This is a genomic window from Kitasatospora sp. NPDC022785, from assembly GCF_055561295.1.
The window spans coordinates 1-45,005 of the sequence record NZ_JBVHHB010000042.1; the positions used below are offsets into that span (position 1 = coordinate 1).

Sequence of the window (45,005 nt, forward strand, 5' to 3'; positions counted from 1 at the left end):
GGCTGGAGGCCCGGTCGGTGACGGCGTGGACGCTCACCCCGACCTGGCACAGCGAGCGTTTGCCCAGCGCGCCGCAGTACTGCCGGGAGGCCGCCACCGACTGGTCACCGGCCTTCGGGAACGAGGTGTCGTCGATCACCCACGCCTCGGGCGCGATCGCGGCGGTCATCTTTCGGGCGATCTGCCGCAGCACCGGCGTGTGGTCCCACGGAGACTGGCTCACGAACTGCTGCAGGGCCTGCATGTTCCCGTCCGGCAGCCGCTCGGCCATCGGCTGGATCGACTTGCGCCGCCCGTCCAGCATCAGCCCGCGCAGATAGCAATCACCCTGCCGGCGCTGATCCTTGCGCGCCAGCGACGCGAACACCTCGGTCACGAACTCGCCGAGATGTTCGCGGAGCTTCTCCACCTCACCAAGATCCACAGGCTGCAGCATGCACCGCCGCAACCGCCAAGATCAAATCAACCTAACGAAGTACTACTAGTCGATGTCGTCGACGATGGTCAGCAGGACGCTGGGGCCCTCGGCCGCGTCCGCGATAATCGAGTTGCGCAGACGGATCCACTGGTAGCCGCCGTCGCGCCGGGAGAGCCGCAGTTTCGCCCGGCCGCTCTCGGCGCTGGTGCGTTCCAGCAGCGCGCGGTCCTCCGGGTGGACGAGATCGGCAAAACTCTGCTGGCGCAGCACCGCCCGGGGGCGGCCGAGCAGCCGGCAGAGCGCGTCGTTGACCCAGGTCAGCTGGCCGCGCCCGGCGCCGTGCAGTTCGGTGATGGCCATCCCGCTGGGCGCGTACTCGAAGGCCTGCCGGAAGCTCTCCTCGCTGGCCCGCAGCACCTGCTGCTCCTTCTCCAGGCGGGCCATTGCACGCTGTTGTTCCGCTCGGAGCCTGGCGTTGCCGATCGCGATGGAGGCTTGTGCGGCGAACCTCTCCAGCGCCTGAAGTGCTGCGGTGTCGGGCCGCTTGCCGTTGCGAGGGCGGTCTACCGAGAGGACGCCGAGCAGGTCGCCGCCGGCGCTGTACAGCGGGGCGAGCAGCCAGTCGGCGGGGTGCCAGTCATCAGCCTGGACGGGCAGCGGGCCGTCGCCGATCCAGCGCGGAATGTCGCTGGCCACGGCCCAGCCGCGGTCGTAGGGCAGGAAGCGCAGGGTGCCCCAGTGGTCGCTGACGCCGAGCAGCTGATCCCAGGACTCCCGGAAGCCGACCTGGCCGAGCATCACGGACGGGCCGCCCATGGCGCTCTCCTCCAGCTCCCAGACGGCCGCCACCACGAGGTCCCCGTCCGGGCGGACCAGGCTGACCGCCGCGGCGTCGAACCCGAGCCCGCGCACCGCGCCCTCGACCACGGCCTGCAGCGTGCCCGCCAGGCTCCGGGCAGCGTTGAGGTCCATCAGGATCCGGTGCGATGCGTCCGGGTCGACCAGGTCGTGAGAGCGGGCGGTTTCCTTCTCAGCGTCCGCCTTCTCGCGTGCTCGGTCGCGCTCGTCCTTGAGGGCGCCTTCCGCGGCGAGGAGACGGGCCTCCAGCCGCAGGCACTGTTCCTCCGCTTCGTGCTTCAGCGTCTGGGCGCGTGAAAGCTCGGCACGCAGGGCCTCGAGCTCGGCTTTGAGGCCGAGGATCTCGTCCTTGAGTTCCTCCGCTCCGTCGGGCCCTGCGTAGATGTCGAGTTCAGAGGATCCCGAGGCGTAGTGGGCTGAAGCCCAGTCGGTCTCCAGCTGCTGGTAGCGCTGTTCGGCCTGTCGCGCCCTGTCCTCGGCTGCTTCCAGCGCGCGTAGCAGGGCACCTTCACGAACCCTGGCGCGGCGGAGCGCGCGTTCGGCAGCGCCGAGGTTCTCTCGGAGCTGGTCGAGCTGGTGCTGAGAGGGGTTGCGCACCCGCAACGCCTCCAGACGCAGCCGATGAGCCTGGTTACGGACGCCTTCGGTGACGGGGTTTCCGTTGAGCTCGGCCACCTGTTCCAGGAGGGCGTCCACGAAGTCCATAGGGGCGATCCGCTCGCCGCTGAGGAAGCGTGAGATCGACCCCTTGTTGCGATTCACGCGGGCGGCGAGCCGGGTTTGCGAGATGCCCAGAGCGTCGAAGAGCTGGTTCAGGAAGTTAATGAGGTCCTCGACCTCGGGCTCGTTCTCCCGTGCACGCCGCCCGGGTTGCCCGGTCGGTTTCTCCAGCATGCCGCCCCCTCCTCAGGTTCTTCCGTGTTGCACCCAGGTGGCAACCGTTGCGGCTGGTGCAACACCGACGTCTAGCGGAAGCGTAGGTGACGGGCCCAGGCCGACCAGTGGCCGGCTGAAGTCCTCGTACGGTGACCGGCGGCGGGTGTTGCCCCCGGTCCCTGTCCTGTTGATGCAGAGGGAAATGGAGAGCAGAGCGTGGAGGAGCTGGACCCGTCAGGTCAGGCACCGAGTTGGGATGGAGTGGAACACCGGGCACGCTGCTCGCAGCGAGATGAGGCGCCAGCCCGGGAGCCTGTCAGGCTGAACGGCGAGCGGCTGGGCCAACAGCTTCTCGTGGGGATCGGATCCACCGTCGGCGCGAGCGCCGTGATCTGGGTGGTGGAGGTCCTTGCTTCGCACCTCGACGTGCACTGGCATTGAGCCGGGCCGCGCTCGCGAGCATCGAGCAGACCGGTGAACCGGTGATCGGAAAGAGGCGGCTGGGCCCGGTTCAGGTCAGCGGCCGTGGGCCGGGTCGCACAAGAGCCCTGGCCTGGGGACGGGCAGAGCGGCCGCTGCCGAAGGGACCTCCAGCGGGCACGGCCGCAGGGCATGTGGCATGAGCGGGAGGGCCTGGGCGCCGATGGCGACCAGGTCGTCGCGGTACTGCGGCATCGCAGCGTGCAGGGCGCGCTGGACGGCCCAGAACGCGGCTGCCTCCTGGTCGGTGTAGGGGCGCGCCTGCTCCGCGAGCAGGGCCAGCGCCGCCGCTTGCTGCCGGGGCTGCTCCCCGCTGGTGGGCCAGCTGCGGTACAGGGCCGTGAAGTCGCGTCGCATCACGGTGACCTGGTCAACTGCCGCCAGCTCCTCGGCGGCGGCGACGACGTCGGGCAGGACCCGGTAGTGCGCGTCGTGGCCGGCGGCGGTGGTGAACCGGGCGGGCAGGCCGCGCCCGCTGGCCCGGGCAAAGCGATGAGCGGTGCCTTGGCGGGAGTCGGCCGCGCGCACGGCCAGGAGCAGCAGCTCCACCCGGTACCCCGGCCCGCCGGTAGGCCTTGGCCGCTGCGGCGAACCGTTCGGGGTCGGCGGGGGTGGTCTCGATGACGAGGTTGCCGCGGCGCTCGCGCACGTAGGCCTCGGCCTTGGCCTGCCAGGCCCGGTAGTCGGCGCGGATCGGCTCCTAGGCCCGGCGCGGATCGGTGCGTAGCAGCTGCAGGTAGTCCGGGTGCAGGACTTTGAAGTCGTCGCCGGACAGGTGCACCGGCCGGTGCAGGCTGCGGTGGACCAGGTGGGCGGCCCGGGTCTTTCCCGCGCCGGGCTGCCCGGCGACGTAGACGACCACCGGGTTCTCCTGGCCGACGACCGTGCTCAGCATGACTGGCACGACCATCGCTTCGAAGACGAAGGCGTGCTCATCCGCGGAGAGGCGGTGGTGTCGACCCCGGGCGCCTGCTTCAGCGGCTGGGCGGTGCGCCGCACCGGTTCGGCCAGCGCCGCGGCCCGCTCGGCGTCGCGGCCCACGGCCAGCGCCCAGTCCTCGGGGATCCGGGGATCGCCCGCGCGCCGCTCGCAGGCGGCCAGCTGCCGGCGGAACCGGCCCGTCTCAGCCGCGCCCCATGGGCGGGTCCGTTCGGCGAGGACCGCCTGGGCCGCGCGCGCCGGGCGGACCCAGCGCCCATCGGAATCGAGCTCGTTGGCGTACACGCTCTCCAGCACCGTCTCGGTGCCGCGCCGCACCACGAAGACCCGGTCGGCCAGGTGCCCGGCCTCCACAGCGGCGAGCGTGTCGGGCAGCACGGCGGCGCAGGCGTCATGGTTGTCCCAGGCCACGTAGCGGGCCCGGCCCTGAACGGCCAGGTGCAGGTAGCGGTCCAGGACGCCGAGCTGGCTGAGTGCCTCGGGTACGGCCAGGGCCACGATCTCCACGCGGTAGCCCGCCCGCCGGTACGCGGCGATCTCGGCCAGGAACTCCTCGGGGCGGCCCAGCGCCGCTTCGACCACCGCGTCGTACCGCCCCTGCCGCAGGCGCGTCTCCAGCTGGGCCTGCCACCCGTAGGTGTCCGTGCGCACCCGCACCCCGCGATGCGCACGTCCTCGGCGAGGAAGCGCGGGTAGAGGGGGTGGACGGCCTTGTAGGCGTCGCGGTCCACCCGCACCGCCCCACCCCGTCGGGAGAGTGCGGCGTGGACCAGGTCCACAACGAGCGTTTTGCCGCTGCCTGCCTGACCGGCAACGAACACCACCACCGGCTGCACCTGCGGCAGCGCCCGAACGAACGCCCCCGGCAGAATCAGCCGGCGCAGCACTGTCTCGCTTTCGGTGCCGGACAGTACGTCCGGCACCGCGTCCTGCTCGTCCACGGATCTCGTCCCCTCCAAGCTTCGACCGGTGGTCCCGGCTGCCCTACTGCGCGTCCGGCGTGTTGTGCTCGGTGGCGGGAAGCGGGACGGGGTAGCGATCGTCGGTCCAGTTGTAGAGCCACTCCTTGTGCACCGTGACCTTGTGGGCCCAGGGGAACAGGCCCTCGGCCAGGCCCAGCACGCGGTCCGCGATGGTGTCCAGCGCCCGGTTGACCCGCGAGGCGTGGATGTTCCTGTTCAGGTTGCGGTGCACGTGGAACTCGAAGCTGATCCGCAGGACCCGGGGAGTGTCGGCCACAGACCCGTCCTCTCACTAGATGATGATCTGTCAGTTAGCACAATCTAGTGAGATCGCACGAAACTCGTCAAATCTTGGATCCAATCTCATGTGGCAGAAGGGTTGAGAGACACACTTTCACCAGAGCCCTGACTCTTGGCATCGTCAAGCCGCAGTCAACACCCACACCCAGTCCTCTGCCGCGAGGTGGCCGCCCGCCCTGGCCGCCAACTACCGCCAGCACCCAACCAGGCCCGCGCGCACTGGCAGACCGACCTCGACCCCACAGTGCTGCGCCTGGACATGTGCAGCCCGGAGCCGACCGGCCTGTTCGGCAGCGCCGCCGAACAGTTTGCTGGCGAGCCGTCGACCTCCCCTTCGCTCTTCCCCACCCCCGCAACGCCCGCCACCTGCCCTGCCGCCCGGGCCTGGACCGGGCGGCAACTGAGAGTGGTCGCGGGCCGCGGTGGCCTGGGTGGCTGGGCGCGGTGTGCTCCGCCCCTCACCCGTGGCCAGCTGTGCTCAGCTGGGCCAGCAACCGCGCTGCCGCCTGCCCTGCGCCGCCGATCCGCCGTCAGGGCCGTGGCCGGCCCCGCCGTCAGCCCGTCACCGCACCGGTCACGCCGAAGACGGCGTGACACTGGGCTTCCCTGTCAAGTCAGCATGTTGAGATCTTTCAGACCTGTGGCGGCCCTGACTAGGCTCGTAGGGGGTGTTGAGTTCTGGAGGCAACCATGGCTGACGCGACTGTGGTGGCGGCGAGCTGTCGCGAATGCGAGTACGTCTTCCCCGACCCTGCGGCTGCAGCGGCCGCAGCGGCTGGAACCCCTTGCCCGGCGTGCGGGGTAAAGCGGGCCGACTCTATGAGGTCGATGCTTCCGCAGATGCCGGTTTGCGCGAGTTCGTAGTGGCGACAGGGAAGCGGCCTGGGCGCAAGAAGCCCTTTCTGAAGCTTCGGCAGGGGGACGAGCCAGCACGAAGTTCAGGGCGATGGATGGACAAATACCGTCGCATCGACCACGACGCTGACCAATATGATGAGCTTGTAGTTGACCAGGAGACCGGCGTCATCGTCCACGAGTACCACGAGCCGCTGAGTCAGCACTTCGGGCATGGGTCCGACAAGCCGTCCAGCCCCTCGGAAGCGGACCAGGACGCCGAGAGGCCCGGAACTGACGGCTAACTGATCGTTTCAGAATGACGTGGTGGCCGGCTGGAAGGGACGGCGGGGGTGCGGGACTCATGGGGCAGCGGTGCGGTTAGCCCTCACTCTCGTTGGCGGGCTCGGAACGCTCGCCTCGGCGATGCGGTTGATCGTCGCGGTCCAGCTATCGTGGCAAATGCAATCTGGATGCCTTGGACGAGGGAAAGTGGACCACTACTGGACCGGCGAGGCGCCTTGGGTGCACATCCTGGAGGATGACGCCCGGCGCTCTTCGTTTCTGTTGCCGCCGTCAGGGACCAGCTACGTGGCTTGGCTGGATGGTGCCGAGATGGGCGACGAGCAAGGACTCTTCGAACAGATGAGTGCCCGTCTGCGGTTTCCGGTCTACTTCGGTTGGAACTGGAACGCCCTCTCGGACTGCCTTCGCGACATGGGGTGGGCGCCCGCTGACCATTACCTGATCGTCATCGAGCGGTCGGCCCTCATGCTGCAGGAGTGCGCCGAGGATCGCGAGACAGTTCTCAAGATCCTTGAGAGGGCAGGTCGGCATTGGGGCCACAGCCTGGACCATCCGGGCAAGTCCTTCAATGCGCTGCTGCTGTAGACGCGGATACCGAGGGCGGCACCTGGCGTCTACTGCCGGCTTGGGGCAGCCGTTCGAAGACGCCGCAGGCAGATGATCGAGCACGCGAGTTCAAGTAGCCCCTGGTGGAGGTCGGCGCGTCGCTCGTACCGGATGCGGAGCCGTTTGAACTGGTGCAGCCAGGCGAAGGCGCGCTCGACGACCCAACGCACCTTGCCGAGCCCAGAGCCGTGGGCGACGCCTCGGCGGGCGATCAACGGCGTGATGCCGCGCTTGCGCAGCAGGCGGCGGTACTTGTCGAAGTCGTAGCCCCGGTCGGCGTACAGGCGCCGCGGCTTGCGGCGGGGGCGTCCGCGCAGTCCCCGGATCGGCGGAACCGCGTCCAGCAGCGGCAGGAGCTGGGTGACGTCGTGGCGGTTGCCGCCGGTGAGCGTGACGGCGAGCGGCGTTCCGTGGCGGTCGACGATCAGGTGGTGCTTGGAGCCGGGGCGGGCACGGTCGACCGGCGAGGGGCCGACGTGGGCCCCCCTTTGAGGGCTCGGATGTGCGAGCCGTCCACGGCGCAGTCGTCCAGACCCAGCAGGTCGGCGCGGCGCAGCTCGGCCAGCAGGGCGGCGTGCAGGCGGGGCCAGACTCGGGCCCCGGTCCAGTCCCGCAGTCGGCGCCAGGCCGTCACCCCGGAGCAGCCCACTGTCTCGGCCGGGACATCGCGCCAGGCAACACCGGTCCGCAGCACGCACAGGACGCCGGCGAGAGCGGCCCGGTCGGGAACGCGCAGCCGTCCGGGGTGACGGTGGCGCCGCTCAGGAGCGGGCGGCAACAACGGAGCCACACGCCCCCACAGGTCGTCCGGAACAAGATCAGCACGCACCCGGACACCATGCCGAACAAGGCCAACCAGCACAAGACCAGCGGCTCAGCTCATTCTGAAACGATCAGTGACGACCTGGTGCGTGATTGCGGCGGCGATGTGACCAGTAGCGTTGTGGGCGGCATGATCTGACGCTGTGACGATCAAGGTGAATCGTGCGGTCCTCGGCCATCGGGTGCTGACCGGCGTCTCGCGGCGGCACCTGGCGGATCTGGTCGTCGAACTGGCCGCTCCGTGGCAGGCCGTGGTCGAGGGCCAGCGTGAGGCTGCCCGTGGTGGAGCGCGGCAACGGGCGGCCGGTGCGGGTGCCAGGCATCGGCTTGTGTTCGTCGACCGGGTGAGTGCCACGCTTATCCACCTGCGACACGACCTGCCGCACGCCGTCCTGGCGTTGCTCTTCGGCGTCGACTGCTCAACGATCAGCCGGGCGATTGGCGAGGTCAGGGGCCTGCTCGCCGCCCGAGGCTTCGCGGTGCCCGAGCGTCCCGGGATCCGTCTGCGGACTCTCGCAGACGTCTTCGCCTATGCCCAGGCGGAGGGCGTCGTGCTGCGGCTCGACGCCACCGAGGTCCAGGTCCGCCGCCCAGCCTCCCATCGCGGTGGGCGGCGGGCCTTCGTTTCCGGCAAGAAGAAGCAGAACACGATGAAGGCCACCGTCGTGGCGGACGCGAAGGTCCGCACCCTGTGGGCTGGCAACCTTCGCCCCGGACGCATGCACGACACCAGCGCGATACGGGGCGAGGGCATCGACGACCTCGTCCGGCAGTTCCCCAAGGTCCAAGTGCTTCTTGATGAAGGCTACTTGGGCCTTCGGAGAGATCATCCCGGCAAGGCCGTCACACCGCCAAGGAAGCCGAACAAGATTGCCGCGCCGGAAGTCCACGAGGCCCGGGAGCGGGCCCGCCACGAGCACTCGTCCCAGCGCATTCCCGTCGAGCACGCCCTCGCCGACCACAAGCGCTGGAAGGGGCTGGCGCGCTGGACCCACCGCCGCGACACCCTCCCGGCCACCTACGTCGCCGTCGCCGGCCTCGTCTCCGACCGCACCGCCACCACCTGACCGAGGGCTGGCGCTCAGATCGGCACATCGCCGCCGCAATCACGCACCAGGTCGTGAGTCAGTGCATCGAGGCCTTCAAGGCCGCGGCCGAGAAGACCCCTGTCTACGCCAGCCCCTGCGGTGCCAACGGCACGCCCGTCATCGTGGACGGCACCAAGCGCTGAGGCACCACGCGCTGAGACCGCTGGGCGGCGGCCGGCCGGCTCAGGCCTGCGGGGCCTGGGCCGGGCCGTCGCCGGCAGGCCCGTCGGCCGGGCCATCCTGGCGGGCGGCCGCGCGCACCAGGTCGGGCAGCAGATCCGCCACCGCCGCGGTCAGCGCCCCCAGCGCCCGGCCGTCGGGGATCGGGTGCCACAGCAGGCACACCTCGCTGTCGAGGAAGGACACCGCCGGCGCCCCGACGGCCAGCAGCCGCTCCTCCAGTCCACCGTGCAGCAGTGCCTCCTCCAGAGCGGCGGTGTCCTCGCCGCGCGGCCCGTAGACCAGGCCCTGCGGCCACCGGATGTGCTGTGCCGCGCTGCTCCAGTCGCGTTCCATCGTGGCCCGCGAGAGCGGCTGCGCCAGCTTGGTGCAGACGGCCAGCCAGATGTCGACGTCGCCGTCCAGCTGCTTGATCAGGATCGAGACCGTCGCCTCCTTACCCGTGAGCGGCCCGGTCAGCGTGAGCGGCCCGCTCGCCGTCTCGCTCGGGCGGGTCTGGGCGGTCAGCCAGGGGAAGTGGGCCAGGTGGCCCTCCCAGCGGGGCGACTTCAGGGGGTGCAGACGCCAACCCGGCTGCTCCGCCAACCCCTTGATCCCCGTGCCCACCCGCGTGGCCCCCACGGCCTTCCGGGTCCCGCGCACCGCCATGACCACCGCCACGATGAAGGTCAGCCCACAGCTCAGAAGGAACAGCATGCCACCGATCATCGGATCTCCTTCATGGTGCCCTCGGCTTCACCTCGCGGAGGGACGCGGGGCTCCCCCCACAGCGAGGCGCGGTGCGTGATCGTCCGTCATGTGACCACCGGTTGATGGGACACGTGGAGCGCGCTCGCCGGTTCCGCTCCCCGACCGATTCGCAGGCGGCGAGGCCGCCGCACACGTCCGGGTGGGTGGGGACGGTCTGCAGCCCGGCGCTGCAGGCGGCCCGGGCCTGAGCGCGGGCCGCGCGTCGGCCCACGCTCAGCGGGCGGGCGCGGCGGTGGGCGTGGTGTCAGTAGATCTCGGCCTTGAGCCCGTGGCGGATGTAGTACAGGAACGGGGTCTTGCCGTCCTCGCCGTTCTTCATGAGAACGACCATGGCCTCGGGGTCCATCTGCTCGCCGGTGAAGAACCGGTAGCTGTCGAAGTCGGCGACTACACCCTTGACCCATTCCTGCATCTGCTGCTGCCACGCGGACCGCTCGTCCGCGGCGAGCTTCTCCGAAAGCCTTTTCACGTACGCCTTGATGTGGCCGAGGTAGCTCTTCTTGTCGTACGTCGTCCCAGCCAGGCGGTGCGCGTCGAGGACGTTGAGGACCGTGATCGTGGCCGAGTCGTCCCCCTCGTCGGCCAACGCCTGCCGCCTGGCCGTGTTCCGCTGGGCCACCCGTTACAACACCCGACGCCGCCACTCCCGCCTCGGACAAAGAGCACCGAACATCTACGAACAGCAGCGGGCTACCATGACGCTCGCCGCAAAAACGACACGAACAGGTGTCCACTCATCGGGGACAAGGCCCGTGTTGCGGGTCTGACCAGGTGTTATGTAGCTTGGAGAGGGTTGGCGGGGTGAACCGCCCCGGGTTCGATAGAGATCTCAGGTTGTGGTGGTGACCTGCGGTTTTGCTGTCGTGAGGTGGTAGGTGTTCTCGTATTCGACGGGCGGGACGTGGCCTATCTCACCGTGGAGTCGGCGATGGTTGTACCAGTCGACCCACTCGGCGGTCGCCAGCTCGACCTGCGCCAGAGTCCGCCAGGGTCGCCGCGGCTTGATCAGCTCCGTCTTGAACAGGCCGATCGCGGACTCCATGAGGGCGTTGTCGTAGGCGTCGCCGACAGATCCGATGGACGCCGCGATGCCGGCGGCATCGAGGTGGTCAGCCAGGCGGAATGACGTGTACTGGGCGCGGGCGGGCCGGGACGCAACGGGGCGCCACGGGCCCGCTTCCGGCGGTCCGTGGCGCCGGACGCTAGGCACGGGAGACGGCGGGTCAAGAGGGTTCGGGCATCGGTTTTCGCCGACGGCACCGGCCCGGTGAGGGTGCCGAACTGGCGGACGATACACCGCTCAGACAGGCGGTCAACCCCATCCTTGAAGCCCGGTCAGGCCAGGTTCGGGGCATGCGGACGGCCGCCGCCCCCAGGGGGCGGCGGCCGGATCGGCCGAGGCCAGCGAGGCGGCGCCGGGTATGGCGGTCAGCGGGCGAGGGTGATGGTCAGGGTGTTTTGACGGGGTTGCGGGTTGCTGGCTGACTGGCTGGTCAGCACGGCACGGCTCTGCGGGGCTGGGTGTCTATGAGCACTCCCAGAAGAAGCGGCCTTCGCGGTGGTCGGGGCTGACGAAGCCGTAGCCGTATCCATATCCGAAGTTGAGGAAGTACGGATCCCCGTCGTCGGGTGCGTCACTGATTTTGAAGAGGAACTGCCACGGAGCCTCGACTCGCGCGAAGAGGTCGGGGTAGCAGGCGGCGCCGCCCATGTAGTCGCGGAGGTCCTCTCCATCGGGCACCTCGACGGCCGGTCCCTCGCCTCGCAGGCTCCGCTCGAACGCCGCTTGGTCGTCGATCGAGCGGTCGATCTCGGGTGCTACCGGCTGCAGGTCGACATGCCACTCGACCGGGATTTCGGATTCGTCCGGGCCCCAGCGCCACAGCGTCCGCCCCTGGGTGCCTGGTGGCCCGATGACCGCGAAGGGCGGGATGCGGCCGTCGGGCTGTACGAGCAGGACCGCGTCTCCGGCCTCCGGGTTGGTTCCTCCCATGATCCGGTCTTCCTCGTCGACGAAGAGGTAGGCCATGCGGAGTGCGTCTCCGGGGATCGGAAGCTGGCCGATGAACACCAGCGGGCTGCCGGTGGACGGATCCACCGGCCATGCGGGCCCGTCCAGCCATACGGGTTGACCGCCGAGCTTGGCCACCGGTTCGGATATCGGCTGATCGGCCGCCCTGAGGGTCATCTGCTGCCGTGGGTGGAAGGCGGCGCTGTATGGCCCGTCTGCCTGGCCGGTGGGACGCATGATCATGCGCGGACCCTACGGCATGCCGCTGACCGCCGTTGCCCTGGCGGTAGGCGATCTCGGCCGACCGCCAAGTGGGCACGAGAGAACCATCAAGCACCCCCCGCCGCCGATCAAGATCAAGTGGCAGAACCTCCTGCCCGTCAAGATCATCTGGCAAACGGTCAAGATCATTTGTCATGGGGCAGCCGGGCTGGCGACGGCTGACCTGCCCATGAGGCACGAGTACCCGATGCGGTCATATTGAGGCGGATGTGCGAACAAAAATGTTGCTTATGGTGCGGTGTATTGTGCTACCTTCCTCGCTAGGAGGTATGTGATGTCTGAGATCTACGCAGCGGTCGACGCGCTGCTGGCCAAGGCGCGGGACGGCGGGGACCTGCCGGAACCCGACGAGCGGGAGCGGCTGCGCAAGGCCGCGGGCCTGACCCAGGTCGAAGTGGCTGCGGCCCTGGAGACCCGGCGGGAGACCTTCGCCAAGTGGGAGGCCGGCACTGCCCAGCCCCGCGCGCCGAAGCACGGCGCGTACGCCTTCCTGCTCGCGGGTCTGGCCGATATCCACGGCACGCAGGGCCCGGACGGCTGGCTCACCCTCGCCCGCCGGGCCCGCCCCCTCGACACCGATCAGCCCGCCACCGAGGGGGAGTGACCCGCTGATGGATCGTAAGACGTACACCGCCGAGCTCGCCGGTCTGCGCGAGCTGCGCGCCGAGATCACGGCCGCCGAGAAGGTCGTCGCGGCCGCGCGGAAGGAGCTGGACAGGCTCACCGCTCAGCGGGCGCGCCGGGTTGCCGGGCTGGCGGGGTACGAGGGCGCCCAGGCGCCGGCCATCGCGAAGGCCTCCGGGCTGTCAGTGGGTGACGTGGTGCGGATCGCCCCGCTGCTGGACCCGACCCCGGCCGCCGTCCGCGCCGCCGCTAAGGCCGAGGACCAGGCCGCCGCTGCTACGCCCGCCCCGGCGCAGGCGTCGGAGGCCGAGCCGGTCGCTGCGGTGGCCCCGGCGCTGACCCGCCCGGCCGCCGTACTCGAGCAGCCGACCCCGGCCGCCCCGGCCCCGGCCCCGGTCGAGGCCGAGGTTGAGGACCAAGCCATTGTCGAGCAGCCCGCCCCGGCCGCTCCCGCTCTTGCTGCGCCGGTTGTCCCGGCGGCCTCGGTCGCTGCCGGGCCGCGCGAGCTGCCCACCCTTCCCGAAGGCCCGGCGGGCGCACGGTTCGAGGCCGTGACCACCGGGCTGATCTCGAAGCGTCCGAACTTCACGCAGCAGGCCCGCGCGACGGTGTTCCTGGACGTGGCGGCCGGGACGCTCGCGGTCCGCGACCAGGTCGTCCGGGTCGACCTCGGCGCCCGCACGCCCGGGGAGATCCTGGACGCCGTCCTGGCTACCGCGCCCGGTACGGAGCGGGTCTACATCACCGCCGGCGCCCCGTGGCACGACGGCGCCGAGCGGTACTCCACGCTCAAGGACGCGGTCGCGGCCTGGCTGAACACCCCGAGCGAGCGGTGGACCACCGCAGTGGGCTCGGGCCGGGACAAGCTCGCCGGACACTTCGTCCACCAGCGCCAGCCGGTCGGCCGCTACGCCCCCGCAGCCGCCCCGGACAGCGGCAGCACCGAGATCCGCTCCATGGGGGAGTGGTTCGACCCGGACGGCGCCGACGTCGTCACCTGCCGCCAGGCGTTCACCCTGCTGTGGCAGGCGCTGCGCCGCCACTGGGACGACGCGGTCCTGATGGGCTCGCCGTCACAGACGGGCCGGGACCTGTGGTCGCGGACCATTCCGACCACCGGCAAGTGGGCCGGGGGCTACCCGGTGCTCTCCGAGGAGCTGCGCGGCCTGCTGCACGCGACCGGCGGCCAGGGCCGCACCGAGCTGATCCTGCCGCCCCGCGTGCCGGAGCAGCTGCCCGCCCTGGTGGAGTACGACCGCACGTTCGCCTACGCGAAGCACCTGTGGAAGTCCCCGGTCGGCACGCCCCGCCGCATCACCGGGCGGGCGTTCGCCGCGATGACCGAGCAGGAGCAGACCAAGGCGCTGATGTCGTGCTCGCACTGGAACGTGCGCGTCACCGTCCCGGCCGGCTGGAACCACGTGGGCCTGCTGCCCGCTCCCGTCACCGGCGACCGGGCGTGGGTCTACCCGTCCGAGCCGGGCGCCACGTTCACCACGTGGGCGGGCGGCGCGGAGGTCCACCTCGCCCTCGCCAACCACCTGATGCCGTGGCGGATCGAGATCCTCGGCGGCCTGCTGTTCGAGGACGGCAAGCCGCTCGACGAGTGGGGCAAGCGCCTCAAGGCCGCCTGGGCGGACCTGACCAACCTCTCGAAGCTGCACGGCGACGAGCGCCAGCGGCAGGCCGCGTACCTCGCCTCCCGCGCGGTCCGGTCGGTGCTGCTGTTCGGCCTGGGCGGGTTCGCGCAGCGCCCGCGCCTGGTCTCCGGCACCACCCCGCTGGGCGAGGCGCTCCCGGCCGGGGTGGAGATCCTCGGCCAGGACGGCGAGGTGGTGACGTGGCAGCGGCAGGCCGGCTTCTCCCGCGACCCGTACGCGCACCCGGAGTGGGCCGCCTACGTGTGGTCCGGCGCGCGGGCGGCTCTGCTGGACATGAAGTACCGCCAGGGCAAGGAGGTCATCGGCTACGCCGGTGCCCTGCACGCCAAGCCCGGCTCGGTCGTGTACTTCGGCACGGACGGCATCGCGCTGACCGAGCGCCAGCCCTGGCCCTACCGGGGCGAGCCCGGCGACTACCTCCTCAAGGGCCACCTCACCGGGCCCGTCAAGCACCCGACCAGCCAGGAGCAGTACCTCAGGCTGCGCGGCCTGGGCCGCGCCGAACTCGCCGCCGCCGCCACGAAGGGAGCTGACCAGTGAGCCCGGCCGACCCGAACAACCCCAACGAGGCCGCCCGCCTGACCCAGGAGCTGCTCGACCAGGGCTACACCAAACGCCAGGTCGCCAGGATGCTCGGCCGCGACGCCTCGCTCGTCAGCCAGTTCTTCACCAAGGGCAAGGGCGCCAGCATGGTGAACGCCCTCCGCCAGCTGGTCCGGGCGGTGCGCGGAGGTGAGCGGGATGAGGAGGCGCTGGCCGGGATCGCGGAGGCGAACACCAGCCGCCGTCGCACGAGGACCGGGCAGAAGGCGCGGGTGCGGGGCAAGGACGTGATCGGTGTTCCGGGCGGCAGCATGGCCGGACGCGCCGGCAAGCAGGCCATCAAGTCGGGCGCCGCGCACCTCGCCGGGGTCATCCACGCGGCCGCGGCCGCCGACGGCCGGGTCGCCCTGACCGTGCGCATGCTCTCCCGCTACTTCACCCTGGCGGCCGGGTCGAAGCAGGACTCGCCGGGCATCCGACGCGGTGTGGTCCCGCGCGCCGACGGGACCGAGGAACGCACCTACGGTTCCTCAGCCACCGGCGGATTCCCCGCTACGGAATGGTCACGGCGGGTGGCCGCCTCGCACGGCGACGTCGTCCACGCCGTCCAGACCTGGCTGATCGAGACCGGCCGCGCCGAACCCGAGGCGGAGATCGTCTACCTGGAGATCCGCACCTGGACCCCCGACGGCCACCAGACCTCCGAAGTCCTGATCAGCTGACCACCGGGGGCACCCGACCACCTCCCCGCACCACCCGGCAGACGAAGGAGAACCACCGCCGTGGAGACCACCACCGCCACCGCCGAGCAGGACGTGCCGGCCGCTCTGCGCGCCCAGGCCGTACCGCCGCTCCCGGCACAGCCGTCCGGCACCGCCGTGGCGAATCCGCTGCCGCTGCACTGGTTCCAGAAGGACGCTGTCGCGGCCGCCGTGCGCGAGGTGAAGGACGGCGGCCGGGCGACGGTGGTCGCGGCGACCGGCTCGGGCAAGACGCTGATCGCCGCCGGCTGCGCCCGGCGTGTGGCCGCTCGGGGCCGGGTGCTGGTGCTGGTGCCGACGATCGAGTTGCTGGAGCAGACCGCCGAGGCGTGGTCGCTGCGGGGCGGGCGCCGGGGCCTCGCGGTGGCGGCGTGTTCGCGGGAGGAGGCGCTGGAGAGCGCGGAGGCCGGCGGCCGGATCCACGCCGAGGTGACCACGCAGGCGGCCCGGATCACCGACCTGGTCAACGGTGCCCCCGAGAACCAGCCGGTCACTGTGTACGCCACCTACGCCTCGCTGGAGCGGATCGTCCAGGCTCACCGCGACTTCGGCCTGCCGGCCTGGGACCTAGTCGTGATCGACGAGGCCCACCGCACGGCCGGTTCGGAGGGCAAGGCGTGGGCCGCGATCCACGCCGACGCCCAGGTCCCGGCGAAACGCCGGCTGTACTTCACCGCCACGCCCAGGATCGCCGACGACCGGCGCGCGAAGGACGGCCTGGCCGACCTCGCCGACACCGAAGGCGCTGAGAAGCTGCCCGTTCTCTGCTCCATGGACGACGAGGAGATCTACGGCAAGACCTGCTTCACCTGGACGCTCGGACAGGGCATCGAGCACGGCTACCTCGCCGACTACCGGGTGCTCGTACCGGTGGTGACCGACGAGGACCTGCGCGAGCTCCTCAACCTCCCCGCCGTCGCCGACCTGCGCTCCCAGCGCACCAACGAGGAGCTGCTGCGCCTGGCCCTGCAGATCGCGATCCTGCGCGCGATCGCCGACCTCGGCCTCCGACGGGTCATCACCTTCCACTCCCGTGTGGCGGCGGCGCGGGAGTTCGCGAGCACCCTGCTGGACGCCTCCGAGCTGCTGCCTGACGCGGAGCGTCCGGAGCGGATTTGGGCGAAGGCGGTGGCCGGCACCGACCGACTGCGCGAGCGCCGGGCCGCGTTCACGGAGTTCAAGGCCCACACCGGCGAGGACGGCGAGGAGTGCGGGATCCTCTGCAACGCTCGGCTCCTGTCCGAAGGCATCGACGTCCAAGCTGTGGATTCCGTGTGCTTCGCAGACCCGAAGTCGAGCGTGATCGACATCGTCCAGGCCGTCGGCCGGGCGCTGCGCCAGTCCTACCGGCAAGGCAAGGTCTCCTGGGTCATCATCCCGGTCTACCTGCCGACGCCGGAGGTCGGCGACGACACGGCGGCCGCCGACCCGGCCGAGGTCCACGACGCCGGCGAGGCCGTGAAGGCCGAGGCCGACGCCGAGATCGAGGCATCCAGCTTCCGCACGATCTGGCGGGTCCTGCGCGCCCTGGCGGCGCACGACGCCCGGGTGGTCGACCGGATCACCGAGCTGCGCGCCAGCCGCTCCCAGGGCACCGCGCACACCACCACGACCACGGCGGCCCCCGAGGGCGAGGCCTCCGAGGCCGGGGAGGGCGAGCAGCAGTCGGCCCCGGTCGAGTCGCCGATCGAGTGGCTGCGGATCAACGCCCGCCAGCACGCCGCCCGGATCCTCCAGACCGTCAAGCTGCGGGCGTTCAACCCGCGCGCCGTGGAGTGGCAGCGCATGCACGCGGTCGCGGCGGTCTTCCACCTGCAGCACGGCCACCTCGACCCCACCGACAAGACCAAGCACGCCGAGCTGATCTCCTGGCTCACCCGCCAGCGCCACCTGAACGGCCAGGGCCTCCTCGACGCCGCCCGCGTCAGCGAGCTGGACGCCCTCGGGATGATCTGGTCGAAGAACGCGAACGCCTGGGAACGCGGCTACGCCTACGCCGCCGCGTTCCACCACCAGCACGGCCACCTGGCGATCCCCGCGACCGCGAAGCTCGACGACTACGCGGTGGGCGCGTGGATGCGCCGCCAGCGCAAGGCCGACAACCTCACCGGCGACCAGGTCGCCAAGCTCGACGCCCTGGACGAGCTGTGGCGCCTGGAGCCGGACTGGAACCGCTCCTACCGCCGCCTGCTCGCCTACCTCGCCGCCGGCGGAACCCTCGACGGCCCGGCGAACCGCACCGGCGGCGACGCGGACCCGACCTTCCGCCCCGGCACCTGGCTGCGCAAGCAGGACAAGGCCCGCACCGAGGGCAAGCTGACCGACCACCAGGCCGCGCTCCTGGACGCGCTCACCCGGCACGCCGAGACCGTCACCGGCTGACCCGCCCCCGTACACCTCGCCGCCCCGCTCCCGATCCCGGAGGCCACCACACGATGACCGACACCACCCCGGAGCCCACCGCGGACGAAGACCGCGACGAGCGGTTCCCGCTGGTGCTGTACCGCCACGCCAACGGCGAGCTCATGATGCCGACCACCCACGTCACCGCCCTGCTGCGCCACGTTGCGGAGACCGTGCGGCTGTGGCGGGTCCGGGGTCAGGTGCCGCCGGACCTGATGACCACCGCTCGGATCTACGACGCCCTGGTGCACTACGCCGACGACCTCGACACCGCCGTCGACGGCGCGCACGGGCAGGGCGACCCGGCGGCCCGGACCCGAGCCGACGAGGCCGCGCGCCACCTGGACGAGGTGGCCGGCGCCTATCGCGCGGCCGGCTGATCCGCCCCGCACCGACCCCGCCGTCCCGGCCCACCTCGGGCCCGGACAGTCGTCCGCACCTCGTTCCCGACATCCGGAGGTACCGCGCGATGACCGACACCACCCGCCCGACCCGGACTCCGCCGCCTTGCCCGGGCGGTTGGAGCTGGCCTCGTACAGCAGCCGGCTCGCGCCCGCCGAGCGGGACCTGGGCCGCCCGGTCCTCGACTCCCCGCTGGTGCGCGGCTCGATGTGGCTGCGTTGGACCGGCCACGACGGCATCCGCACCCTCCACCACGGCGCCGGCCTGGCCCGCGGCTGGACCGAGCGCGACATCGACGGCGTGGACGGCTGGGTGACCCTGGTGGAGGGCCGGGTCGCCCTCGGCGTCCGCCCGGGCCTCGCCGTGCCGGAGCCCGTCGTGCACGCCGAGGCATGGGAGGCCGGCGCGACGCTGCACGCCGCCCTCGCCCAGCACCCCACCCGCGCCCACCACGTCCAGGGCGACGACGAGGAGGTGCCCGACGACGGCCAGGAGCACGGGCTGCTCGGCGACGTCTGCAGCCCGACCGCCTCGCCGAACGCCACATCGGCCGCACCCTCACCGCCGACCCGCACCTCGCCGACCGGCTTCTCCAGGACGCCGACGGCACCCAGACCTCACAGCTCCTCGCCGTCTACAGCCGCGCGGCCGCACACCCCGCCCTCCACCTCGGCACACAACTCACCGGCCTCTGCATCCGCCACCGCCACCAACTCGCACCACACCTCGTCACCACCGCCACCCGGACCGACCACCCGGCGCCCCTCATCACCGCCCTGGACACCATCACCACCGACCCCGACACACCCCTCGACGATCTGACAGCGCTCCACGACTTGCTGCCTCTGTCCAGCCACCGCCTCGCGGCCATCGCGGTCCGAACCGCGCACGCCATCACCGGCCACTATCGTGTTCTGGCCGAGGGCAGCCCCGGCACCTACCTCCCCGACCTCGCCTCCGCGCTCAACACCCTGTCCGTCCGGCTGGGTGCGGTAGGGCGGCGGGCGGAGGGTCTGGCCGCCGCCGAGGAGGCCGCAGGCCACTACCGCGCACTCGCCGCTGCCGACCCCGGCGCCCACCTCCCCAGCCTCGCCGAGACCCTCATCAACCTGTCCGTCCGGCTGGCTGAGGCGGGGCGGGGGTCCGAGGGCCTGACCGTCGTCGAGGAGGCCGTTACCATCCGCCGTGCCCTGGCCGAGGCCAACCCGCAGCTCTTCGATGCCCAACTGGAACAGTCCTTCCAAGTGACAGCCTGGCTCGAAGGGCTGGGCTCGTAGCTTGCTGCCGGTGCTGGCGGCTGGCCTGGGTCCGCACCGCGGACCGCTGGCGCTCCGGCCTGGTCACCTCCCGACGCAGGCCCGGCCCGGGCCCGTGGATCGCGCACGTGCGCTGGAGCGAGGACGCGCGCGTCGCCTGGGTCATCGCCGACAGCGCCGTCCTGCGACCGGTCCCACCCGGCACCGGACCCGACCATCCCGGCGGCCACACCCCGGGCCTGGCTGCCGGCACCCCCGCCGACCGGGCAGCCCGGTGACCAGGCTCGCCGCCGTCGTCCGCTGCTCGCCGGGTCGCCGTACGGGCCGGCCGCCCCGTGGCCGGAACCGACGCCCTCACTACCGCCCGTGCCTGGCCACCGCTGTGCCAGCCACGGCGGCGCCCTGCCGGCTCTCCGTCGCCCCGACAGCCCCCGTCGACCGGGGCCGCCGCTCGGTCCTGGCGCGCTGGCCGCCAGCCGCTGTCCGCCCGCCCGCTGCTCTGTCGCGCCGGCCCGCCCGCCGCCCGCCGCCCGCCAGCGGGCCCGGGCGGAGGCCGAGCGCCCGCCGCCGATCCGCGGCCGCAGAGGCGAAGCACAGAGTCTCATCGTGGCGCTGCTCCTCACCCCTTGGAAAGGGCCGCTGACCTACTGCGCTGGGGAGCTTTCCTTCCACTGCTGGCTACGGGGGTGAGCTTCGCTGGCGGGGCGCTGGTGAAGTTGCCCCGCCCCGCCCCGCCCCGCCCGGCCCGGCGCGGGGCCTCATCTCCCGAACCGTGGACGGAACGCCCGTCGGAGCTCGTCATCGATTGTCCACGGCGCGCTCAGGTCCCCATCAGTGGACGAGGTAATTCACCGGGCATGGTCGCCCTGCAGTCACGAGACCGTGTCGCCTGCTCCAGCTGTCCTGAAACTGCCAAGCAGTAGGGCACATTTGACGGAGCGTATTGGTTAATGAATTTCTCCCTGTCGCACAGGGCCGTGTCATATGGACAGGGGAATGCCTGTGCCGGCTCGCGTCGGGAGCGCCGGCGGCGGGCCTGACCTGCGGTGACTCGGCTCTGACTGGTTTGACCTCATAGGGGTTGGGTGGCCCCTTCGTTCGCCGTCATCCGGCACTGTCTCACCCGTTCGTATTTTTGCTGATTTGCGACGTGAGATAGATCACTCATTGATTGTTGGGTCTATGTCGGCTTGCTGACAGTCCGATATACCTGCCGACGTTTCATTCGCGGGTTGTTAACTGTCTGGTGGGTTGTTCGAGTGCTCCGCCGTTCCCTGGCAATTGTGTTGTCCATGACCATGGTCGTCCTCGGGACGGCTCAGGGGACGGCTGCCGCTGAAGAGCTGGTCCGTCAGGCTGCTCTGACAGCTACCGATCCTGGGCCTTTGCCCAAGCAGGGCGCGGGCGGCGCGGACGGCCAAGGGCACGATGCCACCACGGACGCGACCAGCGCCCAAGCCGAGGGCGGCCGACCCGGTGCCGTTCCCGCGCCGGGGGAGCTCCCGGAGGAGAAGCCGGCCTCGGCTCAGCCGACCGCGCCGGTCATACCGGCGCCGTCGAAGTTGCCGAAGACCGAGGCCAAGGTGGTGGATGCGCCGGCCAAGCAGCAGAGCCCCAAGGTCGACCCGGCCAAGAGCTTCGATCCGGCGAAGAGCAAGGAACTGCCGCAGCAGCGCACCGCGCAGCAGCGCACGTTCCAGAACGCGGACGGCACCTTCACCACCCGCAGCTACTCCAAGCCGGTCAACTTCCAGCGTAAGGACGGCTCCTGGGCGGCCATCGACACGACACTGATCCCGTCGGTCAAGGTGTCGGGCGGCCGGGCGGCGCCGACGCAGGACGGCTGGACCACGACCTCGGGTGAGCGTGAGCTGAAGCTGGCGTCCACTGCGAGCGCCGATCCGCTGGTCCAGCTCCAGCTCGGTGACGGCATGTCCGTCGGCTACGCACTCCAGGACGCCGCGCCGGTCCAGGGCACCGTGCAGAGCAGCACCATGACGTACCCGAACGCCCGGCCCCAGGCGGACGTGACGGTCCACGCGGGCAGCGCGTCGTTCAAGGAGGTCCTGGTCCTCAAGGATGCCACCGCGCCCACCGAGTGGGTCTATCCGCTGCGGCTGCAGGGAGTGACGGCCTCGCTGGACGCCAACGGCGCGGTGCTGTTCACCGATGCCGCGGGCAAGGTTCAGGCGCGGATGCCGGCCGGCTGGATGCAGGACTCCGCTTTCGCGCCGAACACGGAGGAGGGTGTGGTCTCCGGCGGGGTCGGCTACGAGTTGGTTCAGCTCGCCGCGGGCCCGGCGCTGAAGATGAAGCTGGACGAGACCTGGCTGCACGCTCCGGAGCGGGTCTTCCCGGTCATGGTCGACCCGCAGGTCTCCTCGGTCAAGGCCGTCGACGGCACGTACGTCCAGTCCCCGTACAACCTGGACTTCTCCGGGGACACCGTCCTTAAGGTCGGCACCTACGACGGCGGTGGCCACCAGGCGGCGTCGTTCATCCGGTTCAACGGCATCGAGAACTCGCTGAGCAACGCCAATATCCTCGGGGCCCGGCTGTCCCTGTACAACGGCTGGTCCTACAGCTGCACGCCGCGCACGGTGAGCATCCACCAGATCACCTCCGACTGGTGGGAGGGCTCGCTCAAGACGATGCCCGGCCCGTCCACCGGTCCGGCGCTGGCGGCGCCGTCCTTCGCCCACGGATGGCGCTCAAGCCCCACCGCCGGCTGGGCCTGCCCGGAGGCGTGGGAGTCGATCGACCTGGGCGCCGAGGGCCGCAACCTGGTGAACTCCTGGACGCATCACTGGACCCCGAACTACGGGCTGGCGATCAAGGCCGACGTGTGGGACTCGCTGTCCTGGAAGCAGTTCGGCAGCGACGACAACAACGGCGGCCAGCCGAGCCTGGACGTCACCTGGTCCAAGTACGGCGCGGACTACGAGCTGTGGGGCCTCATCCAGCCGGTGACGGCCACCCAGGAGGGCATCGTGCGGCTGCGCGCCTGGAACCGCGGCATGGAGACCTGGACACCCGGTAACAACTACAAGATGTCGTACCTGCTGCATGACCAGTGGGGCAACAACATCACCAACTACGGCACCAACATCGCCTGGACGTCGATGCCGTACGACGTCCCGCCGGGCGCCGGCGTGGTGATCGACGCGCACATCCACACGCTTCCGCAGGGCGCCTACACCGTCGGCTTCACCATGGACGACTACCAGACCCGCAACTTCTGGTACGACGCCTACGTGCCGCCGATCAACATCCAGATCTCCTCCGTCAACATGAACCCGCACATCACCGGGCTGGCCCCACCGTCAGGCGCGGTGGTGTACCAGCTGCAGCCGACCATCATTGCCGAGGGTGTGGACCCGGACCGGGCGCCGTTCCCCGAGTTGGACTACCGGTTCGAGGTGTGTCGGGTGGTCGGCGGCGACGCCCGCGTGGACTGCAAGCAGACCGACTGGCTGAAACGGCAAACCCGTTTCGTTGTTCCCGCGGGCTGGCTGACGTGGAACGAGCAGTACGCCTGGTACGCGCAGGCAGGCGATGGCTTCGGAGGGAGCGACTGGACACAAGCCTCCTATATCCGCACCGTGTTGCCCCAGCCGAACCAGTACGTCACCGGCTCGGACGCCGGCCGCAGCTTCAACACCGCCGTCGGCAACTACACCACCGCGGCCACCGACGCCGCGCTGCCCACCGTCGGCCCGGAGCTGTCGGTGACCCGCAGCTACAACTCGCTCGACGCGCGTACCGACGGCGCGTTCGGGGCCGGCTGGTCTACCTCCTGGGACATGCGGATCCAGGTTGAGTCGAGCAGCTGGCTCTCCCTGCCCGGAAACGTCCTGCTCACCGCCTCCAACGGTTCCCGGGCGAGGTTCGGCTGGGATCCGGGCAAGAACGCCTACGTCGCCGGCTCCGGCATGGCGGCCGACCTGCGTAAGACGGACAGTGGCGGCTGGACGCTGACCGACCGGGGCGGAAAGGTCCACACCTTCGGCCCCGACGGTCGGCTGACCAAGGTCACCGACACCGCCGGACACACCAAGGAACTTACCTACACAGGCGGCAAACCGACCCAGGTCAAGGACACCGCCTCCGGGCGCTCCCTCGACCTTGCCTGGACCGGGAACCACGTCACCACCGTCACCGCCACCGGCTCCACGGGTGCCTGGTCGTACCAGTACAACGGCGACCAGCTCACCAAGGTCTGCCCGCCGGGCATCGCCCTGACCGCCGACAAGGGCTGCACCGTCTACGAGTACGGCACCGGCTCGCGCTACCGCACCGCCGTGCGCGACGCCGGCCCGGCCGGCTACTGGCGCCTGGGCGAGGCCGACGGCACCACCGCCACCAACGACGCACAGGTCAGCGACCGGGCACCGGGCGATGCCAAGGACGTGGCCTGGGGCGCGCCCGGCGCCCTCGGCGGCAGCACCGACAAGGCGGTGACCTTCAACGGCCGGTCCACCTCCTACGTCGAGCTGCCCAACCGCACCATCAGCGCCTCCACCTACCGCACCGTCGAGCTGTGGTTCCGCACGGCCGCACCCGGGGTGATCCTCACCTACCAGAACCGCGCCATGGGCGAGGACCCCTACAACGTCGTTCCCGCGCTCTACATCGGCTCCGACGGCAAGCTGCGCGGCAAGTTCAACAGCCCCGGCGAGCCGGTCACCACCGCAGGCACCGTCACCGACAACGCCTGGCACCACGTCGTGCTCTCCGGCGCCCGCGACAACACCGCACTGTTCCTGGACGGCGCCAAGGTGGGGACCACCGCCGGCGATATCGACCACCTGAACATGGACCGCGCCTACCTGGGCGGCGGTTACACCGGCACCTGGCCCGGTGGCAACGGCGGCTGGTCGTGGTTTAACGGCCAGATCGACGACGCTGCGGTCTACGACTACCCGCTCACCGACCAGAGCGTCGCCGAGCACTACGCCCTGCGCACCGGCAGCACCCAGCTCACCAGGACCGTCCTGCCCTCCGGCCGCACCAGCGCCCAGGTGACGTACGACCAGGCCACCGAGCGGGTCACCAAGATCACGGACTCGGCCGGCAGCGACTGGAAGATCTCCGAGCCGACCTTCACCGGCGGCTCCTTCCTCTACAACAACGCCGTCAAGGCCTCCGACCCGGCCGGCTTCTGGCGCCTCGGCGAACGCGACGGGGCACTGGCCGCCAGCGAGATCGGCACCGGCCTGTCCGGCACCTACGGTGACGGCGTCACCAAGCGCGCCACCGGCGTGTTCGCGCCGACCGACGACACCGCGGTGCGCTTCGACGCCGGCCCCGCCTCCCAGATCGAGATCCCGCAGGACGTCCTGCACGCCAAGACCGACCTCGCCGTCGAACTGTGGTTCAGCACCGACCGCGACGGCGTGCTGCTGGGCGACCAGAGCCGTGCCATCAACGACCCGGCCGGCGTCGACGGCACCTGGACCCCGATCCTGTACGTCGGTAACGACGGCAAGCTGCGCGGCCGGTTCTACGGCAGCACGACCAGCGCCGTCTCAGCGAAGCAGGTCACCGACAGCGTCTGGCACCACGTCGTGCTCTCCGCCCAGGGCAGCCAGCAGACTCTCTACCTCGACGGCCAGGTCGTCGGCGTCCAGGACGGCGGCGTCAACCACCAGGCCAACACCCACACCTACCTCGGTGCCGGCTTCGCCAAGATGTGGCCCGCCTCGCCCGGCGACGTCAGCCACTTCATGGGAAGCATCGACGAAGCCGCGATCTACCAGCACCCGCTCAGCGAGGCCGACGTCGTCGCCCACTACCGCGCCCGCAGCGCCCAGGTCGCAGGCCAGGGCGTCGGCTACCGTGCCTCCGTGGTCGCCGACTCACCCGGCGGCCTCTGGCACCTCGACGAGAGCGGCGGCACCACCGCCGCCAGCGAAGTCGCCGCCATCCAGGGCAACGGCAGCTACGCGCCGGCTGCCAAGCCCGGCACCACCGGCGTCTTCGGCCCCGGCGACGGCCGCGCCACCGAGTTCAACGGCACTAGCAGCTCCTACATCGACCTGCCCACCCCGATCCTCCAGACGAAGACCGACATCGCCGCCGAGCTGTGGTTCCGCACCGGCGCACCCGGCGTCCTGCTGAACGTCCAGAGCGAGCCCATGGGCTCGGCCCCCTACAACACCACGCCCGTGCTCTACGTCGGCTCCGACGGCAAGCTGCGCGGCGCCTTCAACGGCATCAGCGGCGGCCCGATCACCTCGGGCGGCGCGGTCACCGACGGCTCCTGGCACCACGCCGCGATCAGCGCCGCACAGGGCACGCAGTCCCTGTACCTGGACGGCGCCCTGGTCGGCACCGCGAGCGGCACGGTCAGCCACCTCAACATGAACCGCACCTACCTGGGCGGCGGCTACGTCGGCACCTGGCCCGGCGGCAACGGCGGCTGGTCCTGGCTGAACGGCCAGCTCGACGAGGTCGCGTTCTACCAGCACCCGCTGAGCGCCGAGCGCGTCGCGGCGCACTACCAGGCCCGCTCGACCTCCTCCTCCGCCGAACTGGCCTCCCGGGTGACGCTCACCGACCCGGCCGGCAACGTGTCCACCGACATCCACGACGTCACCCGCGGCAACCGGCTGATAGCGCGTACCGACGAGGCCGGCAGTACCACCAGCTACACCTACGACACCGGCGGTTTCGTCCACACCGTCACCGACCCCAACGGCCACTCCACCGTCAGCGGCCAGGACGAGCGCGGCAACACCGTCTCACTGACCACCTGCCGGGACGCCAACTCCTGCTGGACGTCGTACACCAGCTACTACTTGAACAAGGACAACCCGCGCGACCCGCGCAACGACAAGCCCACCGAGACCCGCGACGCCCGCTCCACCGGCCCGTCCGACAACACCTACCGCACCACCGTCGCCTACAACGCGCTCGGCCTGCCCGAGACCACCACCCGCCCGGACGGGCGCACCACCCGCGCCTCCTACACCACCGGCAGCGAGCCGGCCGTCGGCGGCGGCACCACCCCGGCGGGCCTGCTCGCCACGGAGACCACCGCCGCAGGCGCCGTCACCGCGTACACCTACTACTCCTCGGGTGACCTCGCGGCCACCACCATGCCCAGCGGACTGAAGCTGACCTACGCGTACGACGCGGCGGGCCGCAAGATCTCGGCGACCGAGACCTCGGATGCCCAGCCGGCCGGCGTCACCACCACCTACGCCTACGACGCGCTGGGCCACCTGGTCGCGCAGACCGGGCCGAAGGTGACCGACGCCGTCTCCGGTGCCGAGCACCAGACGAAGACCACGGTGGTGTTCGACTTCGACGGCCGGATCACCGGCTCGACCACCGCCGACCTTGTCGGCAGCGACGGCTCCCGCACCACGTCCAGCAGCTACGACAGCGCGGGACGCCTGGAGACCGATACCGACGCGATGGGCGCCGTCACCCGCTACGGCTACGACGCGCTCGGCCGCCGCACCACCGTCACCGACGCGCTCGGCCAGGTCACCCGCTACACCTACACCCCGCGCAGCCAGCCGGCGACCACCGTCGTCGAAGGCTGGAACGGCGACGGCAAGGGCACCCGCGACCTCACCCTCGAATCCCGCGCCTACGACCCGGCCGGCCGGCTCGCCTCGGTCACCGACGCCATGGGCGCCACGACCTCCTACACCTACTTCGACGACGGCCTGCCCGCCGCCACCAAGGCCGAGAACGTCACCCAGGCCGACGGCACCACCCACTCGATCGTCCTGAAGGCCAACGAGTACGACGGCGCCGGCTACCTGGTCAAGCAGACCACCGGCGGCGGCCGCACCACGACCGTCAACACGATCGACAGTGCCGGGCGCGTCACCCAGAGCATCCTCGACCCCAACGGCCTGGGACGCACCAGCACCCTGGGCTACGACGCCGACGACCGCGTCACCATCACCTCGCTCAAGGTCAGCGACACCGAGAACAGCGTCCAGACCAACACCTACGACAACGCCGGCCGCCTCACCCGCAGCCAGCTCGCCTCCTCCACCGGCGGGCCGACCGCCGTCTCCACCTTCGCCTACGACCAGCGCGGCCTGATCACCGCAAGTACCTCGCCCAACGGCAACGCCACCGGCGCGAACCCGGCCGCCTACACCACCACCTACCAGTACGACACCCTCGGCCGGTGTACCACCACCATCGCCCCGCAGGTCGCCACGGAGAGCAACGGCGGCACGGCGACGAACGTCCGCCCGACCACCACCGCCGGCTACAACGCCTTCGGCGAGACCGTCTCGGCGAAGGACCCGCTCGGCAACATCGTCCGCAGCACCGTCGACAACCTCGGCCGCACCACCGAAGTCCGCCTGCCCGACTACACCCCGCCCGGCGCCACCACGCCGCTGACCGCGATCAGCAAGCTCGAATACGACAAGCTTTCGCGCGTGGTGGCCAGCACCGACCCGGCCGGCCGCAAGACCACCTTCGGCTACGACCGCCTCGACCACCAGACCCAGCTCGTCGAGCCGAACTCCCTCGGCTACCTCCAGCCCCCACTCGACGACAACCCGCCCACCTGGACCACCACCTGGACGCCCACCGGCCTCCCACTGTCGGCCACCGACCCGGTCGGCGCCCGCACCGAGGCCACCTACGACCAACTCGGCCGCACCCTCACCGCCACCATCGTCGAGCGCCAGCCCACCCCGCAGAACCTCACCACCAAGTTCACCTGGGACGACGCCGGCAACCAAACGGCCGTCACCACCCCCGGCGGCAGCACCAGCACCGCCACCTACAACACCGCCGGCCAGATCGCCACCAGCACCGACCCGCTTCTTCGCGTCACCAAGGCCGAGTACGACGGCCTCGGCCGCACCGTCAAGGCCATCGCCCCGCTCGGCGAATCCACCCGCACCCGCTACGACGCCCTCGGCAACCCCGCCGCCACCGACAACCTGGACGCCGCCGGAACCGTCCTGCGCACCACCACAGCAACCTTCGACCTCGAAGGACGCGTCCTCACCACCACCAGTCCGGCCACCGGCGCCGTCACCAGCACCGCCTACGACCCGCTGGGCCGCGTCACCAAGCTCACCGAGCCCGTCGCCACCGGCCAGGCCATCGTCACCACCTTCGGCTACGACGCCGCCGGCAACCGCACCCGCCTGACCGACGGCAAGGGCAACACCACTGTCTACACCTTCAACACCTGGGGTCTGCCCCACTCCACCATCGAGCCCTCCACCGCGGCCCACCCGGCCGCCTCCAGCCGGACCTGGACCACCACCTACGACGTGGCCGGCCAGGCCGTGAAGCTGGCCCTGCCGGGCAGCGTCACCCGCACCCGCACCTTCGACCCCGCCGGACGGCTGGTGAAGGAGAGCGGCACCGGCACCCAGGCCACCACCATCGACCGGGAGCTGACCTACGACAAGGCCGGCCGCCTGATCAAGCACAACTCCTCCGGCATCAGCGGGCAGCAGTACACCTACAACGACCGGGGCCTGCTGTTGAAGGCCGGCACCGACCTGAACGCGGCGAGCCAGACCTGGGAGTACGACGCGGACGGCCGCCTCACCAAGCGCTGGGACAAGGACACCGGTTCCACCTACATCGGCTACAAGACCGACGGGCAGCTGGACTGGGCGCACAACCCCCAGACCGGGACCCAGAACTGGTACGGCTACGACGGCGACGGCCGCCTGAGCAACCAGTGGTACGTCGCCCCCGACCCGGCCGACGCCACCCGCTGGAAGGCCATGTCCGAGCGCCGCCTCGGCTACGACCCGCTCGGCCGCCTCACCGGCGATCAGCTCCTCATCGGCGGCAACACCAACACCCCCCTCACCGGCACCGCCTACGAGTACGACCTCGACAACCGCCTCACCCGCAAGACCGCCAGCGGCACCCCGACCGACCCGGTGAAGGACAACCGCTACGGCTACGACCTCGCCGGACGCCTCACCTCCTGGACCGCCGACACCACCACAACCACCTACGAGTGGGACGCTGCCGGAAACCGCACCAAGAACGGCACCACCACCGCCACCTACGACGAACGCAACCGCCTCATCAGCGACGGCACCAGCACCTACCGCTACAACGCCCGCGGCACCCTCGCCCAGGCCACCACCGCCACCACCGACGAGGTCCTCACCTACGACGCCTTCGACCGCCTGATCACCGACGGCACCACCACCTACACCTACGACGGCCTCGACCGCGTCACCACCCGAAACGCCGCCAAATTCACCTACGACGGAGGCTCCAACAACCTCACCGGCGACGGCACCTGGAGCTACGCCCGCGACAGCGCCGGCAACCTCCTCGGCGCCACCAACGGCACCGCCAACCTGCGCATCCGCACCGACCAGCACACCGACGCCACCGCCACCCTCGACACCAACGGAACCTCCGTCGCCGGCGCCACCACCTACGACCCCTTCGGCCAGCCCACCGCCACCAGCGGCACCCGCTCCAGCCTCGGCTACCAGAGCGGCTGGACCGACCCCACCACCGGCGACGTCAACATGCACTCCCGCTGGTACCGCCCCGGCACCGGCGCCTTCACCAGCCGCGACAGTTGGCAGCTCGACCCCACCCCGTCCATCCAGGCCAACCGCTACACCTACGGCAACGCCAGCCCACTGAACGGCACCGACCCGTCCGGACATCAGGTCCTCATTGGCAACGACAACGCTGCCAACGGCCCGGTTGTCTTGCAGATCCAATACGGTCCCGCTGGTGGCGGTATCTCATTCGGTGGGGGCGGCAAGTTCAGCGGCACCACCACCATCAAGGCGGGAAGCAACCCAGCGCCAGCAGCCAAGCCAGCCGCCCCCGCCGAACCGTACGCCCCCAACGTCTCGGGCTACCGCTCGCCAAGTTCATCGAACAGCTTCATCAGGCCGGGTGTCCCTCCGGAGATTGCGGTTCGCTATAGCGGTGGCGGCTACAGCGGCTACAGCGGATACGGCTACGGTTCCGTGCCGAGCGACTACGCGGGCAGCGACATCTACCAGGAAAAGCAGGCGGCCCGGGAACACTGGCGATCCAGCTCCCCGACCTCCTCGCCCCAGAGCCCGACCGGCCTGTCCGCAGGAAGCCCCACGGGAACCCCCACCCGGAACTCCGGCCCCCAGCAGAACCCGACCTGTAAGACCTGCCAGGGAGCCAAGACACCTCCACGTCCCGCCGCGCCTAGGGCCGAGCCGCCCAAGCCCCTGTGGGACCCGACCAAGGCCTCGGTCGAGCGCCCCGCCCCCCAGCTCGACTGGACCCCCAGGGACCCCCGCGACACCCTCAACGTCATCGCCGCCTCCTACAGCAGCGCCGACATGCTCGCCATGCTGGTACTCGTACCGAACGTGCTCCCGAGCACGGCGACCGCCCCCGGCCCCCAGGCGGGCCAGAGCACCCAGCCCGATAAGGACAAGCCCCAGAGCTGTCTGGACCGTCGTCCGGCGGGATCCGACACCGACAACAAGGACGGAACCGGAGCTGGATGGATCATGTACGGGGACATGGAGAGCGTTGTCGGGAGCCCGGGAACGCAGCGCCCGACCGCAGCCGAAGCGTGCCTGACTGGCAAAACGAACGCGAGCCGCGGCACCGGAGCCGGAGGTAACATCGCAGGCTGGGCAGAGGCGTCCACCATTGCGCAAAATGGCGGTATCACGGTGACAAATAACACCTTGGCCCGTTGCCACTTCATTGCACGCGAGTTCGGGGGGCGCGGGAAGGCTCAGAACCTAGCCCCATGCTTCCAAACCGGCGTGAACACCAAGGGCGCCTCGATGCGGAGCTTCGAGGTGATGGTCGGAAATGCCATGAACGATAAGGCGAACCCCCAGATAGTCGACTATACGGTTGCGCCAATCTATAAGTCCCCCTCCAGTACGATTCCGGCGGGTTTCTTCATGGTGGCTATTGGTCAATACTGGAATGGCAGTCCGGGTTTGCGTGAATTTGCCTACGTGAGGAACGAGAAGGCGAGGCCCGATGGTGTCATGGTGCAATTGGGTAACTAGATGATGAAGGCTGATCGCATGCTGGGAGTTGGCAATGGATGAGGTATTTCAGCGCATACGGCGGATCATGGGTGAGCCGGTCTATGCCCCCGCACGGGTTCCGTGGGGGTTGGCTCCGGCTGAACTCGGCTCTCAGCTTCCGTCTGACTACAGGGCATTCGTCGATTTGTACGGCTCGGTGAGTTTCGCTGGCGAGTGGGGTGTGAACACCCCGATGCGCTCGCCCCTGGTCCCCGGTTCACCAGGAGGTCTGGCAGGGTGGCGTTTCGAGAATGACATCGAGTTCCGAGCACAGGTTGAGCTGGAGGACACCTTTCTCGGACAGGATCGCACACCGGTCTTTCCGGACCCTGCCGGGCTCCTCGCTTGGGGTGGCACCAGCAACTTTGGCCGCTGCTGCTGGCTCACCACGCATCCGGACCCGGACCGGTGGCCGGTGGTGCTCTGGTTCCGAGGTGAACTCGACCACTTCGACGGGGGATTCACCGACTTCGTGGCCACAGTGTTGAGTGGCGATTACGCCATGGAGGCTGAACTGTTGGCGTACGGGGATCCGGAGAGCGAGCCGATGCCTCCGGAGCCGCTATGGCGCCCCGGTTACGACTGGGAGGGCACCGACTGGCAGGCCCAGTGGCCCGTTCCCCCGGGCTCTAGGGACACCCCGTGGGTGATTCCTGCTGGTTGACACGACCAGAGTTGAGGATGGGGCAAAGAGCTGCCGCGCCGGTTCCGGGTTCGATCTGTGGTTCGGTTCAGCCACCGGCCCCCGACCGCGCTTGCCACCTGTTTGCGCTGCTCATCGGGGATGACGGGCCGAACTCACCACCTCGACTTACCTTCCTGGGTCCCCGCCTGGTGGTTGTGGTGGGTGGGTTGGGGCGTTGGTCGGTGTGGCCGAGCGCTGCGCTGTGCTTCTCGTTCTCGCGTCCGGCTGGTGCCGGCCGCTCGCGGTGCGTCGGGCGCGCGGCGCCCGCTGCCGTGCCGGCCGGGCTGGGGGTGTGGCGGGCGGTGCGTGCTGCGGGCAATGGGTTGCGGCACGCACCGCTCTCCTGATCCTGCCAGGGTCCGGTGGCGGGTTGTCAGGCAGGCCCGCTCGTTCGACTACGCGTCCAGGTGCGCGTTCGGCTGCTTGATGGGCTGCTCGTTCAGGTGCGCGTTCGGCCACCGGCGCCGATCCCCGCCCGGCGCCTTGCGCTGTGCGTGCCCTCAGTGCTCCGCCCCGTGGAGGTGCTTGTCCCACTGACCGGGCCAGACCCACTCGTACATCACCCGCCGCGCCCAGTAGCACCGGTTGATGCCGCGCAGGCGCTCGTCGTAGGACTCGACCGGGCTCGTCGACAGCGCGTTCCAGCGGTCCAGCCAGTACCCGTCTGCCTGGCGGAACGCGAAGGTTCCGCGGGCCTTGCGCATGTCGGCGAACGTCGTGGACGCCTCGACCTCCCGATGGAGCTCCAGATACAGGCTGCGCCGTGCCGGGTCGCTGGTGGTGGTGTCGGCGCGCAGCAACCGGGCGAAGGCGGACAAGGACATTTCGGAGTGGCTGCCGCCGCTGGAGTCCTACCGCTGCACGTACCTCACGGACTGGACCGTGGTGAAGACCCGCTGAGGCCTGTCCGTCGACGACAGGGAGCGCGAGGCCATGCAGCAGCTGGCGGCCGGCTGTCCGGACGAGAACCTGGCCGTGACCTCCGCCCGCGAGTCTTGGTGTCACGGGTGAGGCCGGGGCTTCAGCTGACAGTGATGCCGGACTGTTGGGCCCAGGCTGTGATGCGGGCGCGTTCCGGGTCGGCCCAGGCGGAGGTGTTGACTGTGCCATCGCGGGTGATCTGGGCCGCTTCCGCGAGTCCGTAGTGCTGGAAGAGATCGCCGATCAGGAGGGCGGAGGCCTGGACGAGCCCGATACTGCCGTCGGCCAGGTCGTCGACAAGGGCGTTGGCTTGGCCGACGGCCCTTCGCTTCGCTGTGGCGCCCCAGCGCTGCGCACTTCCCGATACCAAGCGCTGGTGGGAGAGATGGACGGGCTCCCAGCGGGGCCCGCCGATCACGGCGATTTTCGCGTTGGTGTTCGTACGGCTGAGGAGACGGGCACGGATTGTGGCGGTTCCCGATGCGCCGGTGCGGGTGACGGCGTGCCGTGCGAGGTGGCGTAGGGCGGACATGACCAGGGTGACGATCTCGTCAGTGTCGGCGCCGTGGCCCCATGGGTTGGCCTCGTCGGTTGCCAGCTGCCAGGTCGGAAGATCCACGGCCCACGCGCCGGAGCCGTCGCTGTGGAGCTCGGCGACGTAGCTTGCCGGGGCGTGGTCGAGGAGCACGATGCGTCGCGGGCCCACCCGGGTCTGGCCGAACGTTGCGCTTTCGCGTCCGAGCAAGGGTGCGGTCGACAGTTCTTGCCTGGTGACGTGTTGGAGCGTGCGGTTGTCGATGACCATACCGCCCGGTACGTCCGGTGCGAGTGCCACCGTCAGGAGCACCCTCCCCGCACCGCGATTCCGGACGTCGTCCTGAAGGTGGCGGGCGGTGTCCTCGATGTCGTCGTCGACACGCTGGATGTGCTCGCTGCGTTCAGCCAGTTGTTGGAAGCGGCGCCGGTATGCGGTGGCGACTTCAGGCTCGGTGAGCCAGCGAGTGGTGTCGCCGTCTCGTCGTGGGTAGGCGAGCCGGTGGTCCTGGTTGTGTTCGATGACGGCGTGGGGACCATCCAGGCTCCGGGGAACGGTGATCATCAGGATGCCCTGGTTCGAGCCAGGCGCGTCCTCCTTTGCGATCAGCTCGATTCGGGGAGCGGGCCGGACATTGGAGGCGACGATTGCGCGGATCTGTCGCAGCCGCCCATCGGTGAGCTCGACCGGGACGATGGCTGTGGGGGTACGGGACTTACGGTCCTCGGCCAGGCCGAGTAGCAGGACTCCGCCGGCTGTGTTGGCCAGCGCGGCGATGTCCTTGGCCAGTTCAGTCTTCTTGTCTGACGCGTAGTGGGCGGCCTTGTAGTCGAGGTCTTCGTCCTCGCATGCCTCCGGGTTGCCGACCAAAGCGGCCAACTCGGCAAAGGTGATCTGGTCAAGGGCGCCGCCGAACAGCGCCTCCAGGCGGTGGAATCTGGCAGGCATGACCCGACCCTAACGGGCTAGCCCGACAGGGGCACCGGGATCTGACAGATGGTGCCGCGCCGGTCCGCTCTCGGGCTCTCGGCTGGAGTTTGATGGGCTCCCTGGTCTGCATCGACTGTGGCGACGTTCCCGAGGAGGAGAGCACCTGGGAGTACGGCCGCCAGGGACAGGTCGAGTGGACCCGCCGCGCGGGTGGCCGCTGCTGGACCTGCCACCAGGACCGCGAGGAGCGGCTGGAACGGGAGGCCGAAGAACAGCTGGAGGCCGCCCGCACGGCCAACGCCGCGCTGCGCCCGTGCTGGACGTGCCGGTGTCCGCGCTCGTTGGTTGTGACCAGGCGGGGTGTGTCTGAGCTGGGGCTATCAGGTGGGTCGCTGGTTCCTGTGCGTGGGCTCCTTGGGGTGATGGGGGTGCCTGTGAGCGCTCTGACCTGCGGTTGGTCAGTTGTGCTGAGTGTTGGTCAGGTGTACTGGGAGCGGATAAGGCGGCGGTGGGGCGTCGTGCGAGGGTGGGTGTGACCTGTACTGAGTCCGGTGGGGCTAAATCCCCCTAAAAAGCGCCAAACTGCACCCTAGCGCGCGATTTGTCTAGACCATTCTGGTGGACCAGCGTGGGGGCCTGCGGGTTGGTATCGGGGCTGAGATGGTGACTATGCGTGATGGCCGGTGGGGTTGAGTGCCGTGTCGGCCTGCCGGCTGAGGTGGTTTGGGTGTCTCGGCTGTGTATTCGGGTGTGAATTTCTCCAGATGTTCCTGGATGCTGTTTTCTGGATTGGCTTCTTGGGGCGATCTGTATTCGATTGGATCGGGGGCGCGTGGTGGCCTGGCGTTCGGTTTGACGGGCCAGGCCGCTGCCGTGCCGTGTTTCACCGGCCTGCGCCGGTGCGCCAGCCTCGGCTCTTCCCCGGTGCACCGCCCGCGCCGCCCGCCCGCGTCGCCCAGGTGCCGCGCTCCGCTGCTGGGGTCCTGGCCGCTGTCCTGGTCGGCCGCCAGGCCGTCCCGCTGCGCCTGCGCCGTCAGGGCCGTGCCCTGCCCGCTCGCTGCGCCCGGTTCGGCCGCCCTGGCCGCCGTACCGCCCGCTGCTGCGCCCTGACCGCCCGTCCAGGCCGCTGTCCTGGCCCGGTGTTCGGTTTGGTGGTGCCGCTTCGGGAATTGCCCTGTTTGACGGTGCGCGCTGTTTTCGGGGGGTCTGGTGAGGTTTCAGGGGGGTGTAGTTGGGGTGTGGGGTGGTGGGTGGGCTGGGGTGTTGTTGGTGGAGTGAGAACGGGTGTGTGGGGGTTGGTGGGCTTAGGTGGTGGGTGTGAGCTGGGGATGTCGTGGGTTTTGTGAGTGTGGTGGCCGGTGTTGAGGGTTTCACCGTGCGCTAATGGCTGTTTTCGGGTTGTGGCTGGTCAGGACTGTTTTGCCTGGTCAGGATGGGTGTCTCGGGGGCTGTCCGGATGTTCGCCGGCGGGCCGTTCTTATTGATCTCGGGGTTTTCTTGGCTTATGTCGGGTGCGAGCGGGCGGGTCTTGGCTGTCCGGGGTGGTGTTCTCACTGGTCTTGAGGGGTTCTCAGCCGGCCGGGATTGTTATCGGACCCGTCCGCGGGAGTGGAGGCGGGGGTGGGTTTCTGCTTGGTGGTCCAGGCGCACCGCGTCGAGGGTTGTTTTGGTGATGCGTTCGGTGCCGTCGAGGATCGCGGTGAGGGCGGCTTCGCGGATGAGGCGGGCGAGGCTGCCGATGCGTCCGGCGGTGCGCTGGTGGAGGTAGGGGGCGTGGCGGGGCAGGGTGCCTGCCTGGTGGCGCTGGAGGTCGAGGGCTGCTTCCAGGTCGGTGACGAGGTCGGTGAACGGGCGGCGGGCGCCGAGGCGGGCGGGTAGGGCACCGGTCTCCACAAGGGAAGCGCGGGCGGCGAGTTGAGCACCGCGAACCCCGCTGAACAACGCTGTGCCGGTGACGTCGATGCCGGCGTAGACGAAGGTCGCGCCGATGCGTTCGGTGAGGTCTTTCAACAGGTCGGCGGCTTCGGCGCCGGTGGTGGTGCGGGGGTTGAGGCGGTGGATCTCGTCGATCAGTACCAGACGCACACCGGCGGTGTTGTAGGTGTGGCAGACGGCCTGCATCAGCTGCGCCTGGGTCATGCGGGCGGTGACGGGGATGCCGAGGTAGCGGGCGAAACCCGCGGTCAGGGTCTTGGCGCTCGCCCCTGGGGGACGAGGACGTAGGCGACGGGCACCACCGGCTGCTGTCCGGGCGTGGGTGGGTGCTGGCGCGTGTGGGCGAGGTGGCAGGTGCGGCCAACCTCGAGGAGCGCGGTGGTCTTCCCGGTGGCGGCGGGGCCGGTGAGGATCAGGCTGGGGCGGGCGGTGGTGCGCTGGTGGCGTCCGAGCAGCATCAGACGCCGCACCGTGAGCGCGAGTGTGTCAATGGCGGGGGTGCGGACGGTGACGAACGCGGAGTGGTAGGCCAGGCGCTCCTCGATACTGCGCTGCGGCTCTCCGGGCGCGGGTGGCGCGGGGGCGGGGGTGGTGGCGAAGGTCTGGAAGCCATGCCAGGTGTCCACCGCGTACGGCGTCTCCTGCGCCGGCTCCGTCGTGGTGTCGGCGGTGTTCGTGCGGGTGTTGTTCATCGCTGGTGCCCTGTTTCTCCGGTGCCCGCGGGTGCTGGAGCGTGCCGGCACTCGGTGTGAGGGCTCTGACCGGGCGCCGTGCTCCCAGCTCTGGCGGCCTCGGCGGTTGCGGGGAGCGCTCGGTGGCGCGGTCGGCAGCGCTGCAAGGCCCCGGCACGGCCGCGCAACGCTCCGGCACGGCCCGGCTGCGCCCGCCTCTGGCCTGTCGAGGCCGCTGCCGGTCCGGGGCGGTAGTGGTGGTGACGTCGGCCGTTGTCGGGCCCGGGGGCGTGGTTGCGGGCGGTGTTCACCATCGTTCGGCTTCCTGGTGGGCGTTCCACAGGCCGAGGCCGGTGTAGGGCGGGGCGGGGGAGCGGCTGCTGGGCTGCCCGCCGCTCCACTCGTCGGTCCAACCGTCGTCGTCCTCGTCGTGGTCGTCGCTCGACTCGCCGGTGTCGGGTTCGGTGTCCAGGGCGTCCAGGCTCTCGGTGTCCTCCCAGCCGCCCGTGTCCGCGCCGCGCGCGCCCGCACCGCCCCCGGCGCGGGGGCGGTGCGCGGTTCGTCCGGCCGCGTTCGGCTGCCTTGGTGTGCCCGCGCGGTTTTCCCGCCCCGGCTGTGCCGGGTGTGCCGCGTCGTCGCCGGTTCTGGTGGGGTGGGGGATGCGGGCGGGCATGGCGCGGGTGAGGAGGGCTTGTTCGGTGCGGGTGGCGTGGCCGGCGCTGCTGCGGCGTTGGAGGTCGTCGAGGGCCTGGGCGAGGTCGGCCTCGTGCTGGTCGTGGTTGCCGCGGCGAAGGGCGGTGGTGCGGATGTGGGCCCAGGTGCGGTCGTCGAAGGGATGGTGGACGTGGTCGCGGTGGATCCAGGGGATCTCCACCAGGTCGTCTCGGTCGGGCAGGCGGACCCAGATCTGGCGCAGGTCGTGGGGGTTGTGGTGGACCTCCCACCGGCCGGCCCGGGCGGCGACGGGAGAGGGCTGGCCGCGGTAGGGGCCGAGGAGGTCGTGGTCGTAGGTGCGCTGGCCCAGGCGGATGCCGTGGTCGTTGATGGTGAGCCAGCGCACGGGCAGCAGTTCGAGGTAGTCCCGCCCCGATAGCGGGAGCGGGACGTGCCCGGCGACGGCGGTCAGCGCGCCCCACATCTCGTTCGGCGTCAGCTTGGCCTTGGGCAGCACGGGGTGGCGCAGGCCGTTGTGGGGACGGTGGTGCCAGTGGACGAGCCATTCGTCGAGGAGGTCCTGCAGCTGCGTGACGCTGTAGCAGGCGTGCTGTTCGACATCGCGGCCACGCTCGGTGACGTTGGAGCCGGTGTAGCCGGGCAGGTACTGGCAGAACAGCGTGTTGATCGACCCGAACGTCCGCTCCACGATCCCCTTCGCTGTCGGCGCATGCGGCGGGGCAGGCTGCACACTGACCCCGAGACTCTGGCAGGCGGCGGTGAACGTCTCGGAGAGGTAGATCTTCCCGCGGTCGACGACGATCGTCTCCGGTACCACCACCGGCCGCGCCGCAGCGCCCTCAAGACGGTCGTCGACTGCCATCAACTCCTCCCGGTGAGGGATGGAGGAGCGGGCGAAGCGCAGCACCGCGGGCCAGGTGGGCCGGGCGGGGTGCGGGACGGCCATTTCGGCCAGCAGCAAGGCGGCGTCGACGGCCTTGGTGCTGTGAGGGCGCAGGACGGCGGCCAGGATGGAGCGCGTGGCGACATCGACAGCGATCGTCAGCTCGGGCCGGCCCAGGGTCCCGTCCTCGAAGACGGCCAGCACGTCCAGGCGGGTGGTGTCGACCTGGACCTGCTCGCCCGGGCGCAGCGCAACGGTCGGGGTGAACGCCCGTCCTTCCCGCGGCCCGGGGACACCGTCGCCGCGCCCGTGCAGGCCGTCGCGCGGGTCGGTGATCTGGGCCACGAGCCGGTAGAAGGTGGCCTGCGAGCACATCGCCACCGCGTCTCCGTGCCGCTCCACGAGGATCCGCGCCGCCACGGGGAACAGCGCCTTCACCGTTCCCTTGGAGCGGCCACGCCGGCGCCGGATCGCCTCCTTCACCGCGGCCACGACCCGCTCGTCGGTGCGCCCCGCGAGGCTGGGCCCGCGGGTCGAACGGTGGTCGACCAGCCCCCACAGGCCCTGCTTGCGGTAGTCCAGCCGCATCTTCTGCACCGTGGAACGCGAGATCCGCCCGAAGCCGAGCGCGGTGAGCTCCTCGGCCTTGGCCTGCTCCCGCTGCGCCAGCGTGTACCGCTCGGGGTCGTAGCGCTCGTTGGCCACATAGCCCGCGCCCGCCCCGTCGGGGTGGCCGGTCTCCACCTCGCGGATGTGCCGCCGCAACGCCAGCGCCCGCTCCCTGGCCGCCGCCGGAGCGGTCTCGAACAGGCCCCACAGCGGCGGCGCCTGCGCCTTCCCGCCGGCCTCGGGGCCGACGAGGGCGAACGTGGGGTCGGCGAACAGGTGCCCGGCGAGCACGACTTCGTCCCGGCCCTCGGCAACCAGGTGGATCCGCTGGCCGGCCAGGCCGACGACCTGCCAGCGCAATCCCCGGAAGCAGACCTGTCCGCCGACCGACACCACCGGCCGCCCACCACGCCGCTGCGCCCCCGCGCTCACAGCCCACCTCCGCCGAAACCGCCCGCCACCCCAGTCATCCTTGTCCCGCTGCTCCCCGCCTCGGTCCGTACGCGTCCCGGGCCGACGAGGACGCCCTGGTGCAGCGGGCGTTCGAGAGAGACTGCCAACTGGCCGTGCCACAGGGCGTGGAAGACGGCGGGCAGGACCGTCATCGGGGTGCCGACCGCCTGAACGCCCTCCAGGAGCGGCCTGGGCCGCGCGAATGCCTCCAGCAGCGCGTCCGCTACCTCGGGGCGGCCCCGGAAGCGCGGGTGGCGGTAGCCGGCCAGCCACCTCAGGTTCGCCGCGAACACCGCATCCAGCGTCTCCAGGCGCCGGTAGCGCCAGCCGATCAGGTCGCACGCCGCCCGTGAGGCCTGCGCGGCGCTCAGCGCCCGCTCACCGCCCGCCTCCGGATGACCGGGGCAGTCGGCCAGCAGAGCGGTGCCGTCCGCGTACCGGGCGAACAGCTGCGGCACCCACGAGCGCACCCGGCCCCGCCCGTCGCGCCACACCAGCCGCGCCGGCCGCCCTGCCAGCCCCACCACGAACGGGTCGCGGTCCAGGACCATCAGCTGGGCGCGCATCGCGTTCGACCCGGCGACCACGTGCCGCCCGGTGGTCGCCGACCACCACAGCCCCGGCCCCCATCTGCGCCCCGGCACGACCGGGAACGCGGACACCGGCGCCAGGTCCTCGAACGCCACCGCCACACAGGCGTCCTCCCACCGCTGCCGCACCTCCCGGCCGACCGGGTCGAGGAACACCGCCTCGAACCCCGCCCGCCCATCCACATCCACCGGGCCCGCGAATCCACTCGCCCCGGCCACACCGTCCACATCGCTCACGGTTCTCAGCCAACCCACCACACACGCTCACGCGAACCGCTTTCGCCGTTCCTACCCCACCTCGTGACCTGGTGCGGTAGAGGGCTCCCGCGTTCTCACCCAGGCCCACACCCCACCGACCGAGCCCAAGCCCGGTACACCTCACACAGCGACTGCCCCACGGCCCGACCTGCGCCCCGGACGCGGCGAGGCGCCCCCATCAACCCGCCGAAACCTCTACCGCCCAGCCCCTCCTCCAGTCCCGAGCACCTTGGCGAGCGCGCCCGGGGACAGCCCCGCCCACGCGGCCACGTCCCCGTGCCGCACTCCGGCCTCCACCGCCGCCTCCGCGACCTCCCGTACCGCCTCCTGCAGCCGAGTGATGCTGTAGCCCAGGCCCATCAGCAGCCGCTCGGCGGCCTCCGTACTGCTGCCCCGCTGCGCCCCGCGCAGCTGGATCAGCTGCTCCTGTGCGTCGTCCAGCAAGTTGTCGATCAGCATGCGACGCTCGGGCGCCACCGCCGAGCGCCACGCCGTCCCTGACCCCGGCAGCCTGGCTTCTTTCGTCAGTGCCCGCAGCTGCGCGGCCATGCCCGGCGGCTGGAGCTCCTGGCGCACCCACCACAGACCGTCCCGGTGACCGGGCGGCACGGCCACGCCGCGGCGTCGGCGGATCACCGCGCCCATCCAGGCGATCAGCGGCCCGCCGTAGTCGACCGCAGCCAGCGGCCCCAGCCACGGGCGTCCCACCCGCTCGCCCAGCCGCCGGCAGAACGCCCCGTCCGCCGGCAGTGCCCGAGGCCGCCCGGCCCCGCTGTCTTGCCAGATCAGATCGGCCATCACCGGATTCAGCAGCGCGGCTGCGACCTCCACCGCCTCCGGGAAGACGGCCGCGTCCCGCGCCACCGCCCGCCACCGCCAGAAGTCCCCGCCCGCCGCCCCGCCCGCCAGGGCGTGCAGCCGAGCCGGCCACACCCGCTCGTCCGGCCACTCCAACGCCAGATCCCACCACCGGCACACCACCGCCCACGCCACCGAGAACACCTCCCCAGGCTCCACCCCCGCCCGCACCGCCCGACGGACCACCCCCGCCCACCGCCGCTGCGCCTCGCAGATCTCTGGCAGGCCACGCAGGTCCAGGGACTCCAGCGCCTGGTCCGCGTCCGCGTCTAGCAGCCACCGCCAGTGCCGCGTACACACCCGCTCCCACCGCTGCGCGTACCGCACCACCCGCACCGGCTCCCCGGACCGCCGGGCCGCACACGACCGGCACCCGAACGCCACCGGCCCCACCACCGAACCGCCCACCCGCCACACCGCCCCAGGGCCGCTCCCACCCGCCCGCGAGGCCAGCTTCTCGTCGTCCAGCCCCCACGCCGGCAACGCACGCCCCAACACCTCCTCGCCGACCCCGCACAACCCGGCCAGCACCCGCCGTCCGGCCCCATCCAGCAGCACCTCGGCATCCGCCCGCAGCACACCGCCCTCGTGCCGCGGCCGGTGGCCATGCCACTGCCAGGACGTCAGAAGGGCAGCGTCGGCCAGGCCGTAGCGGGCGGCGACCCGCCCAAGGAACGAGGAGACCGTCTCGCCGGCGAAAGGAGACACACGGAAGATCCCGGGAACCATGACCCCAGCCTCGCGGAGAACCGCAGAACCCGAAGGCAGTTCTCTTCTTCCCGCCCCGCCCGCCTACTCTCGGCATGTCGATCAAGAACGCACCCCAGATCGCCCGCGCGGCCAACGCGCAGCTGCGTCCGTGCTGGACGTGCCGGGGCTCGATCGGGGGAAGGAGGGCTCGAAGCTGGAGCTGCGGGAGAATGCCCGGTCGGACCGGCTGGAGTGCCCGGAGTGCGTACAGGCCCGCGCCGCAAAGGACTTGGGCCCGCTGATGCTGCCGGTCCCGACCAAGCGCGAGCTGGTGGCCGCGCTGGTCTCCACTCCAGACGATCCGTGGTGGGAGGAGCGGGTGCTGCACGCGAAGCTCTACCCGGCGAGGGGGCCGTCGGGTGTGACCTGTTGGTTGTGGTGGGTGTGTTTTGGCCTCGCATGCCGCGTTGTCTGGACCTTTGGTTGGACCTGTTGGGGGTGATGGGCGGGGGTGGGTGGTCGGCTGGTTTGGTGACTGTGTGTGGTGGCGGGTGGGGTCGGGGGGTCGGGTCGGCCTGTTCGGGGGTGGGCCGGGTGTTGTGGGCTGTTTTCGGGGGTGAATTCCGCCGGGTATTCCGCCCGGTTGTTTTGGCGGATTGGTTGCCGGTGGTGGTTTGAATTCGGGTCGGAATTTCGGTGGCCGGGGGTGGCGGCGGGGCCGGTGTTCGGTTTGGTGGGGTCGGGCTGGGCGCCGCCGGGCGGCCGCCGTCCGGGCCGTGCCGCCGTCCTGGTGCTGCGCCCCGTCCTGGTGCTGCGCCCCGTCCTGGCCGTGTGCTGGCTGCCGTGCGGCGCTGCGCCGCTGTTCCGGGTTGATGGGCGCCGCCGGGCGGCCGCCGTCCGGACCGGTGTTGTACTGCTGCCCGCTGGGCTGGGGCGCCGGCCATGCCCGTCCACCGTGCCTCGCCGGGGCCTGCCCACAGGAACTCTCGTGTGGCCCCGGACGCTGGTCTGTGCGTATCCGCGCACGATGACCCGGTCTCAGCGGCCGGGAGAGAGGAGCTTCCTGGTGAGCACGCCCCCTGCCGACGGGCAGAGCGAGTTGGTCTTCTACCCGACCACGCTCAAGGGAGGCCGTGAGACGTACTCGCGGCACCCTGAGCCCGCGGTCTGGTGCTGCCACGGCCACGTGCCGGGGCTCGACCACGCGACCTACCGGAGGGCCGTCTCCGTACACGAGGCCGGCCACACGGTGGTCGCTCTTCACGTCGGGATGCACGTCCAGGGCGTTGAGATCGTCGAGCACACCCGGGACGTGGGCTGTGGGCCGCGGCTGGAGCTGGAAGGCACTATGAGCCCGGGCCCCAATGAGCTGGCGTACTCGGCGCTGGTCAAGCAGCTGGCCGCCGGGGAGCGAGCCGAGCAGCGCTGGCTCCGGGACAACGGCCTCTGGACCCAAGACCGAGGGTGGGCGGCAGAGATGGGTGCCCTGCACGACCGCGATGCGGCAGTCCCGAGCCTCCGGGCGCTAGCTGAGAGCGATGACCCGGCGAGACTGCTCTGGACGTACCTCTACTTCGGCAACCAGGTCGAGGACGTCCTCGACCTGCATTGGGCGGAGGTACTCGTTCTGGGCGAAGCACTAGACGAAGCAGGCGAGCTGACCGGCGATCAGGCTGCCGCTCTCGCCGGCTTGCCAAACCCGGCGCCTGCCTGATCCTTCCGGCAGCCGTACTCCGCCTCCGCAGCTGGGCCTTGGCTGCCGTTCTGGTCGGCCGCCAGGCCGTCCGGCTGCGCCCGCCTCGGCCGTCCGGCCGTTGTGCCCGTGCCCGCCCTGGCTGCCCGGTGCCGCCCCCGCTGCTGCGGCCTGGCCGCCCGTCCTGGCCGCTGTCCTGGCTCGGTGTTCGGTTTGGTGGCGACGCTTCGGGAATTGTCCGGTTGACGGTGCGCGCTGTTTCCGGGCGGTCTGGATTGGCGGTCGCGGTGTCGGTGGGGAGGGCCGTAGGCCCCTTTCCGAGACATCTGAATGCGATTCCTCGCCGCTGCGCCCAGAAAGGTGTTCAGATTACTACCTGAAAGGGAGCGGAAGGTAATTCGCGTTCCCGCCAGAAGTGCGGCCGAATAGAGCGGAATGGACGGTTGCCGCGAGGTTTCCTGTTCGCGTTCCGCGCCCGTCCTGGAACCGGTAGGATAGGGCTGTACGGAAGTCGGGGAAACGCCGCCTGATTCGCTTCGGATTCCGGCCGGGAGTCCGCGGTTGAGGGCCCGTCAGGGACCGCCGTCCGGGGCGCCCGTGAGCGCCCGCCACCCGGGCCGGGGGAGGCCGAGCCGGAGCCGGTGCCCGGAGGTTGCCCCCGAGGGCCGCAGGCCCCGCCCCAGGGGCGCCGGATGTGCCGCCAGCCCAGCAACCAGGCGGCGGACCGGCCATCGGCCGGTACCGGGGGAGGGGGCCGGGGGGTGAGGTTGTGACTGATACCCGAAGTCCGCGACACATCGTCAACGCCCGGCGCCGCAGGCCCGGGCCGGCACCCCGTCCGATCGGAGGGATGGGCCGCTACCCGAATTTCGCGTCACATCGTCAACGCTCACGCCTGGGCACAGTCCGGAAAGCGCGGTCAGCAAAGCGGCCCGTAGGGCCGTGAAAAGCCCAGCCGAACGGGACGGGAAAGCCGACTGATTGACGGGCCGTAGGCCCCGGGGAAAAGCCCGGGCCGAGCGGAGCGCAGCGACGCCCGACACCCGCCCCGACGGCGCGTGCCGCGCCCGCGAATTCGCCGCAGGCGAATTCCCCCAACCATGCACCGCCCAGCCCGGCGCAGCCGGGCCACACTACGCACGGTGACGGCGCAGCCGTCACCCCCGCACCTGGCGGTGCGTCAGCACCGCCAGAGGAGCCGTCAGGCGACGACTAAGCCGTAGGCTTCCGCCCC

General features: G+C 70.8%; 29 protein-coding genes and 5 pseudogenes. 17 read left to right on the plus strand and 17 right to left on the minus strand.

Features of this window, described 5'->3' with window-relative positions; all coding sequences use genetic code 11:
• A partial coding sequence (locus ACZ3YO_RS37980) for an IS701 family transposase (RefSeq protein ID WP_465578656.1) occupies positions 1–424 on the minus strand: 424 nt, incomplete at its 3' end.
• Between the two features lie 60 nt (positions 425–484).
• A pseudogene (locus ACZ3YO_RS37985) lies at positions 485–1,423 on the minus strand (GAF domain-containing protein); the annotation flags it as partial.
• A 945-nt stretch (positions 1,424–2,368) separates the two neighbouring features.
• Between ACZ3YO_RS37985 and ACZ3YO_RS37990 the strand changes: the two are divergent.
• A complete protein-coding gene (locus ACZ3YO_RS37990) occupies positions 2,369–2,593 on the plus strand; it encodes a hypothetical protein (protein ID WP_465578602.1) in 225 nt (74 codons plus the stop codon).
• A 75-nt stretch (positions 2,594–2,668) separates the two neighbouring features.
• On the opposite strand, the gene ACZ3YO_RS37995 is transcribed toward ACZ3YO_RS37990, so the two are convergent.
• The 4 genes and pseudogenes from ACZ3YO_RS37995 to ACZ3YO_RS38010 all read right to left on the minus strand — a co-directional run bounded on the left by ACZ3YO_RS37995 (position 2,669) and on the right by ACZ3YO_RS38010 (position 4,810).
• Positions 2,669–3,181 carry a zeta toxin family protein gene (locus tag ACZ3YO_RS37995; RefSeq protein ID WP_465578604.1) on the minus strand — a complete coding sequence of 171 codons (513 nt, stop codon included), beginning with the start codon at positions 3,179–3,181 and terminating at the stop codon, positions 2,669–2,671.
• Positions 3,182–3,248: 67 nt separating this feature from the next.
• A pseudogene (locus ACZ3YO_RS38000) lies at positions 3,249–3,542 on the minus strand (zeta toxin family protein); the annotation flags it as partial.
• Positions 3,521–4,512 (minus strand): annotated as a pseudogene (locus ACZ3YO_RS38005) (zeta toxin family protein). The pseudogenes ACZ3YO_RS38000 and ACZ3YO_RS38005, both read right to left, overlap by 22 nt.
• A 43-nt stretch (positions 4,513–4,555) precedes the next feature.
• Positions 4,556–4,810: a hypothetical protein gene (locus ACZ3YO_RS38010; RefSeq protein ID WP_465578606.1), complete on the minus strand. Its 255-nt coding sequence runs from the start codon at positions 4,808–4,810 to the stop codon at positions 4,556–4,558.
• Between the two features lie 1,349 nt (positions 4,811–6,159).
• Between ACZ3YO_RS38010 and ACZ3YO_RS38015 the strand changes: the two genes are divergently transcribed.
• A complete protein-coding gene (locus ACZ3YO_RS38015; RefSeq protein WP_465578608.1) occupies positions 6,160–6,558 on the plus strand; it encodes a barstar family protein in 399 nt (132 codons plus the stop codon).
• A 29-nt stretch (positions 6,559–6,587) separates the two neighbouring features.
• On the opposite strand, the gene ACZ3YO_RS38020 is transcribed toward ACZ3YO_RS38015, so the two are convergent.
• Positions 6,588–7,408, minus strand: a protein-coding gene (locus ACZ3YO_RS38020) for an IS5 family transposase (protein ID WP_465578610.1) whose coding sequence is annotated in 2 segments (ribosomal slippage) — positions 6,588–7,069 and positions 7,069–7,408 — 822 coding nt in all. Because the reading frame shifts where the segments join, the coding sequence is not laid out codon by codon here.
• A 9-nt stretch (positions 7,409–7,417) separates the two neighbouring features.
• Between ACZ3YO_RS38020 and ACZ3YO_RS38025 the strand changes: the two genes are divergently transcribed.
• Together ACZ3YO_RS38025 and ACZ3YO_RS38030 are read left to right on the plus strand one after the other, a co-directional pair.
• Positions 7,418–7,540 carry a hypothetical protein gene (locus ACZ3YO_RS38025; RefSeq protein ID WP_465578612.1) on the plus strand — a complete coding sequence of 41 codons (123 nt, stop codon included), beginning with the start codon at positions 7,418–7,420 and terminating at the stop codon, positions 7,538–7,540.
• A 4-nt stretch (positions 7,541–7,544) separates the two neighbouring features.
• Positions 7,545–8,468, plus strand: a complete 924-nt coding sequence (locus tag ACZ3YO_RS38030) for a transposase (RefSeq protein ID WP_465578614.1) — start codon at positions 7,545–7,547, stop codon at positions 8,466–8,468.
• Positions 8,469–8,672: 204 nt separating this feature from the next.
• On the opposite strand, the gene ACZ3YO_RS38035 is transcribed toward ACZ3YO_RS38030, so the two are convergent.
• Together ACZ3YO_RS38035 and ACZ3YO_RS38040 are read right to left on the minus strand one after the other, a co-directional pair.
• Positions 8,673–9,365 carry a hypothetical protein gene (locus ACZ3YO_RS38035; protein WP_465578616.1) on the minus strand — a complete coding sequence of 231 codons (693 nt, stop codon included), beginning with the start codon at positions 9,363–9,365 and terminating at the stop codon, positions 8,673–8,675.
• Between the two features lie 298 nt (positions 9,366–9,663).
• Positions 9,664–10,038 carry a translationally-controlled tumor protein gene (locus ACZ3YO_RS38040; RefSeq protein WP_465578618.1) on the minus strand — a complete coding sequence of 125 codons (375 nt, stop codon included), beginning with the start codon at positions 10,036–10,038 and terminating at the stop codon, positions 9,664–9,666.
• Here ACZ3YO_RS38040 and ACZ3YO_RS38045 point away from each other — a divergent pair.
• A pseudogene (locus ACZ3YO_RS38045) lies at positions 9,995–10,186 on the plus strand (hypothetical protein); the annotation flags it as partial. The gene ACZ3YO_RS38040 and the pseudogene ACZ3YO_RS38045 sit on opposite strands and share 44 nt — an antisense overlap.
• 62 nt (positions 10,187–10,248) lie before the next feature.
• On the opposite strand, the gene ACZ3YO_RS38050 reads toward ACZ3YO_RS38045, so the two are convergent.
• Positions 10,249–10,716 carry an integrase core domain-containing protein gene (locus tag ACZ3YO_RS38050; protein ID WP_465578620.1) on the minus strand — a complete coding sequence of 156 codons (468 nt, stop codon included), beginning with the start codon at positions 10,714–10,716 and terminating at the stop codon, positions 10,249–10,251.
• A gap of 228 nt (positions 10,717–10,944) precedes the next feature.
• A complete protein-coding gene (locus ACZ3YO_RS38055; RefSeq protein ID WP_465578622.1) occupies positions 10,945–11,673 on the minus strand; it encodes a hypothetical protein in 729 nt (242 codons plus the stop codon).
• Between ACZ3YO_RS38055 and ACZ3YO_RS38060 the strand changes: the two genes are divergently transcribed.
• The 10 genes from ACZ3YO_RS38060 to ACZ3YO_RS38105 all read left to right on the plus strand — a co-directional run bounded on the left by ACZ3YO_RS38060 (position 11,666) and on the right by ACZ3YO_RS38105 (position 32,049).
• On the plus strand, positions 11,666–11,914 hold the full coding sequence (locus ACZ3YO_RS38060) for a hypothetical protein (protein WP_465578624.1): 249 nt from the start codon (positions 11,666–11,668) through the stop codon (positions 11,912–11,914). The two genes, ACZ3YO_RS38055 and ACZ3YO_RS38060, sit on opposite strands and share 8 nt — an antisense overlap.
• A 72-nt stretch (positions 11,915–11,986) precedes the next feature.
• Entirely contained in the window at positions 11,987–12,316 is a 330-nt protein-coding gene (locus tag ACZ3YO_RS38065) for a helix-turn-helix domain-containing protein (protein ID WP_465578626.1), read from the plus strand.
• A gap of 7 nt (positions 12,317–12,323) precedes the next feature.
• On the plus strand, positions 12,324–14,537 hold the full coding sequence (locus tag ACZ3YO_RS38070; RefSeq protein ID WP_465578628.1) for a hypothetical protein: 2,214 nt from the start codon (positions 12,324–12,326) through the stop codon (positions 14,535–14,537).
• On the plus strand, positions 14,534–15,262 hold the full coding sequence (locus ACZ3YO_RS38075) for a helix-turn-helix domain containing protein (RefSeq protein WP_465578630.1): 729 nt from the start codon (positions 14,534–14,536) through the stop codon (positions 15,260–15,262). Before ACZ3YO_RS38070 ends, ACZ3YO_RS38075 begins: the two co-directional genes overlap by 4 nt.
• Before the next feature lie 60 nt (positions 15,263–15,322).
• A complete protein-coding gene (locus tag ACZ3YO_RS38080) occupies positions 15,323–17,683 on the plus strand; it encodes a helicase associated domain-containing protein (RefSeq protein WP_465578632.1) in 2,361 nt (786 codons plus the stop codon).
• A 53-nt stretch (positions 17,684–17,736) separates the two neighbouring features.
• On the plus strand, positions 17,737–18,084 hold the full coding sequence (locus ACZ3YO_RS38085; protein ID WP_465578634.1) for a hypothetical protein: 348 nt from the start codon (positions 17,737–17,739) through the stop codon (positions 18,082–18,084).
• A 127-nt stretch (positions 18,085–18,211) separates the two neighbouring features.
• Entirely contained in the window at positions 18,212–18,928 is a 717-nt protein-coding gene (locus ACZ3YO_RS38090) for a hypothetical protein (protein WP_465578636.1), read from the plus strand.
• A gap of 14 nt (positions 18,929–18,942) precedes the next feature.
• Positions 18,943–19,383, plus strand: a complete 441-nt coding sequence (locus ACZ3YO_RS38095; RefSeq protein ID WP_465578638.1) for a hypothetical protein — start codon at positions 18,943–18,945, stop codon at positions 19,381–19,383.
• Positions 19,384–20,747: 1,364 nt separating this feature from the next.
• Positions 20,748–31,364: a LamG-like jellyroll fold domain-containing protein gene (locus ACZ3YO_RS38100; protein WP_465578640.1), complete on the plus strand. Its 10,617-nt coding sequence runs from the start codon at positions 20,748–20,750 to the stop codon at positions 31,362–31,364.
• A 34-nt stretch (positions 31,365–31,398) separates the two neighbouring features.
• A complete protein-coding gene (locus tag ACZ3YO_RS38105; RefSeq protein ID WP_465578642.1) occupies positions 31,399–32,049 on the plus strand; it encodes a hypothetical protein in 651 nt (216 codons plus the stop codon).
• A gap of 521 nt (positions 32,050–32,570) precedes the next feature.
• Here the strand turns inward: ACZ3YO_RS38105 and ACZ3YO_RS38110 are convergent.
• The 6 genes and pseudogenes from ACZ3YO_RS38110 to ACZ3YO_RS38135 all read right to left on the minus strand — a co-directional run bounded on the left by ACZ3YO_RS38110 (position 32,571) and on the right by ACZ3YO_RS38135 (position 42,096).
• Positions 32,571–32,894 carry a hypothetical protein gene (locus tag ACZ3YO_RS38110; protein ID WP_465578644.1) on the minus strand — a complete coding sequence of 108 codons (324 nt, stop codon included), beginning with the start codon at positions 32,892–32,894 and terminating at the stop codon, positions 32,571–32,573.
• 197 nt (positions 32,895–33,091) lie between these two features.
• Positions 33,092–34,474: an AlbA family DNA-binding domain-containing protein gene (locus ACZ3YO_RS38115; protein ID WP_465578646.1), complete on the minus strand. Its 1,383-nt coding sequence runs from the start codon at positions 34,472–34,474 to the stop codon at positions 33,092–33,094.
• Positions 34,475–36,043: 1,569 nt separating this feature from the next.
• Positions 36,044–37,017: pseudogene (locus tag ACZ3YO_RS38120) on the minus strand (TniB family NTP-binding protein).
• A gap of 352 nt (positions 37,018–37,369) precedes the next feature.
• Positions 37,370–39,661 carry a Mu transposase C-terminal domain-containing protein gene (locus ACZ3YO_RS38125; RefSeq protein ID WP_465578648.1) on the minus strand — a complete coding sequence of 764 codons (2,292 nt, stop codon included), beginning with the start codon at positions 39,659–39,661 and terminating at the stop codon, positions 37,370–37,372.
• Positions 39,658–40,500, minus strand: a complete 843-nt coding sequence (locus tag ACZ3YO_RS38130) for a TnsA-like heteromeric transposase endonuclease subunit (RefSeq protein ID WP_465578658.1) — start codon at positions 40,498–40,500, stop codon at positions 39,658–39,660. Before ACZ3YO_RS38130 ends, ACZ3YO_RS38125 begins: the two co-directional genes overlap by 4 nt.
• Positions 40,501–40,725: 225 nt before the next feature.
• Complete coding sequence (locus tag ACZ3YO_RS38135) at positions 40,726–42,096, minus strand: DNA-binding protein (protein ID WP_465578650.1); 1,371 nt, start codon at positions 42,094–42,096, stop codon at positions 40,726–40,728.
• A 151-nt stretch (positions 42,097–42,247) separates the two neighbouring features.
• Here ACZ3YO_RS38135 and ACZ3YO_RS38140 point away from each other — a divergent pair, with 151 nt between their 5' ends.
• On the plus strand, positions 42,248–42,580 hold the full coding sequence (locus tag ACZ3YO_RS38140; RefSeq protein ID WP_465578652.1) for a hypothetical protein: 333 nt from the start codon (positions 42,248–42,250) through the stop codon (positions 42,578–42,580).
• Positions 42,581–43,144: 564 nt separating this feature from the next.
• A complete protein-coding gene (locus tag ACZ3YO_RS38145; protein WP_465578654.1) occupies positions 43,145–43,792 on the plus strand; it encodes a hypothetical protein in 648 nt (215 codons plus the stop codon).
• The last annotated feature ends 1,213 nt before the right edge of the window (positions 43,793–45,005 follow it).

Bases quoted from the DNA above. Each gene is read 5' to 3' on its own strand.
- ACZ3YO_RS38025 (WP_465578612.1), top strand. From the start codon at position 7,418: ATGCCGAACAAGGCCAACCAGCACAAGACCAGCGGCTCAGCTCATTCT.
- ACZ3YO_RS38035 (WP_465578616.1), bottom strand. From the start codon at position 9,365: ATGCTGTTCCTTCTGAGCTGTGGGCTGACCTTCATCGTGGCGGTGGTC.
- ACZ3YO_RS38060 (WP_465578624.1), top strand. From the start codon at position 11,666: ATGATCATGCGCGGACCCTACGGCATGCCGCTGACCGCCGTTGCCCTG.
- ACZ3YO_RS38055 (WP_465578622.1), bottom strand. From the start codon at position 11,673: ATGATCATGCGTCCCACCGGCCAGGCAGACGGGCCATACAGCGCCGCC.
- ACZ3YO_RS38065 (WP_465578626.1), top strand. From the start codon at position 11,987: ATGTCTGAGATCTACGCAGCGGTCGACGCGCTGCTGGCCAAGGCGCGG.
- ACZ3YO_RS38070 (WP_465578628.1), top strand. From the start codon at position 12,324: ATGGATCGTAAGACGTACACCGCCGAGCTCGCCGGTCTGCGCGAGCTG.
- ACZ3YO_RS38085 (WP_465578634.1), top strand. From the start codon at position 17,737: ATGACCGACACCACCCCGGAGCCCACCGCGGACGAAGACCGCGACGAG.
- ACZ3YO_RS38105 (WP_465578642.1), top strand. From the start codon at position 31,399: ATGGATGAGGTATTTCAGCGCATACGGCGGATCATGGGTGAGCCGGTC.
- ACZ3YO_RS38110 (WP_465578644.1), bottom strand. From the start codon at position 32,894: ATGTCCTTGTCCGCCTTCGCCCGGTTGCTGCGCGCCGACACCACCACC.
- ACZ3YO_RS38115 (WP_465578646.1), bottom strand. From the start codon at position 34,474: ATGCCTGCCAGATTCCACCGCCTGGAGGCGCTGTTCGGCGGCGCCCTT.